This window comes from Phenylobacterium sp. (genome assembly GCF_030679875.1).
Classification (GTDB): domain Bacteria; phylum Pseudomonadota; class Alphaproteobacteria; order Caulobacterales; family Caulobacteraceae; genus Phenylobacterium.
Map to the genome: position 1 here is coordinate 111,819 of NZ_JAUXSP010000015.1, position 57,017 is coordinate 168,835.

Genomic DNA, 57,017 nt, shown 5'->3' on the forward strand with positions numbered 1-57,017 from the left:
CGCCGGCATGACCATGAAGAAGATCATGACCAGGGCGTGGGCGGTGACTACGACGTTGTAGCCGTGCTTGGAGGCGTCGATCCAGCCAAGCTGGTCGAGGAGCGAACCCTCGACAAACACCTGGAGACCGGGCTCAGCCAGCTCCCAGCGGATCAGACCTGACAGGGCGCCGCCCACGAGGCCCGCCATGATGGCGAACAGCAGGTAGAGGGTGCCGATGTCCTTGTGGTTGGTGGACAGGAACCAGCGGGTGAAGAACCCGGGCTTGTGATCGTGGTCGTCGTGACCGTGTGCGGCGGCGTGAGCCATCTTACTCTACCCCTGGGTCAGTTCGCGGCCGCTGCGGCAGCGGGCGCAGCGGTCTCAGGCGGCGAGACAGCCGCATCTTCGGTTTCGCCCTCGGTCGCCGAAGCGTCGGTGGCCGTCTGGTCGATGGCGGGCGCCGTGGCCTCGGCCTCGGTGCTGGCCGCAAGCCCGGCGGGGTTGCCGCCCTTGCCGGCGATCCAGGCGTCAAACGCCGCCTGGCTCACCACCCGGATTTCGATGGGCATATAGGCATGGTCGACGCCGCAGAGCTCGGAGCACTGGCCATAATAGACCCCCTCGCGCTCAGCGGTGAACCAGGTCTCGTTTACGCGGCCGGGGATGGCGTCGGTCTTCAGACCGAAGGCCGGCAGGGCGAAGGAGTGGATCACGTCGGCGGCGGTGACCAGGACGCGGACCGTCTTGCCCACCGGAACCACCATGGGCTCGTTGGCGGCCAGCAGATACGGCACGCCGGCGGCCCGGGCTTCTTCCTCAGGCAGCATGTTGGAGATGAATTCGCCCACCTCATGGTCGGGGTATTCGTAACCCCAGTACCACTGATAGCCCACCGCCTTCACCGTCAGGTCGGGGCGGGGCATGTCATGATAGGTGAACAGCAGGCGGAAGGAGAAGATGGCGATGAACACCAGGATCAGCACCGGCACCAGGGTCCAGACGACCTCGATGGTCGTGTTGTGGCTGAACTTGGCCGGCACCGGGTTGGACCGCGCATTGTAGCGAACGACCACCCAGATCAGCAGCGCCGCTACAAACAGGGTGATGATCGTAATGATCGGCATCAGGATCCAGTCATGGAACCAGATCGCGTCATACTTCAACGGCGCGGCGGCCGGCTGAAGCGCGATTCCCTTAGGCGTGGGCTGGCCTATCAGGTCCTGGGCCAGCGCCTGAACGCCCCAGAACGCCATCGTCGCGCCCGCTGCGGCCCCGGCCGCCAACGTCCGCATCCCCTGCAAGCTCGACTTCATATCCCCTCGGTCTCTTTGGCGGGCTCGGCGTCGGGGAAATACCCAAAAGCCGATCCGCGACTGAAACGAGGCTTACGCAGCGAAAAGGCGTCCGCCGCCAGGCCCTCAAGGCGCGTGCATACGCGCTCTCCCCCAAATTGCCAAGGCGATAGCCCGCGACAAGGCCCATCACGTTTGTGCGGCGATTTTGGACCAAATGACGCATGCGGAACTGGCGCCTGAGCGGCGCCCCGTGACGAGGGCCGCCCGAGACCCTATGTCTTGAGCAGGCCAGCCCGTGGCCCCGCCGAAGGACTCTCTATGAACGCCCACATTTCAGCGCCTTCAATCCTGGACTCCTGCGGCGTCGCGCCTGAGCGGGCGCGTGAAATCCTCGGCGAAGCCCTGGCCGGCGCTGACGACGGGGAGATTTTCGCCGAACGCTCGGAGAGCGAGTCCTTTCTGTTCGACGATGGCCGACTGAAATCGGCGGCCTATGATTCGACGGAGGGATTTGGCCTGCGAGTGGTGGCCGGCGAGACCGCCGGCTACGCCCATTCCAGCGAGATCTCGGAGGGCGCCCTGCGCCGGGCCGCATCCTCGGCCGCCCTGGCCAAGCGCGGCTATCAAGGCGTCGCCGCCGAGGGTCCCCGGGCCACCAATGTCCGCCACTATGGCGATGATGACCCCCTCGCCACCCCCGACTTCGCCGAGAAGGTCGCCCTGCTGCAAGAGATCGACGCCTGGGCGAGAGCCCGCGATCCCCGGGTCGTGCAGGTCATGGCCAGCCTGACGGCTGAGCGGCGCATCGTGGAGATCCTGCGGGCCGATGGGCGGCTGATCCGCGACGTGCGCCCCCTGTCGCGCATCAATATCCAGGTGACGGTCGAGAAGGACGGCCGACGCGAGGCCGGCTTTTCTGGGGCCGGCGGCCGGGCGGGCTATGAGGCCTGGATCACCCCTGACGCCTGGCGCGAGCAAGGCGAAGAAGCCCTGCGCCAGGCCCTCGTCAACCTTGACGCGGTGGCCTGTCCCGCGGGCGAGATGGACGTGGTGCTGGGCCCCGGCTGGAATGGGGTTCTGTTGCACGAGGCCGTCGGGCACGGTCTGGAAGGCGACTTCAACCGCAAGGGCACCTCGGCCTTTTCCGGCAAGATCGGCCAACGGGTGGCCGCGCCGGGCGTCACCGTATTCGACGACGGCGCCCTGCCCGGCCGTCGCGGCTCGCTCACCATTGACGACGAGGGCACCCCGACGGAGCGCACGGTGCTGATCGAGGACGGTATCCTGGTCGGCTACATGCATGACCGCATGAGCGCCCGGCTGATGGGTCTGACCGCCACCGGCAATGGCCGGCGGCAGTCCTATGCGCACATGCCCATGCCCCGGATGACCAATACGGCCATGGAGGGCGGCTCCACCCCCCAGGCCGAGATGATCGCCTCGACCAAGCGCGGTCTCTATTGCGCCAATTTCGGCGGCGGCCAGGTGGACATCACCAACGGCAAGTTCGTCTTCCAGTGCACCGAGGCCTACCTGATCGAGGACGGCAAGGTGACAAGACCCGTCAAGGGCGCGACCCTGATTGGCGATGGCCCCTCGGCGCTCACCCGGGTGACCATGATCGGCGATGACTTCGCCTTCGATCCCGGCGTCGGGGTCTGCGGCAAGTCCGGCCAGAGCCTGCCGGTGGGTGTGGGTCAGCCGTCTCTGAAGATCACCGGCCTGACGGTGGGCGGCACCAGCATCTAGGACACACTCGGCCTAAGTTTGGCGAATCTGTCGGAGATTTAACTAGGGCGCGAGCTCAACCCTGGATCATCTGCCCGGCAGGAGACGCCCAGATGATCCAAAGAAACCGCCTCGCTGCGCTGGCCGCAGCGTGCCCCCTGATGATTCCCGCCGCGGCCCTGGCGCAGGCGCCGGCTGATCCGCCCATGGCCGCGAGCGCCCAGGGTGTGACCAGCTATGCGCCGGACTTCTTCGCCGACGCCCGTCCAACCACGGCGCTGGACATGATTGAGCGCATACCGGGCTTCGTGCTCGACGGGGGCGACAATGTGCGCGGCTTCGAGGGGGCGGCGGGCAATGTGCTGATCGATGGCCGGCGGCCAGCCTCAAAGTCGGACAATCTGGCAGAAATCCTGCGCCGGATCCCGGCGTCTCAGGTCTCCCGCATCGACGTGATTCGCGGCGGCGCGCCGGGCGTCGACATGCAGGGCAAGGCGGTGATGGCCAATCTGCTCCGCGCCGAAACCAACACGGTCCAGGGCCTGATCGCCCTGGCCGACCGCCAGGTCTATGATGGACGCAATCTGCTGGGGCTGCGGGTCGAAGGCTCCGGCCGCGCAGGCGCGCTCGCCTGGGAGGCGGGCTTGGTCGGCGGACAGGGACCTGATGACGGGGCTGGCGAAGGCCCGCGGGTTCGCGTCGACCGCCTGGGCGTTCCGCTCATTCTCAGCGACGTCGACAGCCAAGGCCAGGCGACCAATGGCGCCTTGACGGGGGCCGTGGAGCGTCCGGTGCTTGGTGGGCAATTGCGGGTCAATGGCCGGCTGTTCGTCGACCACTATGAGTATGACGAGCGAAATCAGCAGCGGGGCGGCGGTCCGCTGGAGGTATCCCACGAGGACTTCGACCTGACCGAAACCGAGCTCGGCGCCAGTTTCACCCGGCCTTTGAGTCCGCGGACCAGCCTGGAGCTGATCGGCCTTCGGCAGACCGCCGAACAAGTCATCGACTCCACCTTCAGCGACCCCTTCGAACAGGCCCATTTCGCTTTGGAGAGCGATACGGTGGAGACCATCGGGCGCGGCGTGCTGCGTTGGCGACAGAGCGAGGCCCTGTCCTGGGAGCTAGGCGCTGAGACCGCCGTGAACACCTTGGACGGCCGCACGCGGTTCGCCCGCAACGGGACGCCCATAGCCCTGCCCGCGGCCAATGTTCAGGTCGAGGAGCGGCGGGGCGAAGCGTTCCTGAAGACCGCGTGGCGGGCCACCCCGCGCCTGACCGTCGACGGTGCGCTGCGCTATGAGGCCTCCGACATCACCGCCGAGGGCGATCTGGCCTTGGAGAAATCCCTGGCCTTCGCCAAGCCCCGCCTCAGCCTGGCCTGGGCGCAGGATTCACGCACCCAGCTGCGGTTCAGCATTGAGCGCAGCGTCGGCCAGCTGAACTTCGACGACTTCGTCGCCACCTCCGCCTTGAACACCGGGGTGCTGACCGCGGGCAATCCCGACCTGAACCCCGCCCAGGAGTGGGTGGCCGAAGCCGCCATCGAGCGGCGTTTCTGGACCAGCGGCGCGCTGGTGGTCACCGTTCGCCGGGCCGAGGTCACCGACGTCATTGACCGGGCGCCCGTACGCCTGATCGACGGGGGGATTTATGATGCTCCGGCCAATATCGGTTCGGGGGTGCGCGAGGAGCTGGCCATGAACCTCAACCTGCCCCTGGAACGGTTTGGCGTGAAGGGCGCCCAGCTGCGCGGGGAGGCCACCTGGAGGTGGTCTGAGGTGGAGGATCCCACCACCGGCGAGAGCCGCGAGATTTCGGGCCTGCGTCCCCTGGAATGGGAAGCCCACTACACACACGATCTGCCAGCTTGGAAGTCGGTCTGGGGGATCGACGTGTTCGGCGGCTGGCGGGAGACCTACTACCGCTATGACGAGATCTCGACGCGGAAGCTCAAGACCTTCGTCGTGCCCTTCGTCGAGTGGAAGCCTCAGCCGACCTGGGTGATCCGGTTCGAAATCCCCAATGTCACCGAGCGCGGCGTGCGCCGCACCCGCACCGTCTATGAAGGCCCCAGGGATGTGAGCCCCGTCGCCTACATTGAGGACCGGGACATCCAGTTCGGCCGGATGTACCGGTTGCGGATCAGCAAAACCCTCGGCGGCTGAGCGGGACAGCGACCAGATGCGCCTGCCCCGCCCGTTCCGCTGTCCTAAGACTGACGGTCATCCCGCAGGGTCTGGGGATTCACCGCCTGGCGTTCGCCATCGACGGTGGGCGCGATCGGCTCCGGCGACGGGCCATGCCCCGTCTCCACCCCGTGCGCCCAGCCCTTGATGAAGAAGCTGAGCACCATGAAGATCACCCCGGCCGCCAGACCCCAGTAGCCGAGCATCTGGAAGACCCGCAGCGAACTCTGCAGCGCCGCTTCGGGATCCAGGACCTGGCCGCCCAGGGTGGCGGTGCCGGCGAAACCGGCGATCCGCCCCCCCACAAACTGAGCGATGGAGCTGGAGAGGAACCAGACGGCCATCATGAACGACACCACCGAGGGCAGGGAGAGCTTGGTGATCTCAGACAGGCCTACCGGCGAGAGGAAGAGTTCGCCGGTGGTGTGCAGCAGGTAGAGCAGGCCCAACACCATGAGCGGGAGCCGGAAGGTCGGATCGGCGAAGCCTGCGCTCCAGACGACCACCATGAAGCCCAGACCGGCCTGCAACAGGGCCAGACCGAATTTCATGGTCGGATCGGGATCCATGTTGCGGCGGCCAAGAAAGGCCCAGAGCGCGGCGAAGATCGGCGCGAAGATGAGAATGAAGCCCGCGTTGAAAGACTGCACCTGGGCGGCGCCAAAGCGGGTGTCGATCCATGACCACCAGCTGCCAGGCGCCATACCCGCGGCTTCCAGCTGGTCAGGGGTGCCCATTGGCATGCCCAGGAAGGTGCTGGCCTGGCCTGTGATCGACAGGTCCACATTGCGCGCCGCGAACAGGTTGAGCGAGGTCCCGGCCTGTTCAAACAGGGTCCAGAACACCACTGAGCCGAAGATCAGAACCATGGCCAGCATCATCCGCTGACGCTCGACCCGCGTCTGGCAGACCCGCACGATCACATAGGCGACGATGGCCAGAGACACCACGATGGCGACAGACAGCACCTGGCCCACCACAGCCTCGCGCTGAACAAGCCACCACACCGCAGCAATGGCGGGGATGGTGGAGAGATAGATCAGCCATTCCCGGTTCAACGGCCCCACCACGGGCTTGGCCAGCAGTTCGGGATTGGGAGGCTCGCCCTTGCCCTGAAGCAGGGGCTTGCCCAGCACGAAGACGATCCAGCCCAGAGCCATGCCGATCCCGGCCAGGCCAAAGCCGTAGCTCCAGCCAAACTGCTGTCCGAGCAGTCCGCACAGGACCGAGGCCCAGAAGGCGCCGAGATTGATGCCGTAATAATAGAGGGTGAAGCCGGAATCCCGCCGCGGGTCGCCCTGCGGGTAGAGCTGTCCCACGATGGTGGAGATATTCGGCTTCAGGAAGCCGACGCCGAGGATGATCAGCGACAGCGCCAGATAGAAGACGTTGACGCCCACCGGATCAGCCGTCTTGGCCATCTGGTAGCTGCCCTCAGGCAGGACGGCCGGCAGGGATGCGGCTGCGGGGAGGTCGATGATCCGCAACCCGCCGCCCTCAGCAGGGGCGAAGGCGTAGGGGGCGCCGTCCACCACGAGCCGGACCTCACGGTCATCCATGCGGCCCTCAAGCGAGACCTCATAGGCCTGGCCGGCATAGGTCAGGGTTTCGCGGGTGGGCTCACCCTCCACCGCCATGGCCAAGTGGCCGGCCACCAGCAGCAGGGCGCCAAAGGCCACCGCCTTGCGGGTGCCGAGATAGCGGTCGGCCAGGACGCCGCCGATCAGGGGCAGCAGATAGACGAGCGAGGTGTAGGAGCCATATTGGCTATTGGCGATATCGTCATCGAACAGAAGGTGCTGCGTCAGATAGAAGATCAGGATGGTCCGCATGCCGTAGTAGGAGAAGCGCTCCCACATCTCGGCGAAGAACAGGACGATCAGACCCCGGGGATGATTGCGCATCAGCTGCAGCAGCACCGGAAGGCCGGTGAGCAGCGTGATGATCACGCCGAGCACGACGACGATGTTCATGAATCGACTTCCGCTTGGTCTGCATTAAGCCAGCCTTGGAGCCAGCGCCGAGGTTCATTTGACCCGGGCGGCCCGGGAAAGCGGGGAGAAGATCACGCGTCTGCGCGCGAGACAAGCAAGGCTTGCCCGTCCCCATCGTCACGTCGTGAAGGCCGGAGCCATGGGCCCTGTTGTGCGTTCACCTTGGGTCCACAGGAGATGAGTCCATGCCCGACCCCGGCGCCACCCACGCCCTGGAAATTCGCCCAGCCGGCGGCCGCATGCGCGCCGCCTTCCGCGGTCATGTGATCGCCGACAGCAATGACGTCCTCATCCTGCGGGAGGGCGCGATGGCGCCCGTCGCCTATTTCCCCAAGGACGACATTGAGATGGGCTATTTCGCCCGGACCGAGCGCTCAACCCACTGCCCGTTCAAGGGTGACGCCGGCTACTACACGGTGACGCTGGAGGGCGAGGTGCTCGAAAACGTCGCCTGGACCTATGAGGATCCTCTGCCGGGGGCGGTCCAGATTGATGGTCGGCTGGCCTTCTACACTGATCGGATCGAGGTCTATGAGGTGGGCGACAAGACCGCCCCAAACGACCACCACGCCAATGTGGACGAGGTCGTGCAACACACCGATTCTGGCGGCGGCCAGAGCCAGAAGGCGCATTGGCCGACCAATGTGGAAGAGCCCAAGGGGTGAGGCGACGGCCTTAGAAGGCCATGGTCTCATAGGCCTTGGACAGGTCGCCGGCCCAGGCCCCGTGGTACTGCTCGAGCATCCGCTCGGCCGGGGTCAGGCCGGTTTCGGCGATATCTTCCAACTCAGCGAGGTAGCCGGTCTCATCGACCATGCCGCCGCTGAGACGGTTGCGGGCCTTCAGGCCCTGGCGGGCGATGACCAGGACGTCCTTGGCCACGTCTTGCAGTGTGCGGCCGCCGATCTGCGCCTTCAGGCCGACCTTGGCGGCTTGGCTGCGCAGACCTTCATGGTCTTCCACTGACCAGGACTTGCAGACATCCCAGGCTGCATCGAGAGCGGCCTGGTCATAGAGCAGGCCGGTCCACAGGGCCGGCAGGGCGCAGAGCCGGCTCCAGGGGCCAGCATCGGCGCCACGCATCTCCAGATAATATTTGAGCCGCACCTCAGGGAAGATGGTGGTGACGTGGTCGGCCCAGTCCTTGATGGTCGGCCGCTCGCCCGGCAGTTCCGGCAAACGTCCGGCCATGAACTCACGGAAGGATCGCCCGGCCACGTCGATGTAGCGGCCCTCGCGCTTCACGAAATACATCGGCACGTCCAACGCATAGTTGGCGTAGGTCTCGAAGCCGAAGCCATCCTTGAAGACGAAATCCAGCATGCCCGTCCGGTCAGGGTCGACATCGGTCCAGACATTGGCCCGGGCCGACAGGAAGCCGTTGGGCTTGCCTTCGGTGAAGGGGGAGTTGGCGAACAGCGCCGTGGCCACCGGCTGTAGAGCCAGGCTGGTCCGGAACTTCTTGACCATGTCGGCTTCGGAGCCGAAGTCGAGGTTCACCTGCACCGTGCAGGTGCGGAACATCATGTCCAGCCCCATGCCGCCGACCTTCGGCATGTAGTTGCGCATGATCTTGTAGCGGCCCTTGGGCATCACCGGGATCTGGTCCCGGGCCCAGGTGGGCGTGAAGCCGAGACCCAGAAAGCCCAGGCCGAGTTCGTCGGCTACGGCCTTGACCTCGGCCAGATGGCCGCCGGTTTCATCGCAGATCTCGTGCAGGTCGTTCAGGGGCGCGCCAGACAGTTCGAACTGGCCGCCCGGCTCCAGGCTGACATTGGCGCCATTGCGCTCCAGCCCGATGAGGGTGTCGCCTTCGAACACCCCCTGCCAGCCAAACCGCATCAGCCCGGTCAGCAGGGCGTGAATGCCATTGGGCCCCTCATACGGGACCGGCGAATTGTCCTTGAGGTAGAAGGGAAATTTCTCGTGCTCGGCGCCGATGCGCCAGTCCGCCTTGGCCTTGGAGCCATCGGCGAACCACGCCACCAGGTCCTCGAACGCCAAGGGGCGTTCCTCGCAAATGACGTTGGCCATGACACTCTCCCCAGCCCGCCAGTAATTTTCGCCACGGCCGAGGCCCCCAGCGGCGGCGATCTTTACGCCGTTCGCTGAAGTGGGCGCAACGATGGCGAAGCGCAATGCCCCCTCAATCAGAGGCGGCGTGATCGCGCCAGTCTCCGCAGGCGCTCTGCCAGAGGGTCAGGGCGCTGATGGCCGCCGTGTCAGCCCGCAGAATCCGCGGGCCAAGACTGGCGGGCACGGCCTGATCAAGGCTGCGAAGCCGTTCACGCTCGGCGGGGGAAAAACCCCCTTCCGGTCCTATCAGCACGGCCCAGGGGCCGGAGGGCTGCCCTCGCAGGGCGTCAAGAACCGGCGGGGCGTCGCCGGCCTCGTCACAGAAGAGCAGGCGGCGGCTGGCCTCCCAGTCGTCGAGCACGGCGCTCAGCCGTATTGGCTCGAAAATCTCCGGCAGATCGATGCGGCCGGTCTGCTCGGCGGCCTCCGTGGCGATCGCATTCAGCCTGGACAGTCGGATATGCTCGGGATTGGTTCGCTCGGTCAGCACCAGGCGCACCCGCCGTGCGCCCAGTTCGCAGGCCTTTTCGATGATGGTCTCCAGCCGGGCGCGCTTGACCACGGCGACGATCAGGTCGAGGTCGGGGCCCCGCGTCAAGGCCCTCGTCTGCGCCTCGACCTCAAGCACCGCCCCACGCTTGCCGCTCTCGATGACCACGGCCCGCCACTCCCCATCGCGGCCATTGAACACCAGCACCGGATCGCCGGGCGACCGACGCATGACTGCGATCACATAGCGGCTCTGATCGGGATTGAGGCCGAGCTTGGCGCCGGGGGCGAGATCGTGGGTCACAAACAGTCGGATCATCGGTCGATTTTCTAAGGGTTGCCGCCGTCCGCGCATAGGGCATGGCGCAGAGCCCCGCCGTCGGCGTAGGCTTTCGCCATGAGCAAGTCCGCAAAGACCGACGAGACCTATGACGAAGCCCTGCCTCGGCTGCAGCTGGCCCTGGTGAAGATGCAGCAGCGGGCCCTGGCCGATGGCGAGAAGGTGCTGGTCATCTTCGAAGGCCGCGACGCCGCCGGCAAGGACGGGACCATTCAGCGGATCACCGAGCACATGTCGGTCCGCGCCACCCGGGTCGTGGCCCTGTCCAAGCCCTCCGACGTCGAGCGCACCCAGTGGTACTTTCAGCGCTATGTCAGCCATCTGCCGGCGGGCGGCCAGTTCGTGATCTTCAACCGCTCCTGGTACAACCGCGCCGGCGTGGAGCGGGTTCTCGGCTTCTCCAGCCTCGCCGAGCAGGAGGATTTCCTTCGCGAGGTGCCGCTGTTTGAGCAGATGCTGGTGGCGAGCGGCATCCGACTGGTGAAGATCTGGATGGATGTCAGCAAGGACGAGCAGGCCGAGCGTCTGGCGGAGCGGAAGAACGACCCGCTCAAGGTGCTGAAGTCGAGCCCGCTGGATGAATTCGCCCAGCCCCGTTGGGACGACTATTCCGCGGCCCGCGACGAGATGCTGCGGCGCACCGACACCGCCCAGGCGCCCTGGGTCTGCGTCAAGGCCGACCACAAGAAGACCGCTCGGCTCAATGTCATCCGCCACCTGATTGGAGCCCTGGCGGCCCCCGGGCTCGCGCGCACGGTGGAGGATCCCGATCCTGAAATCCTCTTCGGCTTCGACATCGCCGCCCTGACAGACGGGCGTCTCTGCCCCTGACCTGCCGTCGCCGCCGATTTTGGTGGCCGCCGGCCTCGCAGGTTGGCTAGGTTGAGGTGGAGACATGCGGGAGCGGTGCAGTCGTGGCGTGGAATGAGGGGACAGGCCTGCCGAGCTTGGACGCCCGCCTGACATTTCTGCGTACCGGCGGGGTGACGGGCGCCCTGATCGCCGAACGTGACTGGTCCACCAGCCCCATCGGGCCCATCTCGGCCTGGCCCCAGAGTCTGCTCACAGCCCTGAGCATGTTGCTCCATTCCCCGACCCCAATCGTGATGCTCTGGGGGCCGCAGGGCGTCATGCTCTACAATGACGCCTATTCCGTCTTCGCCGGCGCCCGCCATCCGAGGCTTCTGGGCAGCAATGTGCTGGAGGGCTGGCCGGAGGTCGCCGACTTCAACGCCCACGTCATGGAGGTGGGCCTGGCGGGCGGCTCGCTCAGCTACAAGAACCAGGAACTGGTCCTCTATCGCAACGGCCAGGCTGAGAAGGTCGTGATGAATCTCGACTATTCGCCGGTCTTTGACGAGGCGGGCGCGCCAGCCGGCGTCATCGCCATTGTCGTGGAGACCACAGAGCAGGTGCGCGCCGAAGCCGCGCTGAAGGCTGAGCGGGATCGCGCCCACAATGTCCTGGAGGGGATGACGGACGGCTTCCTGCTGCTGGCGCACGACTTCACGATCCTCGAGATGAACGCTGAAGGAATCCGGGTCGACGGGCGTCCCCGCGAGGCCTTCATCGGCCAGAATCACTGGGACGTCTGGCCAGACACCTACGACATGCCGCTGGGTGCGATTTATCGGCAGGCCATGAGCCAGCGGACCGCCTTCGTTCTCGAAAATCGGTATGTGTTCCCAGATGGACGGGCCACCTGGCTCGACGTGCGGGGCAACCCGGTCGAAGAAGGCCTGGCCATCTTCTACCGCGACATCACCGAACCGAAACGGGCCGAAGAACACCTGCGGCTGATGGTTCATGAACTGAACCACCGGGTGAAGAACTCCCTGGCCACAGTGCAGGCGATCGCAGCCCAGACCTTGCGCGGCGGCGAGGCGCCTCTGGCGGTGCGCGAAGCCCTGACCTCTCGCCTCCTGGCCCTGGCCAAGGCGCATGATGTCCTGACTGACGCCCGGTGGGCCGGCGCCCGGCTGGATGAGATCGCCGCCCAGGCGGCCGAACCCTATGGCGGCGAGCGGTTCAAGATCGAAGGACCCGGGGTGATCCTCGCCCCTCGGACCGCCATTGCGATGGCGCTGGCCTTCCACGAACTGGCGACCAACGCCGCCAAGTACGGCGCCCTCAGCTCGGCCGCCGGCCAGGTCGAGTTGATATGGAGCCTGACCGCGAACGTCGATCCGCCACAGCTGCGCCTGACCTGGCGGGAAACTGGGGGGCCGCCTGTGCAGCCGCCGACCCGGAAGGGCTTTGGCTCCCGTCTCATTGAGCGCGGCCTGGCCGCGGAATTTGTCGGCGAGGTGCGGATGGACTTTCAGCCCGCCGGACTGGTCTGCCAGGTCGAGGTGGTGCTGCCGGTCGACGAACTTCAGGACTGGGCCGTCAGGCCTTAAGGCGCGCGGCTGGACAGACCCAGACCTCCGATGCCCCCAGCCCACACCCCAATGGAACAGCTGAGCAGCCCACAGGCCCGCCGCATCGCCCTCGCCGCTCAGGGCTTCGGCCGCAGCCGTCCCGCGACGCCGGGGCCGCGACACCTGATGGATGTCATGGGGCGGTTGGGCGTGGTGCAGATCGACTCGGTCAATGTGGTGTCCCGCACCCACTACCTGCCCTTCTTCTCCCGCCTGGGAGCCTATCCCCGAGACGCCCTGGAGAGACTGGCCTGGGGCAGGCGGCCGAAGTTTTTTGAATACTGGGCCCATGAAGCCTCCCTGCTGCCCCTGGCGACCCAGCCCCTGCTCCGCTGGCGCATGGAGGACGCGGAGGCGGGCGTCGGCGTCTGGAAGGGCGTGGCCAGGTTCCTGCGCGAACATCCGGCCCTGATGGCCCGCGCCCTGGCCGCGGTGGCCGAGCGCGGACCATTGTCGGCCTCGGAGCTGGAAGTAGGGGTCAAGGGGGCCGGCGGCTGGTGGGGTTGGAGCGAGGCCAAGCGGGCGGCCGAGTGCCTGTTCTGGACCGGACGCCTGACCACCGCCACGAGGCGGGCGACCTTCGAGCGTGTCTATGGCCTGGCCCATGAGGTGTTGCCCGCCGAAATCCACGGCGCGCCGACGCCCGCGCGAGACGACGCCCAACGGGCCCTGCTCATGATCGCCGCCAGGGCGCAGGGCGTGGCCACCGAGCGGGATTTGCGGGACTATTTCCGCATGGCGCCGGCCGACACCCGCGCGCGGATCGCCGAACTGGTTGAGGCTGGCGACCTCGTCCCCGTGGCCGTACGCGGCTGGGACCAGGCCGCCTATCTCGATCCCACCGCCCGCCGCCCCCGACGGATCGGGGGCGCAGCCCTGCTGTCGCCCTTCGACAACCTGATCTGGTTCCGGGAGCGGACCGAGCGGTTGTTCGGGGTGCGGGTGCGCCTGGAGATCTACACCCCGGCCGAGAAACGCACCCATGGCTACTACGTCCTGCCCTTTCTGGAGGACGAGGCGATCACCGCCCGGGTGGACCTGAAGGCCGACCGCAAGGCTGGGGTGCTGCGCGTGCTGGCGGCCCACGCCGAACCGGGCGCCACACCGGTGACAGCCGACCGGCTGACGACCGAGCTGCGCCTCATGGCCGGCTGGCTGGGCCTGACCGATGTGGCGGTCGAGCCCCGCGGCGACCTGGCGCCAGCCCTGGAGTCCGCCCTCAGGCGCTGAGCGACTTCGGCGCCATGACCAGCCAAGGCGTCGGCCCAAGCCGCCACTCCCAGACGGCTAGCAACTGGTCCAGATGGTTGGAGGCCATCAGCCAGTCCGGCAGGGGCAAGGTTCGCCCGCCCATGGGCAGTTCTGTCACATGATGAGTCGGGGCGAAACGCGCCGTCAGGCGCGCCGCCACGCCGGGCCGATAGACCTCGTGGGCCTCGACGATGATGTGCATGTGGGCGAGCGCCGGGCTGAGATCGGGGCGAAGGAGGTCTTCCTCGGCGCCTTCGACATCCATCAGGACAAGACGGCGGGGACCGGCGAAAGCCTCGAAATCTTCCGGCTTAAGGGTCTCGCCGATGGTCACGCGATCAGTGACACCGTTCAAGGCCGCCATCTGGGCGCAGGCCGCCCGCGCCTTGGGCTCGGTGTCGAAGGCATGCACCTGAGCCTGAGGGGCAAGCAGGGCCATGCCCACCGCATAGTAGCCCTCGGCGCACCCGACATCGATCACGCAGTCGAGTCCTGCAGCCACCAGCGCCTGCAGGTAGGGATGAAGCTCGGCCTCGTAGGTTCCCAGCAGCCGTGGGGCCACAGCGCCTTCAGTGGCGCCCGCGACATAGGCCATGCCGGCGAAGGGGCCCTGCAGCACCGTGCGTCCGTGGCGCGCAATGAAGGCGTCCACGATCACCGAGGCGCGCCATAGGGCCAGGACCCGAAGGGCGAGGTTCAATTCACGGGGCTCGGCCAGGGGCGGTCCACGGTCCAGCCGCTCACGCAGCCAGCGCACGACATTGTCGGCATAGGTCAAGGGCGCCCCGATCACTCTGGGCCCCACCCCGAGGCACCCTCGCCTATTCCGTCGGTTGCGTCACCCTGAACCTAGGCCAGCCCCTCGGTGACCGCGTGCAGTCGGGCATAGGCGCCGCCCTTGGCGACCAGCTCGGCATGTCGGCCCTCCTCCACCACCCGGCCGCCTTCGAACACCAGGATCCGGTCGGCGCCGCGGATGGTGGACAGGCGGTGGGCGATGACGATGGTCGTGCGTCCAGCCATCAGCTCCTCCATGGCGCCCTGCACGTCGCGCTCGGTCTCCACGTCCAGGGACGAGGTGGCCTCGTCCAGGACCAGGATCGGTGCGTCCGCCAGGAAGGCCCGGGCCAGGGCCACCCGCTGACGCTCGCCGCCCGACAGCTTCACCCCACGCTCACCCACCAGGGTCTCGTACCCCTTGGGAAGACGCATGATGAAGTCATGCGCCCGGGCGCGCCGCGCCGCCCCGGCCACCTCTTCGGGGCGAGCCTCAGGCCGCGCATAGGCGATGTTCTCCGCAATGGTGCGGTGGAACAGGGCCGGGTCCTGCGGCACCAGGGCGATGGACCGCCGCAGGGAGGCCTGGCTGACCTTGGAGATATCCTGACCATCGATCAGGATACGGCCCGACTGCACGTCGTAGAGTCGCTGCAGCAGCTTGACGAAGGTCGACTTCCCCGCCCCCGTGGCGCCAACCAGGGCGACCTTCTCGCCTGGCGCCACGATCAGGGTGAAGTTCTCGTAGAGGGGCCCGGCGGCGGCCTGATAGCCGAAGGTGACCCGGTCGAAGGCGATCTCTCCCCGCTCGCCACGGAAGGCTGAGGCGTCGACGGCGTCGGCCACCTCCGGCGCCGTGACAGCGTAGCGCGCCACGTCCTCCACATCGTCGAGGCCTTTCTGCATCATGCGGATGTTCTCGCCGACATTGCGCAGATAGCCGCTCATCAGCATGAAGGCGGTGATGGCGAAGACCACGTCACCGGCGCTCGCCTGTCCTTGCGCCCAGAGCCGCAGAAGCAGGCCCGTCAGCCCCGCCTGCAGGCCGACCAGCAGCAGGTTGTGCCAGAGCCAGACATTGATGAACCTCGTCCAGGTGATCAGGGTCAGCCGCCGCCACAGGGCCGTGACGCCGCCGATCCGGGCTTCTTCACGCGCTTCAGCGCCAAAGGCCTTCACCGTCGGGTTCGACCCGATGGAGTCTGACAAGGCGCCGCCGATCCGCGAGTCCAGGGCCACCGACTTCAGGTTGGCGGGTCGCACATAGACCGTCGTCAGCCAGAGGTTGGAGACCAGATAGACGATCACCACCGCCAGGGAGAAGAACCCGACCATGGGCCAGCGGGCGATCATCATCACCGACAGGCCGATCAGCACGATGAGCGCCGGGCCCAGCCAAAGGATCACCGCGTCGGAGACCATGTCATAGCCCCACATGCCCCGGCTGAGCCGCCGCACCGTGGAGCCGGCGAAGGTGTTGGCGTGCCAGTCCGAGGAATAGGACTGAACCCGACGGAAGCCCTCGTCGGTCATGTCCTTCATGTTGGCTGCGGCCATCGGATTCCAGAACCGGAAGGCGATGTTGCGCACCACGGTGAAGGCCAGGAACACCCCGATGAAAACCGCCCAGGCCCGCCAGGCGAGGTCGGCCTGGTCTGGACCTGCGGCCACGATGTCCATCAGCCGTCCCGCCGCCCATGGCAGGGCCAGGTCGAAGCCGATGGCCACCAGGGTCAGGGCCACCGAGGTCCAGAACAGCGCCGGCCGCCGCAGCCAGAAGGCGCTGATAAAGCCCAGCACCTGACGGTTGGACAGGGTCCGCTCGGCCAGGTCGTCGGTGTCGTCATAGTGGTCGGTCATGGCGTTCTCGATCTGGCGGTCATTCGGCGGCTTCGGAGACGGCGTGCAGTCGGGCATAGGCGCCGCCCCGGGCGAGCAGCTCTCCGTGGCGGCCCTCCTCGATGATGCGGCCCCGGTCAAAGACCAGGATCCGGTCGGCGCTGCGGATCGTCGAAAGCCGGTGGGCGATGACGATGGTGGTCCGCCCCGCCATCAGTTCCTCGGTGGCCGCCTGGACCTCACGCTCGGTCTCCACGTCCAGGGACGAGGTGGCCTCGTCCAGGACCAGGATCGGGGCGTCGGCCAGGAAGGCGCGGGCGATCGCCACCCGCTGCCGCTCACCGCCAGACAGCTTGACCCCACGCTCGCCCACCAGGGTCTCGTACCCCTGCGGCAGGCGGGCGATGAAGTCGTGCGCCCGGGCCCGGCGGGCGGCCAGGGCCACCTCGTCAGGATTGGCGTCGGGGCGCGCATAGGCGATGTTCTCGCCAATGCTGCGGTGGAACAGGGACGGGTCCTGGGGCACCACGGCGATGGCCCGGCGAAGCGAACCCTGCGTCACATGGGCGACGTCCTGGCCGTCGATCAGGATCCGGCCGCCATCCAGGTCGTGCAGCCGCTGGAGCAGCTTGACGAAGGTCGACTTGCCCGAGCCCGTGGGGCCGACCAGGGCGATCCGTTCGCCAGGCGCGATGGCCAGGCTGAAGTCCTGATAGAGCCGCTCGCCCTGGTTGGCGTAACCGAAGCTCACCCGATCAAAGGTGACCGCCCCTTCCAGGCCCTGGAACGGCGGAGCCGCCGGCTTGTCGGCCAGCTGCGGCTCGGTGCGCATATAGACGGCCACGTCCAGCAGGTCGTCGAGACCCTTCTGCAGCATGCGGGTGATCTCGCTGAAGTTCCGCATATAGCCGGCCATCAGCATGAAGGAGGTGATGGCGAAGGCGACGTCGCCGGCTGTGGCCTCCCCTTGCGTCCAGGCCCACAGGATCAGTCCCGTCAGCCCCCCCTGCAGGATGACCAGCAGGACGTTCTGCCCCAGGCCCACCAGGTTGAACCGGTCCCAGGTGCGGATCACCGCCACCCGCCATTGCGCGACCGTGCCGGCGAACCGCTGGCCTTCGCGGGCCTCGGCGCCGAAGGCCTTGACCGTCGGGTTGGCCCCGATGGCGTCGGCCAGCGAGGCGCCGATCTGGGAGTCCAGGGCGTTGGAGACCAGGTTGACGGGCCGCACGTAGTAGGTGGCGGCCAGCACGTTGTAGACCGCGAAGATGATGACCACCGTGGCGGTGAACAGACCCGCCAGGGGCCAGCGCACGGTCATGGAGACCGCCAGCCCGCCCAGAACGATCAGAGTCGGCATCAACATCAGCAGCAGGGCGTCGGACGCGCTGTCATAACCCCACATGGCGCGCGAGACCTTGCGCACCGTCGCGCCGGCATAGTTGGAGCCGTGCCAGTCGGACGAGAAGGACTGCACCCGCTCAAAGCCCTGGGTGACGATCCGCTCCATGATCCGGGCGTAGAAGCCGTTCAGGATGCGGAAGCCCGTGGTGCGGACGCCGTAATAGACCACATAGAGGCCGGTCAGGAACGCCCAGGCGGTCCAGGCGGCCTCTGTCAGCCGGTCGGGCGAGGACACCGCGTCCACCAGGGCGCCGGCCGCCCAGGGGATCGAAAGATCACAGGCCGTACCCACCAGGAAGAGGGAGGCGGCGGTGAAGAACCGCGGCTTGTCCACCATCCACTGACGCCACATGAAGCCGATCACGGCCATATTGCCCAAGGGGCGGGGACGGGTGACGCCTTCGTCTTCGTCGAAGAATTCGCTGGTCATGGAATGAGCCAAAAATCTGGAACGCAGGCCCGGGGGCCGGCGGAGATGGCGCAAGGCCGCAGACGCGCCAGGAGGGCGCGGAATGGGGCCGAATGCGGAGAGAGCCGGGAGCAGACGTCCCGGCGGGTGCGGACGAACACGGGGAAATTCCTGGAAGTCGGGAGCCTGGGGAGGCGCCGGCCCGGGAAGATCCGCTCGAGCTGGGCTCTGAGCTAGGTTCGGGTCGCGGCGACGCAGCGGTGGGGGTTCGGTGCAAGATGCGTCGTCATGCGAACCCTCCTGTCTGGTCGCGGGTGGTGGAGGTCCGGAAGCTAGGCGGGGCGAGAATCGCAGTCAACCGCGCGTTGAACATCGTTTTACCAACCGCTTTCACTGAGGCGCCGAAGACACGATCTGGTAGGAGGCGAGGCATGATCGCCCCCCTGCCTGATGCGGCGCCGGCCAACTGGGTCGACCGCCACGCGCCGCCCGCCCTGCGTCCCTGGCTGAAGCTCGGCCGGTTCGACCGCCCTACCGGCATCTGGCTGCTGATGCTGCCCGGCTGGCAGGGAATCGCCCTGGCCGCCGCCATGGAGGGGGAGTTGCCCGACTGGCGCTGGCTGGCCGCCTTCTTTGTCGGCGCGGCCCTGATGCGGGCGGCCGGCTGCGCCTACAACGACATCGTCGACCGGGATTTCGACGCCAAGGTCACGCGCACCGCCGGGCGGCCGATCCCCTCGGGCCAGATCACGGTGCGCCAGGCCTGGGCGTTCGTCATCGGCTGCTGCCTTGTCTCTCTGGCGATCCTGCTGGCCATGCCGCCCTTCGCCATCGCGCTTGGCGTCGGCTCCCTGGCCCTGGTGGCGGCCTATCCGTTCATGAAGCGGATCACCTGGTGGCCGCAGGCCTGGCTCGGCCTCACCTTCAACTGGGGCGCTCTGCTGGGTTTCGCCGCGGTGACCGGCGGCCTCCAGTGGCCCGCCTTGCTGCTCTATGCCGCCGGCTTCTTCTGGACCCTCGGCTATGACACGATCTACGCCATCCAGGACCTGGAGGACGACGCCCTGGCCGGGGTGAAGTCTTCGGTCCGCCGCTTGGGCGAGGCGACGCCCAAGGCCGTGCTGGTCTTCTACGTGCTAGCCTTCGTATCAGCCCTGGCCGCCGCGTGGACAGGCGGTCTTGGCCCCCTCTTCCTGCCGCCCGCCGCCCTGTTTGGCCTGCATCTGTCGCGCCAGGCCGCCCAGGTGCGGCTGGATGACCCCGCAGGCGCCCTGGCCCTGTTCAAATCCAACAGCCTGGCCGGTCTCGCCATGTTCCTGGCCCTGGTCGCCGGTGCGTGGGGCGGGCCGCAGGGTCTGTTCTGACGCGGCGATGACCTGAGACGTCGTTGAGGGGATCTGAGGTCTCAGCCAGGATGCCGCCTACGACCCCGCGCTGTCCTGGAGTGAAGCATGGCCTTCGTCGCCACCCAGCCCGTCGCCGAATTTCCGGCCATGCTCTCTCGCCTGCGTCGGCATCGGGGTCTGTCGCAGATGGGACTGGCCCTGGCCGCCCAGGTCTCCCAGCGCCACGTCTCCTTCCTGGAGACCGGTCGCACCCGACCCTCCCGGGACATGGTCGCACGCCTCGCCCAGGCGCTAGATCTCGCCCTGCAGGATGTGAACGCCCTCCTGCTCGCCTCGGGCTTCGCCCCGGCCCACGGGGAGAGCGCCTATACCGATGAGGCCGCCGCCATGGTCCGGCGGGTGACGCAGCTGGCCCTGTCGGCGCATGAGCCCTTTCCCGCCTTCGCGGTCGACCGGGCCTGGCGCCCGCTGGTCGCCAACGGTCCGGCCGCCATGCTGTTCGGCGACCTGCTGAGTGATGACGGCCTGGACCCCAAGGTGAGCCTGATCCGAAGCGCGTGCGAGAGCCCCACATTCCGAAACGCGGTGGCCAACTGGGGCCAGCTTGTCGCCCACTTCCAGGCCCTGGCGGAGGCCGAAGCCTGGCGCGCGCCGCCGGGGCCGATGCGCGCGGAGCTGGACGCCACGGTGGCCGCCCTCAAGGCCCAGGCGCCCGACGGCGCCACGGTCCACGCGGCCCCGGGCGCGGCTCTGATCCTGCAGATCCGCGGGCCTGGCCTGCGACTGGACCTCGTCTCCACCGTCGCCCGGTTCGGCGCCCCGGCCGACACTGCGGCCGATGACCTGCGGATCGAGTTCTTCTACCCCGCCGACGCCGCCAGCGAACAGGTGCTGAGGGCCCTGGCCGCCCAGACACCGAAGGCCTGACGCAGCGTCATTCTACCGGCCCGTCAAAAACCGTGGCAGACTGCGGCCATGGCCGTAGCCCCGCGCATAGATCCCAAATCCCTGTTCAGCGCGCAGGAATGGGCGAGCGTTTCCAACCGTTCGAGCTGGAAGGGGCTGGCCCTGATCGTCCATGCCTGGGGGGTGATCCTGGCGGCGGCGGCCCTGGCGGTGATCTGGCCGCTGACCCTCCCGCTCGCCATCATGATCATCGGCGGCCGGCAGCTCGGCCTCGCCGTCCTGATGCACGACGCCGCCCACGGCGCCCTGCACAAGAACCTCAAGGTCAATGACTGGGCCGGCGAATGGCTGACCACCGGCGGCCTGCATCGCTACCGGCCCTATCACCTGACTCACCACAAGTTCGTCCAGCAGGCCGAGGACCCCGACCTGGTGCTCTCGGCGCCCTTTCCGATCACGCCCACCTCCCTGCGCCGCAAGATCGTCCGGGACCTGACCGGCCAGACCTGGTTCAAGCAACGCTTCGGCCTCGTACGCAGCCAGCTGGCCGCGCGCCAGGCGGGCGAGCCCCTGTGGCCGATCCTCAAGGCCGAGATCGTGCGCAAGCGGCGCATGTTGATCGGCGCCGCCATCACCCTCGCGCTCACCGCGCCGTTTGGACTGTGGTGGGCCTGGTTCGTCCTGTGGCTCCTGCCCCAGGCCACCTGGATGCAGATGATCACCCGGCTGCGCAATATCGCCGAACACGCCTGCGTGGCCCGGGACGAGCGCGACCCGTTCCGGTGCGCTCGCACCACCTATGCCGGCCTGGTGGAGCGGGCCCTGATCGCCCCCTACTGGGTGAACTATCACTGCGAGCACCACATCTTCATGCACCTGCCCTGCTACAATCTGCCCCGGGCGCACCGCCTGTTGCTGGCCAAGGGACTGGGGCCGCAGATGGAGATCCGCGGCGGCTATCTTGAGGTGCTGCGCATGGCCGCCTCCAAGGGCGTGCCGGGCGACTTCGCGCCGGCCTGATCATTCCCCTTGCGCTGCGGCGGGTTCTTCGCCACTCGCCCTCGACGCAAGGTGCAGGAGAGCGGCGTGATCGAGCAGACCCCCGAGGGCCGCCGCGCCTTCATTCTGGCCAATACCCGCCAGCAGGCGCCCCCCCACACCCCCGAACTGACCCTCCACCTGGCCGACGAGATCACCCCGATCTGGAAGATGACCGAGGAGGCCCTGGAGGAGATCGGCCTGCCGCCGCCCTTCTGGGCCTTCGCCTGGGCCGGCGGTCAGGCCCTGGCCCGCTACATCCTCGACAACCCCGACATTGTGGCAGGCAAACAGGTGGTCGACTTCGCCTCAGGCTCCGGCATTGTCGCCATCGCGGCGGCCAAGGCCGGCGCGGCCCATGTGCTCGCCGCCGATATCGACGCCTATTGCGGCGCAGCGCTCGCCCTCAACGCCCAGGCCAATGGCGTGGCCTGTGACTTCACCAGCGCCGATCTGCTGGACACCCCGCCCCCGCCGGCCGACGTCATCCTGGCCGGCGACATCTGCTACGAAAAGCCCCTGGCCGCCCGGGTCATGGCCTGGTTGACCGAGGCCAAGGCCGCCGGCGCCACGGTCCTGATCGGCGACCCCGGCCGCAGCTACTTCCCCCGCGAAGGTCTGGTCAAACTCGCCGAATACCAGGTCGCCACGACGCGAGAACTCGAGGACCAGGAGGTCAAGAAGACGGCGGTGTGGAGCTTGGCCGTCTGAGCCGGCGCCGACTGGTCGCCAGCGGCGCGGACCTCTGCCTATAGTGACGTCCCTGTTACGCCGCTGATCTTCGGAGCCTGCCCATGCGTCGCCGCACCTTTCTGGCCGCCCTGCCCGCCGCCTTGCCCGGCGCGCTGATGGCCGGCGCCGCCCAGGGCCAGACGCGGGTCCAGACGCCCAACCGCGATCGCCCTGATGTGGGGCCGGGCGACCGGATTGATGGGGCGACCTTCGCCAGCCGCAGTGCGGTCTGGGGGACCCACGGGGCGGCGGCCACGGCCCACCCGCTGGCGACGCTGACGGCCATCGACATCCTGCGGGCCGGGGGCTCGGCGGTGGACGCCGCCATCGCGGCCAATGCGGTGCTGGGCTATGCCGAGCCCATCGCCTGCGGCATCGGCGGCGACTGTTTCGTCATGCTGTGGGACCCGAAGACCAAAGAGGTGGTCGGCCTGAACGGTTCGGGCCGCAGCCCGCGGGGCCTGTCCCTGGAGACGGTGCGCAGCCGGGCCAAGAACGGCCTCATCCCCTCCCATGGCGCCATCTCGGTCAGCGTGCCCGGGACGGTGGACGCCTGGTGGAGCCTGCACGAACGTTACGGCAAGCTGGCCTGGAAGGACCTGTTCGCCCCGGCCATCGCGCACGCCAGCGAGGGCGCGCCGATCAGCCAGAACGTCGCCTACTACCTGCAGCGCAGCTACGCCAACTTTACCGGCGGGACCCTCGGCATCGAGGAGGTCGACAACTTCAAGGCCGTCTGGGCGCCCGACGGCGCTACGCCCCGCGAGGGCGAAATCTTCAAGAACCCGGGGCTCGCCCGCACCTACGGCCTGATCGCCGAGGGGGGGCGCGACGCCTTCTATGACGGCGAAATCGCCGACACCATCGAGCGCTATTTCCAGCGGATCGGCGGCTGGATGACCAGGGCCGATCTCGCCGCCCACCGCGCCGAATGGACCAAGGCCTATTCCAGCAACTATCGCGGGGTGGACGTCTACAGCCTCGGCCCCAACAGCCAGGGCCTGGCGACCCTGCAGCAGCTCAACATCATGGAGCAGTTCGATATCCGCGGCATGGGCTTCCAGTCGGCCGCCGCCATCCACCACGGGGTTGAGGCCAAGCGGCTCGCCTTCGAGGATCGCGCCCGCTACTACGCCGACCCCACCTATTATGACGTGCCGGCCGAGTGGCTGATCTCCAAGGCCTATGCCGCCGAGCGCGCGCGCCTGATCCGCCCGGGCTCCATCCTCCAGACCATCTATGCCGGCCAGGCCCCGACCCGGGGCGACACCACCTATTTCACCACCGCCGACAAGGACGGCATGATGGTGTCGATCATCCAGTCCAACTATCGCGGCATGGGCTCGGGCCTCGCCCCGGACGGCCTGGGCTTCATGCTGCAGAACCGGGGCGAGATGTTCGCCCTCACCGACGGCCACCCCAATGTCTACGCCCCGGCCAAGCGGCCCTTCCAGACCATCATCCCGGGCTTTGCGGTGAAGGACGGCGCGCCGTGGCTATCGTTCGGCGTCATGGGCGGCGACATGCAGCCCCAGGGCCAGGCGCAGATCATCTCCAACATGGTCGACTTCGACCTTTCGCTGCAGGAGGCCGGCGACAGTCCCCGCTGGCGCCACGGGGGCGGGTCCGAGCCCACCGGCGAGGTCATCCCGGGGACCGGCCTGCTGCACCTGGAAGGCGGCGTGCCTGGCGCCACCCGCCAAGCCCTGGCCGAGCTGGGCTGGAAGATCGGCGAAAGCGACGGCAGCTTTGGCGGCTATCAGGCCATCGAGCGCTGGCCCGGCCGCTATGCCGCAGCCAGCGAGATGCGCAAGGACGGCGTGGCGCTGGCCTACTGACCTGAGGCGAGGCCATGACCGAGGCCGAGGCGCGCGACATCATTCTGGCCTTCCCGGGCGCGGAGGAAGGCACGTCCTATGGCCTGCCATCGTTCAAGGTGCGCGGCAGGTTCTTCACCCGCCTGCGGGTGGAGGACGCCAGCCTGGTCCTGAGCGACGTCGGCTTCGATGAGCGCGAAATGCTGATGGCCGCCGAGCCCGCCACCTTCCATCTGACGCCCCACTATCAGAACTATCCAACCGTGCTCGCCCGGATCGAGAGCCTCGATCCGGGGTCGTTGCACAGTCTGCTGGAACGCCGCTGGCGCAACATGGCCAGCAAGGCGATGGTCAAGGCCTACGACGCGTCGAGGTCCGCCTAGAGTTAGGGCGCATTTCGCTCCGATAACCGGTTCCCATTCGTCGGACCGCGCTCTAGCGGGCGGCGTAGTGCAGGCCGACGCCGACGGCGGTCCGGGCCTCCGCCAGGGTTTCCTGGTAGCAGTCCGAGCGCGTCACGGTGCGCTTTAGCGTGCGCACGCTGCCTTCGTGACCGCCACAGGCGGTGAAGGCGGCGCGCTCAACTCGGCGCTCCAGACGCTTGGCGTCATCGGCGTTGGCGGGGTTGAGATTGGTGACAATGACGGTGGCGGTTCCCGTCTTTGCTGGCTGCGCCAAGGATGGGCCAGCGATAAGAGCCGCGGCGAGCGCGACGGCTGCGAGCTTGAACATGGTCGTCTCCCTAATGACAGACCCCACGGTGGCGGCTCTGACGGCTGCCCGGATTTCGTTGGGTCACCTTAGGAAGATGGGGGCGGATTGGGGCCAGGGGAAGATCTGCCGGCCTAGAACTCGTCTTCGACGGCCGAGCGGAACTGCTCGAAGATCTCGGCGGCCCGCTGATTGTTGTAGGGCTCTGGTTCGTCCTCAGCCTCGGGCTCTGGCGCTGTCGCGCCGTGCAGGCGGCCGGCCACAGCACCCCCTTGGACAAGGATCAGTTCCTCCCCCTCTGCGAGCCCGGTGAGCATCTGGGCGATCCTGGGGGGCAGGTCATCAAGGTCGAGGCGCTTCATGGGCGCAGAATCTAGCGGCAAGCGCGCCCGGCGCAAAGGGTGACACCGGGCCTGCGCGGCCCTAAGTCCTGGGACCAGATCACCCAGGGAGGGCTCATGGCCTATCGGTCGCTGCGGGAATTCATCACCAAGCTGGAAGCCGCCGGCGAACTGGTGCGGGTGAGCGAGCCCGTCTCCACCGTCCTGGAGATGACCGAAATCCATCGCCGCCTGCTGAAACAGGGCGGCCCGGCCGTCCTTTTCGAACACGTCATCCGCGCCGATGGCGAACGCTCGCCAATGCCCTGCCTGGTCAACCTGTTCGGCACGGTGAAGCGCGTGGCCATGGGCGTGACCCTGGAGGGCCGCGAGCGCACGACGGCCGCTGACCTGCGCGAAGTGGGCGAACTGCTGGCCTTCCTGCGCGCGCCCGAGCCCCCCCGGGGCCTGAAGGACGCCCTGGACATGCTGCCGCTGGCCAAGACGGTCATGGCCATGCGTCCGGCCACGGTGAAGAAGGCGCCGGTGCAGGAGATCGTCTGGACCGGCGACCAGATCGACCTGACCAAGCTGCCCATCCAGACCTGCTGGCCCGGCGAACCGGCGCCCCTGATCACCTGGCCCCTGGTGGTCACCAAGGGTCCGTCCACCGATCGGGAAGACGACTACAATCTCGGCATCTATCGCATGCAGGTGCTGGGCAAGGACCGCACCATCATGCGCTGGCTGGCTCACCGGGGCGGCGCCCAGCACCACCGTCGCTGGAAGGCCGCGGGCAAGCCTGACGCCCTGCCCGCCTGCGCGGTCCTCGGCGCTGATCCCGGCACCATCCTGGCGGCGGTCACGCCGGTGCCTGAGACCCTGTCGGAATATCAGTTCGCCGGCCTGATGCGTGGCGCCAAGGCCGAGCTGGTGGCGGCCAAGACCGTGCCGCTGATGGTGCCGGCCGAGGCCGAGATCGTCATTGAGGGCCATGTCCTGTTGGACGAATACGCCGACGAAGGCCCCTACGGCGACCACACCGGCTACTACAACTCCGTCGAGAAGTTCCCGATCTTCCAGGTCAGCGCCATCACCATGCGCCGCGACCCCATCTATCTGACCACCTTCACCGGCCGACCGCCCGATGAGCCCAGCGTGCTGGGCGAAGCGCTGAACGAGGTCTTCATCCCCCTGCTGCGCCAGCAGTTTCCGGAGATTGTCGACTTCTGGCTGCCGCCGGAGGGCTGCTCCTACCGGATCGCCGTGGTCTCGATGAAGAAGGCCTATCCCGGCCACGCCAAGCGCGTGATGATGGGCGTCTGGAGCTATCTGCGGCAGTTCATGTACACCAAGTGGGTGATCGTCGTGGACGACGACATCAACGCCCGCGACTGGAAGGATGTCATGTGGGCCCTGTCGACCCGCATGGACCCGGCCCGGGACATCACCCTGGTCGAGGGCACCCCCATCGACTATCTGGACTTCGCCTCGCCTGAGAGCGGCCTGGGGTCCAAGATCGGCCTGGACGCCACCAACAAGTGGCCGCCCGAAACCCACCGCGAATGGGGCGAGAAGCTCGACATGGACGAGGCCACCGTGGCGCGGGTCACCGACCGCTGGGCGAGCCTCGGCCTGCCGCCGCTTAAGGGCTGACGACCGAGGCTTCGGCCCCGGGCTCATGGAGGGTCGGGTCAAGGCTGACCGTGACCGAAGAGGCGTCGTGGATGATCTGAGCCCCGATCGGCCAGGCGCCTGCCTTACGACCCTTGCCCCTTGCCCTGGGCACGTTTTCGCAGTCCAACTGCGGGCCTTGCGCGGGGGCGCGGCGTCAGGGAAGGCCTTCTATGAATCTGATCACTTCGGGGCACGCTGCGGCGCTCTGGACCGGGCTGCACCTCTTTCTGCTGCTGACGCTCTCCCTGCTGGTGGTCCGCCAGCGACAGCGCCACAAGGTGGCCTTCGGCGACGACGGGATTCCCGAACTGGCCCAGGCGATCCGCGCCTTTGGCAACGCCACCGAATATGTCCCCGCCGGCCTGATCGCCATTGGCGTCCTGGCCCTGGTGGAAGCGCCGCCCCTGGCCGTCCATATCGCAGGCCTGGTCCTGTTCTCTGGCCGGGTCATGCACGCCATAGGCTTGTCCCAGAGCGGCGGCGCCTCCTTCCCCCGGGCCATCGGGGTGACCCTGACCTGGATCTCCTACGTCTTTGCGGGCGTCGCCCTGCTGTTCTACGCCATCGCCTGACGGCCCCGCGCGCTTGCCCGACCGGTCAGGGTTCGCCATATGGCAGGCATGGATCAAAACCTGCTCGCTGAGCTGATCGCCACCGCCCGCAAGGCCGGCGCCGATGCGGCCGAGGCCGTCACCGCCGAACGCCAGTCCCTCTCCATCTCCGTACGCGCAGGCGCCCTCGAAGAGGTGGAACGCGAAGAGAGCCGTGATCTGGGGCTGCGGGTCTTCGTCGGCCAGCGGCAGGCCACGGTTTCGGGCTCGGACCTCTCGCCTGAGGCGCTCTCGAAACTGGTCGACCGCGCCGTGGCCATGGCCAGGCTGGCGCCCGAAGACCCCTATGCTGGCTTTGCCCCGGCCGATCGGTTGGCCAAGGGGCCCCACCTCGACCTCGACCTTTACGATCCCACCGAACTCTCGCCGGAGGTCCTGGAGGACCGCGCCCGCGCCGCCGAGGCTGCGGCCCGCGCCGTAGATGGGGTGGTCAATTCCGACGGCGCGACCGCCGGCTGGTCCACGGCCAAGTGGCTGATCGCCACCAGTCATGGGTTTGTCGGATCGCATCAGGCGTCGGGCTTCTCCCTGGGCGCCTCGGCCATTGCGGGCGACGGCCAGACCATGGAGACCGGCTATGACGGCCGCTCGGTCCGGTGGCATGCCGACCTGCCCGGGCCCGAGGGCATCGGGACCGAGGCCGGCCGCCGCGCAGCGGCGCGACTGGGGTCGCGAAAGATTGGATCAACCACCGCCCCGGTGATCTTCGAAAATCGCCTCGCCATGTCGATCATCAGCCCGATGATCGGCGCGATCGCAGGCCCGGCCATCGCCCGGGGCTCCTCCTTCCTCAAGGACAAGCTTGGTCAGCCGGTGTTCGCCCCAGGCGTGACCATCACCGACGATCCCCATCGCCGGCGCGGCCTCGGCTCCAGCCCCTTTGACGACGAAGGGGTCGCCACGGAGGCCATGGACCTGATCGACAAGGGCGTGCTGACGACCTGGCTGTTGAATTCCAGCTCCGCGCGCCAGCTCGGTCTGGAAACCACGGGCCACGCCTCCCGCGGTCTGGCTGGCCCCCCTGGCGTCGGCGTCTCCAACCTGACCCTGCAACCGGGCGCCGAAGATCAGGCGAGCCTGATGCGCAGCGCTGGTAAGGGCCTGCTGATCACCTCGATGTTCGGCCCTTCCCTGAACGGCAACACCGGCGACTGGTCTGTGGGCTGCTCGGGCTTCTGGTTCGAGGATGGCGAGCTCGCCTATGCGGTGAGCGAGATCACTGTGGCCGGCAATCTGATCGAGATGTACGCCCGCCTCGTCCCCGGCTCGGACCTGGAGATCCGCGGGGCGTCCAATGCGCCGTCACTGCTGATCGACGCCCTGGCGATCGCCGGCAAGTGAGCCCAAGCCCCACCCAGGATCTGGAGCTGCTGGTCACCGCGGCGGTTGAGGCCGGGACCCTGGCGCTGGACCTGCGGGCCCGGGGACTGAAGATCGCCTGGAAGGAAGGCAATTCGCCTGTCACCAACGCCGACTTCGCCACCGACACCCTGCTGAAGACCAAGCTCGGCCAGGCCAGGCCAGACTATGGCTGGCTGTCGGAAGAGACCGCCGATGATCTGGTGCGCCTGCGGCGCCGCCGGGTCTTCGTCGTCGACCCCATCGACGGCACCCGGGCCTATATGAAGGACAAGCCCTGGTGGGTGATCTCGGTGGCCGTGGTCGAGGACGGTCAGCCCATCGCCGGCGTCGTCTATGCTCCGCAGGTGGGCGAGGTCTACACCGCCATTGCAGGCGGCGGGGCCAAGCTGAATGGCTCTCTGATCGTCCCTGCCCCGACCCTGCGCCTGGACGGCTGCGGTATGGTTGGCGATCAGCGGATGTTCGATCACCCCTCGTGGCCGCAGCCCTGGCCGCAGATGCGGGTCGAGTCCCGCAACTCGACCGCCTATCGGATGTGCCTGGTGGCCTCAGGCCAGTTCGACGCCGCGCTCGCCCTGGTGGCCAAGGCCGACTGGGACCTCGCGGCGGCCGATCTCGTGGCCCGGGAAGCCGGCGCCTATTGCGGCGATCATCTGGGGCGCGGTTTCGCCTATAATGGCCAGATTCCCGCCCAGCTCAGCCTGTTGTGCGCGGCGCCACGATTGGCCCCATTGATCCTGGACCGCGTCTCGCATATCGCCCTTCCAAACTAAGCCCTCATCTGAGGATTCCATGCCCGATAAACAGCTCTTGCACATCGTCATCGGCGGCGAATTGGAGGAAGTGGAGCACGTTCGTTTCCGCGACCCCTCGAAGATCGACCTCGTCGGCGCCTACGCCACCTACGAGGAGGCCCTGGCGGTCTGGCGCTCCAAGGCTCTGGCCACCGTGGACAACGCCCTGATGCGCTACTTCATCATCCACGCCCACAAGCTGCTGGACCCGCATCTGGATGGTGAAAAGCCCGGGGTCTGAGACCGGCCCGACGACAGCTTCGGCGGTTGTCGGAAAACTGTCATCCGCCGACGGCACAATGTGAGCGACGGCAGGCGCGCACGTTCAGATCAGGTTCGACTCCGCCGGCTCAGGCCCTGGCTGCGTCTAACCTGCTCGCTGATGATGCGGCGGGCGGCTATCATCCTGGTTCTGGATCCCCCTGACGCGCGCCTTCCCCCGATTGAGCGAGGAGATTGATATGAAGAAGCTTATGGGCGTTTGCGCCGCGTTGGCCGTTTTGGGCGGGGCCGGTCAAGCTCAGGCCGCGCGGGACCATGTGTGGGCGGCCGGCTCCTCCACCGTCTTCCCCTTCACCACCCGCGTGGCCGAGAACTACAGCCGTAAGACCGGCTCGAAAGCCCCCAAGGTCGAGGCCCTCGGCACGGGCGGTGGCATCAAGCTGTTCTGCAGCGGCGTCGGCGACAATTTTCCCGACATCGCCAACGCCTCACGGCCCATGACCCAGGCTGAATTCGACACCTGCCGCGCCAATGGGGTCAATGACATCGTCGAGCTGAAGGTCGGCTTCGACGGCATCGTCATCGCCGCCGATCGCAGCGCCCCAGACTACGCCTTCCGTCTGCCGCACCTCTATATGGCGCTGGGCGCCAATGTCCTGCGTGGCGGCAAGTTCGTGCCCAATCCCTATACCAACTGGAATCAGATCGGCCCGGGCCTGCCCGACAACCGCATCCTGGTCTATGGGCCGCCGCCCACCTCGGGGACCCGCGACGCCTTTGTCGAACTGGGCGTCGAGGCCTCGGCGCTCACCTACGCCTCGGCCCGCGCCCTGCGCGAGCGGGACTCCGATGAGTTCCGGCAGATGGTCCATCCGCTTCGCCGGGAAGGCTGGATCGACTCCGGTGAAAACGACAACGCCATCGTCCAGACCCTGACCAAGACCCCGGGCTCCCTGGGGGTCTTCGGATATTCCTTCCTTGAGGAGAACAATGACAAGGTGAAGGCCATGTCGATCGATGGCGTGGCGCCCACCGTGGCCACCATCGCCGAGGGGACCTACCCCCTGTCGCGGTCGATCTTCATCTATGTGAAGAAGGCCCATGTGGGGGTCACCCTGGGCCTGCAGGAGTTCGTCAACGAGTTCGTCTCCGACGCCGCCACCGGCCGGGGGGGCTATCTACAAAGCCGTGGTCTGATCCCGCTCCTGCCGCCTGAGCATGCCGCGATGAAAGCCGCCGCCAGCCAGATGACCGCCATGGGACGGCCCGACTAGGGATGGATGGGGGCCACGGCCCGGCCGAGCCCCCTCCATGTCACCCCAAGCCGATCTGACCTGGCTCATCGCCGCCGTGGTGCTCGGGCCCTTTGTCGGCAGCTTTATCGGCCTGATGAGCCTTCGGTTGCCGCAGGGCCGACCTGTGATCCTGGGACGTTCGGCCTGCCCGTCCTGCGGCAGACCCCTTGGACCCCTTGATCTGGTTCCGGTCCTGTCCTTCGTCCTGTTGAGAGGACGGTGCGGCGCCTGCGGGGCAGGGATACCGCGGCGCTATCTGTGGATTGAGCTCGCCTGTCCGGCCCTGGCCCTATGGTCCATGGCGGTCCATCCGTCCGCCGAGGGATTTCTAGGGGCGATGCTGGCCTGGCAGCTCCTGCTGCTCGCCCTGCTGGACGCCGAGCACCTCTGGCTTCCCCGCGTCCTCACCGTGCCGCTCATCGTCTCAGGCCTCGCCATCGCCGCGGCGCAGGGGAGCTTGGCCGAGCATGCGATCGGAGCGGCCATCGGATTCGCAGGCCTGAGCCTGCTGGCCCTGGCCTATCGCCGGCTGCGCGGCCGGGAGGGACTTGGGGGCGGCGACGCCTATCTGCTGGCTGGCGGCGGGGCCTGGTGCGGCGCCCTGGCCCTACCGAGCATCCTGCTGATCGGCGCGCTTTCGGGCCTCGCCGTCGTCCTCATCCAACGTTGGCGCGGACAGGCTGTCGGGGGGGACCAGCCTCTGCCGTTCGGCGTCTTTCTCGGGATTGGCGTCTGGTTGACCTGGCTCTACGGCCCTCTGGGCCTCAGCTAGAGCCTGGGCTGACGACCCGCACCCTTGCGACAGGCCCTAGGCGCCGAGCCGTCCGCTGAGACGGGTCTCATAGCCGTTCAGGGTGCGCTGATAGCCCGCCGCGCTCAGGGCGGCCCCCACCTCTGGCCGGGTGGTGCGCAGGTCCAGCTGCATCTCATAGGCGCCGGTGGGGCTGACCCGCAGATTGGCCTGGACATCGACGCCGTCGGCCTGGCCCCGGAGGGGGACCATCACATCCCGCCCCGAACAGGTTGGTGTTCCGGCAAGGGTAAGCCCCGCCAGCTCAAGGCCCCCCAGACTCAATTGGTCAAAGACCACCTCGCCCCCCGCCTCCTGGCACTTCGCTCCACGAATCTCGAGATTGAAACCCCGCAGCCGCACCTGGCCGCTCAGGCCTGCCCCTGGCGAGAGGGCGGTCAGGGGCAGGACGGCTTGCACATCCATGAGCTCCACACTCCGAGCGCCCAGGCGGACAGCCCCCTGCGCCGCCTCACTCCGAAAGCCCAGGCGGACCCGCGCGGCCGCCAGTGACAGGGGCGAAACACCGATGCGGACGTCGCCCAGACGAACGCCCCCCAGGGCCGCATCCGTCAACTGACCCCGCCAGACCGTCCCTGTGACCATGGTCGCGCTGAGGCCCGCGGCCGGCCCGCGCCCCGACAGCGCCAGGCTGAGCGGGGCGGTGGCGAGGACCAGGATCAGCGTCAGAGCTGAAAACAGCGCGCCCAGGGCTGGCAAGGTGAGTGCTGGCAAGGCGAGTGCTGGCAAGACTAGGGGGAGGTTCGAAACCGACCTCACGAGGCGGCCCCGGCGAAGGTGGCGTCCACGTCCAGTTCGCCCACATCCCCCTTCAGCAAGGTCAGATGACGGGCGACGATGGCGTGTTCGGCCTGCAACAGGGCGATCCAGGGCAGGACGGCGGTGCTTGGCCCTGAGACCACGGCCTGCACCCCGTTCTGGTCGTCGATCTCGACGCGGACGACCGTCAGGCCCCCGGCGGCGGCGGTGTCGCTCACCACCCGCTCCACCGAACCCGACCGCTGGGCTCGCGGCGCGGCCTCTCCGAGGCGGGCGATTTCAGCCCGCGCGGCGTCCACCACCGCTTCGTCGGCGAGGGCGCGGGTAAGATGCGCAGAGGCGTCCTGCGCGGCGCTTCGCAGGGGGGACGCGACCGCGAACCACAACAGGAAACCGAGCAGAAGAGCGCCCATAAGTCCAAGCAGGACCTGTTCGCGCCGGCTCCGGGTCGTCCACCAGCCCATCATCATCGCGCTCCCAGAATCAGATCACTGATCACCCGGCCCCCCTCTTCCCGGGAGCCTTCGACCCGCACGGTCAATCCAGCCGCCTGCAGGGCCTGCGCCAGGCCCTCTCCGTCGGAATAGGCCGCATGGCTGAGCGCCGCCCGGGCCGCACCATCGGGCATGATGATCAGGCTTTCGATCTGCACCTGATCCATCGGTTCGACGGCCGCGAACAGTTGGGCGGCCAGCCCGCTGGCCCCGCCGCCGGCTGTCAGGCTGAGGGCGTCCAGCTGGGCCTGGGCCTGGACGGCGGGATCGGTGACCACCTCGCCGGCCGGCAGGAGGGCGGCGACCTTGGCCTCAGCGCGAGCCTCGGCCTGACGGGCCCGCATGTGGTCAGTCCCGGCCTGGGCGCCCCAGAGGATCAGCGGGCTCGCCAGCAACGCCGCGGCCAGGATGGCGGGGCGGCGCAGATCCCGGCGACCCAGGGGTTCACGCCGATCAGGATCAAAGGCCCCTTGAAGCAGATTTGTCACGGGGCTGACGGCCATGTCGGCCAGGGCGCGTTCCAGGGCCGTCCCAGTCAGCGCCTGGGCGGGCCGGTCGCCGACCACAGCCGCCGCCAGGTCCGGCTCGCCGGTGAAGGCCAGCCGCCTGCCACGCACCGCGGTAAGGGCGCCGAACGCCGCGGTGATGATCACCGGCGTTCCGTCCGGATCGTCGGGGGGCTCCGGCAGGGCCAGACAGTCGGGAATGACCAGATCCGGGGTGATCCCGTGCAGGGCGGCGTAGTCGAGCCAGGCCTGCATGCGCGCAGAGGCGACCACGGCCACCAGGCGATGGCCGTCGGCCTCCGCCTGGCCAAGGGCCACATGGGCGCCTGTGGCGCTGCTCAGTTGATCTTCCAGCAGGGCCAGGGCTGCAGCCCGGGCCTGGGCCTCCGACGCCGCCTTGATCGGCGCCCAGCGGATCAGGACATCGATCCCGGGGATCACCAGCACATTGCGCATGGGAGTCAGCGCCGAAGCCTCCTGCACGGGCAGGATGCCGCGCCCGACCACCGAACCCAGCTCATCGAGGATCAGATAGGTCGGCTCGGCGTCGGGCGCGGGGCCGGCGAGGACGATGCGGGTTCGGTTCATTCGTCAAAGGTCCATCGGCGGGCGGCCAGGCGAACCTGACCGGAGGGGTCGGCCTCGAACAGACCGCTGGCGACCACCTCGGCGTCGAGATAGGTCACCTCGGTCTGCAAGGTGAAGTACCGGCTGGTCGCCTTGACCTGGCCGGGATCGGCGGGGATGTGCTCGGCGAGCGCTGGAACAGCCCAGAAGGCTTCCACGCTCCAGCCGCCGGGTGGGCGGGCCTCGATCACCCGGCGGGCCAGTTCTGGCGTCACGCCGCCCTCAGTCAGCATGGTGATGAGGATCGCCCGTTCCTCCGTCAGGGTGTTCACATTGATCGGCGACAGGTCGCTGCTCGGCAGGGCGCACACATAGGGCCGCAGCCGGGCATAGACCGCCGGAGTGAATCCACGGATCGCGCGCAGCTCGCTGACCTCGGCCAGCAGGGTCCCGCCGGTCCGGTAGGGGGGCGATCCCGCCAGATAGGCCTCGTCCTCGGCCCCGCCGCTTTCACGGACGCCGTCGCTGTCGATCCAGTCGGTGAGGGCCGCGCCCAGCATCTCAGCCTCACGGGGGGCGAAGTTGAGGGCCGTCAGCAGGGCCCTGAACTGGGCTATGCCGGCCTCGCGCCGACCCAGCACGTCTCCGGTTCCCTGGACCACGCTGTTCAGATTGAAGCATGCGCCGCCGTCGGCGATACGACCCTGGATCAGGCCGTTCTCGATGGGGAAGCTGAAAGGCCGATTGCTCCAGCCACCGTCCAGGGTGACCCGGTCCGAGGCGCGCACCAGCTGGCTGATCTGCCCCGCAGCCAGGGTCTCGGCGCCCAGGGCGTACCAGCGAGCCTGACCCACCGCCTGGGCGTTGGCGGCCCGGCGCAGGCCAAAGCGGATGTCGTCCAGCACGACGGACGCCAGGGTCGCCAGCACCGCCACCAGCAGCAGCACGGTCAGCAGGGCGACGCCCCGCTCTGAAGGTCTGTGGGCCAGCCGGCTCATGCGCCGCCACCGGGCAGAAGCACCAGCTGCGTGACCTCGCCAAAGGATTCGAGATCCATCTCCAGGCGGATCGCCTGCGGCAGGGCGCGGTCAGCCGTCGGCGCCCAGGCCGGCGCCCAGGACCCGCGGGCATAGAAGGCGACGCCAAGGCGTCTCACCCCGCGCAGCAACACCTGAGGCTCGCCCAGCGGCGCCCCGTTGAGAGCCCCCCGCGCCCGCCGCTCCAGGCGGTCTTCCACCAGGCGGTATTCCACATATTGCATCGACGCACGGGGCGCCGCGTCGGGATTGTCCCAGCCCCGGCGGGCGAAGGCCAGGACCGGGGCGGCGTCACTCCCACCGCCGCTGAGACTGCGGGACGGCTCCCCGCCGTCCGCGCGGGTGCGTCGGTCGGCGATCTGCTCCAGGTCGGTCTTGATCAGGGCCCGGGCGCTCTGCAGGGCGGCGATCTCGTCCATCCGCTCGCGGACCACCGCGCGGTTGTCGGCGGCGAAGCCGAGCACGGCGACGCCTGCGGCCGACAGCAGGCTGAAGACCAGCAGGGCCACCAGCATCTCCACCAGGGTGAAACCCTTCATGCGCCCCCCCGGAAGACGGTGACTTCCGCCAGGGTGCGGGGTTCGCTGACGCCACGGACCTGGACGTCGATCCGCAGCAGACCCTGGTCGGCGGGCGTGGTGATGCGCCGCCAGATCCAGTCCTGCGCCCCGAGCCGCACCTGCCCCTCGGCCTCCCCCAGGGCTGGCGGCTCGGGCGAGATCAGGGCCTCAATGGCGGCGTTCTCCGCCACCATGGCCGCCAGGGTCCGGGACTGCAGCAATTGGGCGGTGCGGGTGTTCTCGCCGGCCAGGTTCAGGAGGGCGAGCACGACCAGGCTGAACACCGCCAGGGCGACCAGCAGCTCAATGAGCGTGAAGCCCTGTTCAGCGCGCCGGCGCATCGAGCCGCACCTCGCCGGTCACATCGACGCTGACCGTCATCTGCTGGTCGGCCCGGGAGAGGGTCACCTCGGCCGGCTCCGCCGAACCAGTGGGATCGAACCGCACGGCGTCGCGGCCCGGGGCGGCCTGCAGACGCGCCTGCACCCCAGCGGGCCAGGGATGAGCCTCGAAGGGGGCGGCGTCCAGCGGCTCCCATTGACCGCGGCGCAGGACCCGGAACCCGAAGCCCTGCTCGTCCAGGCGAACCTCGACGGCGCGGTTGGTCAGCAGGGATTCCTCCCGTGCGCGGACGAGGCGCCCCGCAAGGTTCTCAGCCTCGCGCCGCACCTCGCCGCGGCCGTCAGGGGCGGTCATCACCACCGCGGCGCCCATGAGCCCCAGGATCACAAGCACCACCATCAGCTCCACCAGGGTGAAGCCGGCCTCAGCGCGGCGGGGCGTCCGGGGGACGGCCTCAGTTCCAGTTGCCGATGTCCGCATCCTCGCCTTCGCCGCCCTTCGCCCCGTCGGCGCCAAAGGAATAGACATCGAACCGGCTCCGCTCGCCGGGATAGGCGTACTGATAGGGATTGCCCCAGGGGTCGTCGGGCAGGCGGCGGATATAGCCTCCGTCCCGATAGCGATCGGCCCGCGGTACGCCGGCGGGAAGCTCCGTCAGGGCCGCCAGGCCCTGGCCCGTGGTGGGATAGGCCAGCATCTCCAGCCTGTAGGTCTCGACAGCCTGTTCCAGGGTGGAGATGTCGGCCTTGGCCTTCTCCCGCATGGCGCGGTCCTGGCTGGGCAGGACGTTGATCATCACCACCGTGGCCAGCAGGCCAAGGATGACGACCACCACCATCAGCTCCACCAGGGTGAAGCCGGCTTCCGAGGCTGGGCGGGCGCGCATCTTGCGTCGGGTCATGACGGCTCCTTCGAACGCTTTGGTCCCTAGCCCATGGCCAGGGTGTTGATCTGCAGGATGGGCAACAGGATGGAGAGCACGATCACCGCCACCAGCCCGCCCATGAGAATGATGATCGCCGGCTCCAGCAGGCTGAGCGCCACGGCGGTGAAGGTCGCGAACTCGCGCTCCATATATTCCGCCGCACGGCCCAGCATCAGCTCCACCCGGCCGCTGTTCTCGCCGCTGGCGGTCATGTAGACGAGCAGCGGCGGGAAGACTCCGACCTTGCGCATGGCCGACGACAGGGCTCCGCCCTCACGGATCATCTCGGCCATGTCGACCGTCGCCTGTCGCAGGACATGATTGTGGATGGTGGGCGCGGTGATCTGCAGGCCTTCCAGGATCGGCAGACCGCTGGCGATCATGGTCGAGAGGGTCCGGGCCAGACGCGCGGCATGCAGGTCGCGGATCAGCCGCCCCAGGATCGGCAGGCGCAGCATCACCGCGTCGGCCTTCATCCGGATGTCCGGCCGACGCAGGGCGCGGGCGGCGAGAAAGCCTGCGATCGCCAGGACCAGCAGCATGACCAGTCCGTAGCTGCGGATGGCCTCCGACGCGCCAATGACCAGTCTCGTCAGGAGCGGCAGGGTCTGGCCCATGGACTCAAACTGATCGACCACCTTGGGCACCACGAAGGTCATGAGCGCCAGCACAACCAGCAGGGCCGTCGCCGCCAGGACGGTGGGATAGACGAGCGCCGCCGTGACCTTGCTCTGGGCCTGCTGGTCCCGTTCCAGCAGATCAGCCAGCCGCTCCAGGATCGACGGCAGGGCGCCGGAGCCCTCGCCGGCGGCGACCATGGCCCGGTAGAGGAGTGGAAAGGCCCGACCCTGACGCGCCATGGCGTCCGACAGCCGGTAGCCCTCCAGCACCCCCCCATGAACCCCCATCAGGGCCTGGCGAACCGCCGGCTTCTCGGCCTGGACCGCGATGGTGCGCAGGGCCTCCTCAAGCGGAGCGACGGCGACCAGGGTGGCGAGCTGCCGGGTGACCAGGGCCAGGGATCGGGCGTCCAGGCGGCCGCCGAACAGACCCGCAGAGCCGGCCTTGGCCTTGCCCGGCGACAGGCGGATGGCCGCCAGGCGGCGGCGTTCCAGAACCTCGCGGGCGGCGGCTTCGTCGGCGGCGTTCAGGTGGCCGGTGCGGGGGCGGCCGGCCAGGTCCAGGGCGACATAGTCAAAGCTGGCCATGACCGCCGCCTTCCTGGCGTGTGACCCGCATGGCCTCTTCCACCGTCGTCAGGCCCTCAAGGATGCAGGTGCGGGCTTCGGCGGAAAGACTACCGCCGCCAGAGGCCCGCCCGGCCGCCGCGATCGTCGCCTCATCGGCGTTCTCGCCGATCAGCCGCCGGACATGATCATCGATCCACAGGGCCTCATAGATGCCCACCCGCCCGGCATAGCCGGTCTGGCCACAGTCGCCACAGCCCTGAGCGCGGTAGAGGATCTGGCCCTCGGCGACGCCGGCCTGGCGGGCGGTGACCGCATCGGCCGGCTCCGGACGTCGGCAGGAAGGACAGAGCCGACGCAACAGGCGCTGGGCCAGGATCAGCCGAACGGTCGAGGCCAGCAGGAAGGGCTCGACCCCCATGTCCCGCAGCCGCGTCACCGCGCCGGCCGCGTCATTGGTGTGGACCGTGGAGAGCACCAGGTGACCGGTCAGGCTGGCCTGGACGGCGATCTGGGCGGTCTCCACGTCGCGGATTTCACCCACCATGACCACGTCAGGGTCCTGGCGCAGGATGGCGCGAAGACCGGCGGCGAAGGTCATGCCCACCTTGGCGTTGACCTGGGTCTGGCCGACGCCCGGAACGGCGTACTCCACCGGATCCTCGATGGTCAGGATGTTGCGGCTGGCGTCGTTCAGCAGGCTCAGGCCCGCATAGAGGGTCGTGGTCTTGCCCGAGCCCGTCGGCCCGGTCACCAGGATGACGCCATTGGGTTCGGCGAGCGCCCGCTGGAAGGCCGCAAGCACGTCCGGACGCATGCCCAGCTCCGGCAGGGGGATTCCGGCCTGCTCCTGGTCGAGGATCCGCATCACCACCCGCTCGCCCGCCCGGGACGGCAGGGTGGAGACCCGGACGTCCAGGCTGCGACCGCCGAGGGCCAGGGAGATGCGGCCATCCTGGGGGACTCTCCGCTCGGCGATGTCCAGGCGCGCCATGACCTTGATCCGGCTGACGATCAGCGGGCTCAGGCGGGGCGACAGGCTCAGCACTTCGCGCAGGACGCCGTCGATCCGCAGTCGGATGACCAGGGCGGTCTCGAAGGACTCGATATGGACGTCGGAGGCGCCGCGACGGATGGCCTCGGCGATGACGCCATTGATCAGGCGGATGATCGGCGCGTCGTCCTGGCTGTCCAGCAGATCGGCGGCGGCCGGTATGTCCTCGGCCAGACTGTCGAGCCCGCCGGGCATGTCCAGGTCGTCTGGCCCTCCAGCCGTCAGACCGTCGTCAGCATAGGTCTCTGACAGGCGGCGTTCGAATTCGGCCCTGGGCAGGGTCTGGATGCGCAGGGCCCGGCCAAGGGCGCGGCGAGCCTCCACCAGGGCCAGGGGATCGGCGCCTTCGCGCAGGCCCACATGGGCGACCTCATCCACGCCCAGCACGACAACGCCGTGACGCTTGGCGAAGCCATAGGGCAGCAGAGACAGACCTGCGTTTTCCACCCTCAGAGTCCCGGCGGAGGCGGCGGCGGCGGCGGCAGGGCCGTGACGGGCGCGGCCTGCATGTAGTCACGGGCCAGGGCGTCGAGATTGCTGATGCCGTCGGCGCTGCGGGCGGCCTCCAGATCGCGGATGTAGCCGTAGCGCGGGGCGGTCAGGGCCTGGGCGTCGGCCGCGCTGCCGATGATGGTCGGACGGATAAAGACCATCAGGTTGCGCTGGACGTTCTGGCTGGAAGTGGCCTTGAACAGGTTGCCCAGAACCGGAATGTCGCCAAGCAGGGGCGTGCGCTCCACCGTGGTCCGCTCATTGCGGTCCAACAGACCGCCCAGAACGACGATGGCCCCGTCATCCACAGCCACGGTGGTTTCGATGGCCCGCTTGTCGAGGATCAGCTCGCCGGAGCTCTCGCTCAACGGGCCGGAGATGGAGGAAACCTCCTGGCGCAGGAACAGGGTGATGGCGCCGCCGGCGTTGATCTGCGGCTTCACGTCCAGCTGGATGCCGACATTCTGCCGCTGGATCGTGCGGAAGGGGTTGCTGTTGGAGTCGCCCAGCACCTCGCCGGTGGTGATGGGGATTTCCTGGCCCACCAGGATGCTGGCCTCCTGGTTGTCCAGGGTCATCACCGAGGGGGTCGAGAGCAGGTTCGAGGCCGTGTCGTTCTTCACCGCATTGATGATGAAACCGAACAGCGCGTCGCCGCTCTGGCCGTAGCCGCCCGTGAGGATGCCCCGGGCGCCCAGGACGGAGTCGAGGGCGGTCTGGCGTAGGGCCGCCAGGGCCGATGAGTCCTGCGGCAGGTTCCGCTCGCCGGCCGCGGCCGCGGCCAGCCCCAGGATGTTGGGGGCGGCGTTGGAATAGTTGGTGGCTGAGAAGGGAATGCTCGAGCCGTTGATCCCGGCCAGGGCGAATTGCACGCCCAGCTGCTGGGCGGCATTGTCGGACAGCTCCACCACGACGGCCTCGACCAGGACCTGCCGACGTCGGGTGTCGAGCTGACGGATCACCTCGCCCAGCACCCGCTGGGTGTCGGGATCGGCGGCGATGACAATGGCGTTGGCGCCGGGATAGCGGGCGATATTGGCGCGGCGCCCTGCCCCGCCCGCCGTAGCGGTCTGGCCGCCAGTAGCCGACGCAGCAGCCTGGGCCTCGCCTTCGACAGCCGGGGACTGACCCACCAGCTGTTGCAGGACCGGCAAAAGCTGTTCGGCGCTGGCGTGCTGCAGGTTGATGACCCGGACATCACCGCTGGTCTCGGCCCGGCTGTCGAGATCGGCGATCAGGGCGAGCATCGGCCGCACGGCCTCCGGCTCGCCGCGCAGGATCAGGGAGTTGCTGCTCTCCACCACCACCAGGGAGACGATCGCGTTGCGCGCGGCGGGCTCGGCGCCCGGGGGGTTGAGCACCTGGTTCACGACGCCGGCGATTTCCCGGGCCGAGCTTGACCGCAGGGTGATGGTCTCCGTCAGGGTGCGGTCCTGGTCCACCTGGGCCAGCAGGCTGCGGATGCGAGCCAGATTGTCCGCATAGTCAGCGACCACGATCAGATTGCCCCTGGGGCTGGGCATGACCACGCCCTGGCGCCCGATCAGGGGCTTCAGGGTTTCGGCCGCCGAGGCCGCATCTATGTTCCGCAGCCGGAAGACCTGGGTGGAGAAGCCATAGCCGCCCGCCCCGCTGAGGCTGGAAGGTTGGGCCGCGGCGCCGTCCTCCGGCATGATCCGGTAGACCCCCGCGCCGGCCGGCACCGCCACCAGGGCGTTGGCCCGCAGGGTGGAGAGCATCACCTCGAACAGCTCGGTCCGCGACAAGGGCTCACGGCTGCTGATGCTGACCTTTCCCTGCACCCGGGGGTCGATGATGAAGGTCTGGCCGGTGGCCTGAGCGACATCCTGAATGAAGACCCGGATGTCGGCGTCCTGGAGGTTGAGCACCTGAGACTGGGCGTGCGCCACGGTGGCGGGCGCGAAACCCGCCCCCAGGCTGAGCAGAAGGAACAGCGCGATCAGTCTCTTCACGGGGCAGACATCCGCAGTCGGGTGGTCAGGGTCTGGCCGCCGCGCTCGTAGGTCAGGTCGACATGGGTGGCGGCGGCGAGGATTTGGGGGAGTTCGCTCATGCGCTCGCGATTGAGCGCCGAGCCGTCCAGGGTCAGGAGAACATCGCCAGGCTGGAGCCCGGCGCGGGCGAGGATTTCAGCGCCTTGGCCGCCCCGGGGCATGACCGTGTAGCCGGCGGCCCGGCCCTCTTGCAGTCGAGGCGTCAGGGCCAGGGCGGCCATCAGCTGCGCGCCGGTGACGTCTGAGCTGGTTTCGGCGGCCGCCGCCCCGGGCGCCGCTGTCGGCGGCGCGGTCCAGGAGCTTCCGCCCCCTGGGACAGGGAAGCCGATCCGGCGCCGTGCGGCCCCCTGACGGATCACCACATGATCCAGGGCGACCTCGATCAGGGTGACCCCGCCGGGGCCTTGCTCGCCGATTCTGTAGAGGGTCTGGGCGCCGCCCGGCGGCCCCAGGATGGCGGAGGCCGAGGCCCCGCCACTGCGGATGCCGAAGAGCTGCAGGTCGTTGGCCTGCGCCTCGCCCGCCGCGGGCTCGGGCCCGGCCAGACGGAAGAAGGGATCGAAGCGCGCCAACACGCCGGTCTGGGCCGCGGGCCCAACTGCGGCCAGCGGCGCGACGCCGATCGGACCCGCAGCGGGCGCCGCCACGATCCAGATCAGCCGCGCAGCCTGCCACGCCAGCAGAGCGATCAGACCGATCTCTGCCAGCCCCAGCAGGGTGCGGGGCTCCACGGGGACGCCGTGGCGAACGGCGGCTAGGTTCACGAGGAAGTCTCCGAAGTCCCAGGGCTCAGTGGGATGGGCCTGGAGGCGCCACGCCCGTCGGGGTCTTCATGTAAACTTTCGATGACAGGCCCGTGACAGCGCCGGGATTTGATGACGCTTTCCAGGGCCGCCATGAGGTTGAGGCGGGGATGGCCGATGCGCCATCCCCGCCCGCCGATCAGAAGCGGGTCGAGACGCTGACCGAATAGCTGCGGCCGAGCTCGTAGTTATTCAGGATGACCTTGTCGCCGCCCTGGGTCTGGAACTCGTCGAACTCCTCACCCAGCAGGTTGCGGGCCTCGAAGCCGAGGGTGAATTCAGGGCCCCACATCCGCAGCTTCTGGCGGAAGGTGAGGTCGAGCTGCACGCCGGGTTCCTGAAGGAAGTCCGCCGCGCCAGAACCGCCCCGCGCCGTCGTCCGCTCGCTGGCATAGTTGGCCAGGATGGTCGCCTGGGTGTCGCCGTCCAGGGTTTCAAACCCGAACTGCATGTTGGCGATATGCTCAGACGTCCCCTGCAGGCGGCTGCCGTCGATGACGAAGTTGGCCGCCGGCGCCGCTTGGCCGAGGCCGGTCAGCGGGAACACCTGGTCGCCGTCCTCGACCCGCACCTCAGCCTTGGTCCAGGTGTAGTTGGCGCCGATCAGCCAGCGCTTGTTGTCGGTGAACGCCATGCCGAATTCCGGCTCGAAGGTCTTCTTGAACTCAGCCTCAATCCCGTAGAGGACCGCCCGAGGGGCGTTGAGGAAGGTCTGCTGGAGACCGCCGCCGGTCTCGTTGACGATCGACTCGATCGGCTTGTCGATGTCCTTGTAGAAGGCGCCGATCGTCGCGAACTGGCCGCGGTCGAAGTAGCGCTCGTAGCGCAGGTCGAGGTTCAGCAGCTCGCTGTCGACCAGATAGGGATTGCCGATGAAGGTGCGGTCAGATTCCGGATCCAGATAGATCTGCGGCGCCTGCTCACGAAACTGCGGACGGGCGATGGTCTTGGAGACCCCGAACCGCAGCTGCTGGTCATCGGCGAAGTTCCAGGTGACCGTGCCGGCGGGCAGAACATAGTCGTTGTTCAGCTGCACAGCCGCCGGGTCGTTGGTGGAGAACAGATCCAGGGCCTGGACGCTCTGCTCGCCCTCTTCGTAGCGCAGGCCGACGCTGGCCCGGACCGCCGGCAGGATCTCGCCCTCGCCCTGGACATAGACCGCATTGGTGGTGAGGGCGGCCTCGTAGGCCGCGGCCCCCTCCGAGCCGGTCACTTCCCGCAGGAAGAGGCCGTTCGGACCGATGTTGTAGTTCGAATAGAGGAAGTCCACGCGCTGCCGCTGGAAGGCCAGGGACGGGGTCTGGTCCATGGTGAAGCGGAAGGCGCGCGCATCGGAGTAGCGCTCGTTCTCGTAGAAGGCGTAGCCTGCCGAGACCGTGAAATCGACGATCAGGGGGTTATCCCAGCGGTAGCGGACATCGACGCCCGCGCCGTAGGTCGTGTCTTCCAGGCTGCTGAACCGGATGAAATTCGCGTCAGACTGGGGGTTATGATAGAAAAGCCCATCATTCAGACGTCGATAGCGGGTCTGCGTCTCATAGGGCGCATCCCGGGTCGTATTGGCGTAGGACCCCCGCCAGTCGATCTCCAGATCGCCAAACTTGTGAGCGCCGGTCAGCTGGGTGTTGAACAGCTCGCGCTCGTACCAGGCAGTGTAGTCGTCGCGGATGAAGTTGCTCGATAGCGTGCTCTCGCCTTCGACCGAGCGGGCTTCCTTGGTGACGTTGCGGACATAGAAGTTGGTCCACTGGAACTTGTGGGCGTCGAGGTCGAGGGCGACGCTGGCCAGGCCGTGCCATTCCACATCCATCTCAGAAGAGTTGGAGATGAGGTCTTCGGTGATCGACAGACCGCCCAGGCTGACAACGCCAGCCTGCTGGACCGCGCGACGGGTCTCCCAGCCGCGATCATAGCCGCCGACGACGATCACACCGAGGGAACCCCAGTCCTGGTTCCAGCGGGTTCCCGCCGAGAGGCCAAAGCTGCCATTGATCGGAATATCATTGGTGGACTGCAGCAGACGCACATTGGCGTTCTGGAAGCTGCGGCCCATCTGCGCGAGGGTGTTGGCGTCGAAGTTGGCCTGGTCGATCCGCTTGCCGGTGGCGATCCCATCGCGGATGGCGTCGGGGATGTCCCGGGTCCCATCGTCGAAGCCAGCCAGGTCGTAGTCGCCGCCATAGTAGGTGAGCCCCTGCTTCAGCGAGGTCTCGTCATTGGCGCTCAGCCCGAAGCTGAAAGCCAGGAACGGCTCATCCGGCACCCCCACGGTGCGCAGGTCGATGACGCCGCCGCCGAACTCGCCGGGATAGTTCACCGAATAGGACTTCTGGACGTTCACGCTGGACAGGATCCCGCTGGGGAACAGGTCAAGGGGAACCACCCGCTGCAGCGGCTCTGGGCTCGGCAGGGGTGAGCCATTGAGCAGCGCCGAGGAGTAACGCTCCCCGAGACCGCGGACATAGACGAAGCGCCCGCTGACGACGCTGAGGCCAGTCAGGCGGGTCAGGGCCTCGGCGGCCGTGCCGTCGCCCTGGCGAACCAGGTCCTCGGCCGTGACGATGGAGGCGACCTCGGCCGTCTCACGCATCACTTCGGGGATGTAGCGCCCCCGAACGACCAGTTCCTGAACTTCCGGCCCGTCAGCGGCCTGAGCGAAGACCACCGCCGGCGCCATGAGGGCCGTGGTGCAGAGAAGAAGGCCCGAGAGCGGGCGGAGCAGGATGTTCATTGAGGTTCGCCTCGATTGTCGACGGACGCGGAGAAATCGGGGCGATCCCTTTCAGGATCGCCCCGCCTTGGCTCGGATCAGCAGCTGCTTCCGCTGGCCAGACCGCAGGTCCAGCCCTGCCACCAGGTGTCGTTCGCATCGCGGACGGCGCCGATGTAGTTGGTGGTGTCGAAGTAGGCGTAGACCGCCTTCGGGTCCGCCGCGGTCCGCGCCGCCTCGTTCGGGCCGTTGACGAAGCCGTTCACCAGGCTGGAGGTGAAGCTGGCGTTGTTGTTGGTCCCGGCGTTGAACAGGGCGGCGGTCGCCGCGCCATCCACGTCGCTGTCGTTGCGGAAGGAGATGGCGCAGGAGAAGACCACCGAGTCCCAGCGCGGCGCAGCGGCCACCGTCGACGGGGTGTCGACGTCCAGGCAAGCCGTCGACGGGTTGGTCGAGACATGGATGCCGTTCACAAAGCGGCCGCCAGTGCCGGTGTTCAGCAGCTGGACGTCGCCGGCGCCGGTCCGGGTCGAACCGATGACGGTGTAGTTGGCGAACTTGGGCTGCGAATTCAGGGACGCCTGTACGCCCACCGAGCTTTGTTCGAACACCCGGTCACCGCCGTTCGGACGCTGGCGAACGATCAGGTACTGGATGCCGCCGCGCCAGCCTTCATCGGTGTCGACGCTGTCATCGTCGGCGCCAGTGACGACGACATACTTCATGTTGGCGGTGCCGCCGAAGAACTCGATGCCGTCGTCCGACCCGTTGTGGACCTGGACATATTCGAGGGTCGTGCCAGCGCCGACGCCATTGAAGGTGATGCCGTTCAGCTCGCGGTTCGGCTGGATTTCAAACCCGGCGTAGCGGACCTGGACGTAGCGAAGACGGCCGGAATTGTCGTTCGGGCTGTTGCCGCCATAGAGGGCGACGCCGCCTTCGAAGGTGGCCACGCAGTTGACGTTGGGCGGGGTGGTGCCGGCCGGGCACGAGGCGATGGGCGCACGGCCCGAGATCACCAGGCCGCCCCACTGACCGATGGAGTCAGGCCCCGTCGTGCCTTCGATGTTCTGGCGGCTGGTGAAGATGATGGGCTGGGTCGAGGTGCCCTCGGCGAAGATCTGCGAGCCGCGCTGAACGTTGATGTAGTCCAGGCCGGCTGAGCCGAAGATCCGCACGCCGGGCTCGACGGTCAGAACGCCCTGCTGCGCCCCAGCGACCGGCGCATTGGGATCGGCGCCGCGGTCGTCGCCCACATCGGTGCGGCCGCTGATGGAGTAGATGGTGCCGGCGCGGGCCGGAACGACCACATTGCCGACGATCTTGGAGGGCAGCTGGCAGTTGCGCAGGGTGCCGTTGAGGATCACGCCGACATTGGTGAAGCCGGTCGGGCAGTCAGCCGCGGCCGTGCCCGTGCCAGGCGTCGTCGGCGTGGTGGGGGTCGTGGGCGTGGTCGGCGTGGTCGGCGGGAAGGCGCCGATGCCAGGCGAGGCGACATTGTCCGCGCCGCCGCCGCAGGCGGCCAGGGCCATGGCGCTGATCGAGGTGATCAGCAGGTTTCTCAGGGTGGTGGTGCCGGTCATCTTGCTCTCCGCCGTCGCGTTGAATTGCGCAGGCGCCGGCTGTCCCCAAACCCCACTGTGAGATCTGAACGCCCGCTTGCCCGACCGCCCTTCTAGGTAGGCTGCGTGACAGCTCCCCAACGGATACGTGACAGTTCTGTGCAGCCCCGCGGGTGCGGCACATCGGCCACGACCCCCCTTATCCTTTTGATATTTATCTGGGAAATGGGTTGAGGGAGCTCTGCTCCGCCGCCTGGCGGATTAAGGCGTGCTGGACATAATTCCAGGCGAGCGGGCCATTTGTCGGCGGCGGCCTGGGGTCTCCCCCCGGTCGGACGTGCGCCCTAGTCCTCGTTCGGGATGTTGATCAGCGCCCCACAGGCCTTGCAATGCACCGCGTCTGGCTCGTGGCGCATAAGGCCGCAAACCTGACAGGTGAACCGGACCTTGTAGGGACGGAACAGGGCCTGCGCGAACCGCACGAACAGGGTGATGCCCGAGATCATGATCACGATGGAGACCAGCCGGCCGGTGATGCCGGGCAGGATGATGTCGCCATAGCCAGTGGTGGTGAGTGAGGTCACCGTGAAATAGAGGGCGTCGATATAGCCGCTGACGCCGCCCTCATCGCCCACATAGATGGTGTAGACGAAACCGGTGGCCACGAAGACGAAGGTGACCAGGGTGGCGGCCGCCCGGATGACGTCCTCCCAGCGGGTGTCATCAAAGCGGTGCCCGACCGTCTCCCAGAAAAAGTCGCTGTGAAACAGGGTCCAGATGCGCAGCACGCGCAGAAAGGCCAGGTTGATGAGCACGGTCGGGAACAACAGCGTCAGGAGCACGAACAGGTCGACCATCACGATCGGCCGCCGGATCCACGACTTCAGGCTTCGCCAGGCCAGGGCCCGCGCGGCCATGTCGGCCGCAAGAATGGCCGCCACCGCCAGGTCCAGGGGAAGGAAGGCCCGGGAGTCCCTGAGAAAGGGCGCGGCGATGAAAAAGGCGATCAGGACCAGGTCAACGCCAATGACCCCAAGCCGGAACCGCACCGCCCCAGGGGACTCGCCGTGATAGAGCGCCCGCAACTTGGCGCGCAGGCGCCAGACGGCGCGCTGCCGCTCCGAAGGCTTGGTGTCGGCTGGCTTCACGGGTTCGGAACGCCCCAGGTCTGGTCGTTCATTGTGCACACTCCGCCATAGGCTTCACAGGTCCGTGAGATTGACCCTTCCAAGGGCCGAGGCGTGTTAGCTCTACCCGACCCGCCCGGCTGGGGTGAACCCAAATCCCGCTTGCGCCCTTCTGCAAGGGGCGGGTCGCCGCTGTCGTCGCCGACGGCGCAAACGCCCGATCCATTGACAGGGAGGCCCCGGTTTGGAGGTCAGCACAGCAAGCGAACAGGTCATACTCAGCGTCCGGGAAAGCTGGGCCGCGCTCCTGCGCCTGGGGCCAGGCGCCCTGGCGCTGAATGTGGCGCTGTCGGTGCTGGTGGTCGCTATGGCCTTCGGCGCCGGCCTGCTGGTTCGCCGCCTGTTGAAACGTGGCGTCCGCGCCATGCCGGGCCCCGCCGACGCCGAGAAAACCATTCGCACCCGCCGGGTGACCCAGGTCACCTGGGCCGTCTTCGAAACCGGTCTTGTCCTGGCGGCCTTCTTCGCGCTCGCCGGCATCTGGGGCTTTGACCTGCTGGGCTGGCTGACCGCAGGTCTTGGCCAGCAGGTGGTCGAGAGCGTGTTGCGTATCGCAATCCTGGCGGTGATCACCTTCGCCGCCGCCGAACTCGCCACCTTGCTGGTCAACCGTCTGCTGGGGCGAATGGCCTCGCGCAAGGCCGGCGGCGTGCGGCGGGAAGCGCAACTGAACACCATCGGTCCGCTTCTCCACGGGGTTGCGCGCGGGGTGATCATCATCATCGGGGCCATGATGATCCTGGCCGAGATCGGCCTGGAGATCGGGCCCTTGCTGGCCGGCGCCGGGGTGATCGGCCTGGCCATCGGCTTTGGCGCCCAGACCCTGGTGAAGGATCTGCTGACAGGCATATTCCTGGTCTCAGAAGATATCGTGGCGGTGGGCGACGTCGTTGAAATCGCCGGGTCCACCGGGGTCGTCGAACAGATGACCATCCGCACCGTCCGGCTGCGAGCCCTGGACGGGACGCTGCACGTCCTGCCCTACGGCGAGGCCCAGATCATCCACAACATGACCAAGGTCTTCTCCTATCACGTGGTCGAACTGGGGGTTTCCTATGAATCGAACATCGATCAGGCCTTCGACGTGATGGCCCAGGTGGTGGAGGAGATGCGCGCAGATCCCGATCTCGGCCCAAAAATCCTTGAGCCGCTCGAGGTGATGGACGTCAGCGCCCTGGCCGACAGCGGCGTCGTCCTGCGGGCGCGCATAAAGACTCCCCCTGGCGCCCAATGGGGCGTGGGGCGGGCTTTTAACCGCCGGATCAAGGCGGCCTGGGACGCCGCGGGGGTCGAGATACCCTATCCCCACATGCATCTCGTCATGCCGCAAGCCAAGGGCGCCGAGGCCGCGCCCGCCGCACAGCGGGGGGTCTGATGGGACGACTGATCGTCATCTCGAACCGGGTCAGCCCGCCCAATGACGCCGGCGGCGGCACGCAGGGCGGCCTGGCCATGGCCTTGGCCGCGGCGCTGCGCGAACACTCCGGTCTCTGGTTCGGCTGGAGCGGGCAGACCACCGATACCTATACCGGTCAGGTCGGGGTGCAGCGGGCCGGCGGGGTGACCGTGGCGACCATGGACCTCGAGGATCAGGACGTTCAGGAGTATTACAACGGCTACGCCAACAAGACGCTCTGGCCCTTGTTCCACCACCGGGTGGACCTGACCGCCTATGAGCGATCGTTTGGCGAGGGCTATGCCCGGGTCAACGCCCGGTTCGCCGAGACCGTCCTGCCCCTGATCGAAGAGGGCGACTTCGTCTGGGTGCACGACTACCATCTGATCCCGCTCGCCCAGGAGCTGCGTCGTCGCGGCGTTAAGAACCGGATCGGCTTCTTTCTGCACATCCCCTGGCCGGCGCGCCACCTGATCACCACCCTGCCCCGCCATCCCCAACTGGTGGAGGCTCTGTTCGACTACGACCTGGTCGGTTTCCAGACCGAGGACTCCCTCGAGGCCTTCCAGGACTATGTGGTGCAGGAGGCCGGTGGGTCCCTCGGCGAAGGGCTTGAACTGAGCGCCTTTGGCCGCACCGCGGAATTTGGGGCCTTTCCCATCGGCATGGACGTCACCGAGTTCACCGCCGCCCTGGATGGCGAGACGGCGAAGGCGGAGTACGCCCGCATGCAGACCAGCATGCTCGATCGCCAGATGATCATCGGCGTTGACCGGCTCGACTACTCCAAGGGGCTGGAGGAGCGATTTCTGGCCTACGAGCAGTTCCTCCACGACAATCCCGACCTTCACGAGAAGGTCTTCCTGCTGCAGATCGCCACCCCGAGCCGGGAGGATGTCGAGGCCTATCAGGAAATCCGGGGGCGGCTGGACGGAGTCTCTGGCCGGATCAACGGCGCCTTCTCGACCGTTGACTGGGTGCCAATCCGCTATGTGAACCGGGCCTATCGCCGCGATCAGCTGGCGGGCATCTACCGCGCCGCCAAACTCGGCCTGGTCACGCCCTTACGAGACGGCATGAACCTGGTCGCCAAGGAATATGTCGCCGCCCAGGACCCGGAAGATCCCGGCGTGCTGATCCTCTCCCGTTTCGCCGGCGCCGCCGAGCAGATGGGTGAGGCGCTGATCGTCAATCCCTTCAGCCGCGAGGACGTCTCCGACGCCATCCTGCGGGGCCTGGCCATGCCCCTGGCCGAACGACGGCGGCGCTGGGATGTGTTGATGGCCGACCTGCGGGCATCAGACGTCTCAATCTGGCGGGATAACTTCGTCCGAGCCCTGATGGCGAACTGATCGCGGGCGATAGTCTTCCTTAGAAGGGGAACATCCGCGGGATGACCCACACGGCGACAATGGCCGAGATCACGTTCAGCGGCAGGCCGACCCGGACAAAGTCCATATAGGTGTAACCGCCCACCTGATGGACGATGGTGTTGGTCTGGTACCCCACTGGGGTGGCGAAGGACGCGCTGGCCGCCATCATCACCGCCACCACGAAGGGTCGCGGATCGACCCCGAGGTTTTCGGCCAGGCCGATGGCCAGAGGGGTGATCAGCACCGCCACGGCGGCGTTGGACATGATCTCGGTGAGGATCGAGGTGGCCACATAGATGATCGCCAAAGCCGCGATGGGCCCCAGGGGCTGGGTAAAGGCGGCGACCACGTTGGTGGCCTGAAAGGCCAGCCCCGTCTTACCCAGGGCTTCACCCACCACCAGCATGCCCCCAATCATCAGCAGCACCTGTGGACGCAGGCCGGAATAGGCTTCCTCCGGCTTCATCACCCGGAAGGCCAGCAGCGCCATCGCCCCGACAAAGGCCACCACGGCGATGGAAAGCCCGCCCGCCGCGGCCCCCAGGACAAAGGCGAAGACCGTGACGCTGACCAGGGCCGGGATCAGACGCAAGGGCGGCGGCGCCTCAGGCAGGATGCCGGTCACCGTTCCCGACACGTCGTCGGCGGGTAGCAGGCGCGGGGCCACCACCGCCAGATAGACCGCGCCGACCGCGGCGATGGCCAGACCGACCCCGGTGATTTCGAACAGGGTGAAGGGCGCCAGGTGCTGGCGCTGGGCCATATCGTCCACCAGCAGGTTGGTGGAGGTGCCGATCAGGGTGCAGGCGCCCCCCATGATCGAGGCGTAGGACAAGGGGATCAGCAGCCGTTTGGGCGAGATGCCCAGCCGCCTGGCCGAGTCCTGCATGATCGGCGCGGCCAGGATCACCAGCGGCGTATTGTTCAAAAAGGCTGACAGCGAGCCGCACAGGGTGATGATCACAGGGGCGGAAGCCGCCCCCATCCGGTCCGTCATCCGGGCGGCCGAGCGGATGATCACCCCCATGCCCCCGGTCACGTCCAGGGCCCGGGCGATGATGAACAGAGAGGCGAGGGCCACCAGGGCCGGACTGGCCAGGCCCCGCCCCAGGTCCTCCAGGGTGATCACCTCAAGGGCCAACAGGGTCGCGGCCGCGACCATGGCGGCGACGTCAGCCCTCACCCGGTCGCTGAGCAGGGCGACGACGACCGCAGCCAGGACGGCCAAGGTGGCGAGTTGCTCAAAATTCAAGAAGGACCCTTCCCCGGCGTACGGGATCGCCAGCGCACCTGTCAGAGGCGCTGGTAACCACGTCTGATCCTAGAGCCGCCCTGTCGGTTGCGAAAGTCCTGCGCCTATTTCGGCTTCACGGCCGCCTGAACCTCGATCTCGACCATCATGCCAGGCGCCACAAGGGCGGAGACCTGGGAGGTGATGCGGGCGGGACGATTGGGCTGGTCGGCGTTGGCGAAATACTGGCGGTAGCCTTCCATCATGCCGGCGAAGTCCATCTTGCCGTCGAGGGCCGGGTCTCCGACCAGCAGCACCCGCATCATCACCACATCTCCAAGAGTGGCGCCCTGGGACTCCAGGATCCCCTTGATCCGCTCGATGACTCCGATGGTCTGGGTCTTGGTGTCCCCGAACTCCCGCGGCGTTCCCTCGGGGGCGCCAGGATTGGTGACCGGCGGGGTGATCCCGCTGACATAGATGATGTCATAGCCCGCCGGCACCACCACGGCGCTGGCGATAGGCGAGGTCTCAGGCCCGACCCGCTTGATCTCCGCAGCGGCGGGGGTGACGGCCAGGGCAGCCAGCAGGGTGGCCAGGGCGAGGCGGCGCATGGGCGTTTCCTTCTCTTCTTGAAAAAACGGCAAACTGGGAGGCGCGGGGAAGACTAGGAGGCCGCCGCCCGCGGCTCCGCAAGGGCGGCGGACTGGACCTGGGCGGCCAGGGCCTTGATCGTGCGATGGGCCGACAGCACAGCCCCCTCCTGCCAGCCCGGCATCTGGCTGAGATGGGCGCCCGTGAAATGGAACGGACCATCAGGCTGGTTCAGCAGCCGGTAGGCCGGCATGTCCATATGCCCCTCCTGGCCGCCATCCCCCTCCCAGTTGGGCCAGGGGCCGAGGCTGAAGGGAATCTTGCTCCAGTTCACCACCACCGCCTTGGCGAGGTCGCCCTCATGGCCAGGATGAACCCGACCGACGGCGGCCCGGGCCGCAGCGATCTGCGCCGCCATGGGCAGGGCGGCGAAGCCCTCCGCCCTCGGCCCGGACCCATAGCAGGCCAGCAGCATGCCGCGCTCTGAGTGCAGGCCATTGCTCGGATACCAGATCAGGGAGGTGTCGCCGCCGACCCACGAAATGCCCCCATAGATCTGCGATTTCTCCCAGAATCGGGGGGATTCAAAGCCGATCTTATTGGAAAATGCGTTGGGCACGCTGCCGACGGCGGTCTTCACGGCCGGTGAGAAGTCGTTCTCAATTCCGGTCAGAATGGCCAGGGGGATTGTGATGACGGCATAGTCGGCGCTGATCATGCGCCGGGCGCCGGCCTGGTCATAGGCCACCTGCACTCCGCCGCCGACCCGGGCGATCGCAGTCACCTTGGCGTTGCGGATCACCGGGCTTGCGATGGCGCGTTCGAAGCCGGCCACGATCTGGTCCATCCCGCCGGTGGGCTGGAACATGGTCGCCTGCATATTGATGTTGTCTTCGAACACGGTGGCGCGGATCTGTGGGTTGGCCAGCAGGTCCCGCAGGGGGACGGGGGGCCGGCGCCGGCTGAACTGATCGGCGGCGCCGGGCGCCTGTGCGAAGCCCGAGCGCTCGGTCCCCTGGAAGCTCATATCTTCCGACAGGTCACCATAGGCCCGCAGGAAGGGCAGCAGCTTTTCCTTGTCCTGCAGGGTCAGCTCCCCGTCCAGGGCGCCCTTGTTGACCGCCTTGGCCAGCAGTTCGGAGACATGTCCCCGCGTGTCGTTGATGCCCTGGCGCATCTGGATCGGCTTGCCGCCATGGGCCCCCTCCCCCCAGATGAAGGCGCTGCGGCTGACATTGATCTCAACCTCCAGCGGCACGCCCAGCCGGCGGCAGTAGCCCAGCAGACCCTCATGATGGCTGGGAATACGGGCCGGTCCGGCGTTCAGATAGACGTCCTTCTCGAAGTCCACGGTCTGATCGGCCTCGCCGACCATCTCCACCTTGTCGCCGCCGCGCAGGGTCCAGTTCCGGCCGCCCAGACGATCGCGCCCCTCCAGCAGCGTCACCTCGAAGCCCGCCCGCTCCAGTTCGTAGGCGCAGACCAGCCCAGCGACGCCGGCGCCCAAAATCACCACTTTTCGACCCTTGCCCAGTTGCGGCGACAGGCTCGGCGGGATGGCCGCCACAGCGGCGTTGAGACCCAGGGCCGTCATGGCGCCATAGGCCGCGCCAAGCCCCCCAACCGCCCCTAGACGATGCAGAAAGAGACGCCGACTGACACCCATGGACCCTGACCCCAAACCACCCGTTCACGCCTAGAGCGGTCGGGGCGTTTGTCCTGGCAAGGCTCAGGAGGGGCTTGGCGCGCCGCACGCCTGCGACCGCGCGGATTGCAGGCGTCCAGCCTCCTCCTGCGCTCGGAAATTCCGCAGGCGTCCCTCAGAGGTTCAGCAGGGACGGATCTCCACCCTGGGCCGCGATATTGACGCTGAGCGCCCGCTCCACCGCATAGCGCAGGAGCGCGTTGGGTCCCCCGGCCTTGGGGCCGGTCCCCGACAGACCTTCGCCGCCAAACGGTTGAACGCCCACCACCGCCCCGGTCATCGCCCGGTTGACATAGGTGTTTCCGGCCGGGACCAGCTCGCAGATCCGCTCGGCGAAACCTTCCAGGCGCGAATGCACGCCAAGCGTCAGGCCATAGCCCAGGCCGGCCAGCTCCCGGGCCACTTCCTCCACCTTCCCCGGCTCATAGCGCACCACATGCAGGATGGGGCCGAACACCTCGTGTGCGAGGAAACTCGCCCGGGGAATCTCCGCCAGGATCGGCCCAAGGAAGCTCCCGCCAGGGGGGCTGGCCAGCCGGTGGAGGATTTTCGCATCCCGGGCCAGGAGGCCGGCATGATCCTCCAGGGCCTGGCGGGCCTGTGCATCAATCACGGGACCGACATCGGTGGCCGGATCGGCGGGGTCGCCCACCACCAGGGCGTCCATGGCCCCGATCAGGCCTTCGATCAGGCTGTCGGCCGTCTCCTCCGGCAGGAACAGGATCCGCAAGGCCGAGCAGCGCTGACCGGCCGATCCGAAGGCCGAGCTGATGACGTCGTCAATGACCTGTTCGCGCAGGGCTGTCGTGTCGACGAACATGCCATTCAGCCCGCCGGTCTCGGCGATGAAGGGCACGATGGGTCCGCGGCGTTCAGCAAGCGCTTGGTTGATCGCCCGGGCGGTCTGCGTTCCGCCGGTGAAGGCGACCCCATCGCAGCCAGGGTGGGCGACCAGGGCCGCGCCCACCTCGCCGCCCGGACCTGGCAATAGGGCCAACAGCTCAGGGGCCAGGCCCGCGGCGTGGAACAGCCGGACGGCCTCCGCCGCGATCAGGGGGCTCTGCTCGGCGGGCTTGGCCAGCACCGCATCGCCCGCCGCCAGGGCCGCGCAGATCTGGCCGGTGAAGATGGCCAGCGGGAAGTTCCACGGGCTGATGGCCACGAAGACCCCGCGGCCGCGCAGGACGAGCGTATTGGTCTCGCCGGCCGGGCCCGTGAGAACCTCCGGGGCGCCGAACCGCTGCTCGGCCAGATGGGCGTAATAGCGGCAGAAGTCGACGGCTTCGCGCACCTCGGCGACGCCGTCGGCCAGGGTCTTGCCGGCCTCGACCGCGCAGAGGGCGATCAGGCGATCCCGGTTGGCCTCCAACGCCTCGCCCATGGCCCGCAGCACCTTGGCGCGACCGGCCCCGCCCAGGGCGTCCCAGGCGGGCTGGGCCTGCCTGGCCGCGTGGAAGGCGGCGTCTATATCGGCGGGGGTCGCGGCGATCACGCCGCCTGCCAGACGGCTATGGTCGGACGGGCTGTAGAGCCTGCGCGCCTCGCCCTCGCCCTGCCGCCGACCGGCGATGATGGGGCTCGCCTCGACAGGGTCGAGTTGACGCGCGGTGACGGCCAGGCTTTCGCCCGCCTGGACAATGCTCAGATCCAGGCCCCGGGAATTGATGCGCGTCGCACCGTAGATGTCGGCCGGGGCCGGGATTTTCGGATGGCGGCCAGGGCCCGTCTCGGCGATCTGCGCCAGGGGGTCTGCGACCACCTTCTCCACCGGCACGCGGTCATCAAGCAGGGCGTGGACAAAGGAGGTGTTGGCGCCGTTTTCCAGCAGGCGGCGGACCAGATAGGGCAGCAGCTCTTCATGACCGCCGACCGGCGCATAGGCCCGCAGGCGGAGCGGCGCCTCAGCCTCTGCAGCGGCATAGAGCGCTTCGCCCATCCCATGCAGGCGCTGGAACTCGACGTCCACGAAAGCGTCGGCCGCCATCTTCCGCACGGCGGCCAGGGAATGGGCGTTGTGGGTGGCGAACTGGGCGTAAAGGTGCGGTGAAGCCTCGATCAGGGCCCTGGCGCAGACCAGGTAGGACAGGTCCGTCGCCGCCTTGGTGGAATAGACCGGATAGTCCGGCCGGCCGTTCACCTGGGCGCGCTTGATCTCCGTGTCCCAATAGGCGCCCTTGACCAGCCGGACCATCAGCCGCCGGCCGCTGTCGCCAGCCAGGTCGGCCAGAGCCGCAATCACCTGCGGGCCACGCTTCTGATAGGCCTGGACGGCGAGGCCAAGACCCCGCCAGTCGCCCAGATCCGGCTCCCGCGCCAAGCGATCCAACAGCTTCAGCGACAGAACCAGGCGGTCAGCCTCCTCGGCGTCGAGGGTCAGGTTGAGATCGTGGCCAGCGGCCAGGACCGCCAGGCGCCTGAGGCGCGGATAGAGTTCGTCCCAGACCCGCCTTTCCTGTGTCGCCTCGTAGCGCGGCGACAGGGCCGAGAGCTTGACCGACACCCCATGGCCGCTTTCGGGGCCCTGGCCATTGTGGGCCTGGCCCACGGCTTCGATGGCCTGGGCGTAGGCGGCCTCGTAGCGGTCGGCGTCGGCGGCCGTGCAAGCGCCCTCCCCCAGCATGTCGAAGGAACAGAGATAGTCCTCCGCCGCCGCCCTCTTCAGGGCTGTCTGGATATTTCGTCC

50 protein-coding genes (2 of these 50 cut by a window edge) are annotated in these 57,017 nt (G+C 67.9%); 21 read left to right on the forward strand and 29 right to left on the reverse strand.

Annotated features, from left to right (window positions below; all coding sequences use genetic code 11):
* Positions 1 to 309, reverse strand: the 5' portion of a protein-coding gene (gene ctaD / locus Q8K84_RS08610) for a cytochrome c oxidase subunit I (RefSeq protein ID WP_305282203.1). The gene continues 1,347 nt to the left of window position 1, outside the view; only the first 309 of its 1,656 coding nucleotides appear in the window; the start codon lies at positions 307 to 309; its stop codon lies off the left edge, out of view.
* A 17-nt stretch (positions 310 to 326) separates the two neighbouring features.
* Entirely contained in the window at positions 327 to 1,295 is a 969-nt protein-coding gene (gene coxB / locus Q8K84_RS08615) for a cytochrome c oxidase subunit II (protein ID WP_305282205.1), read from the reverse strand.
* Positions 1,296 to 1,595: 300 nt separating this feature from the next.
* Here coxB and tldD point away from each other — a divergent pair, with 300 nt between their 5' ends.
* Complete coding sequence (gene tldD / locus Q8K84_RS08620; RefSeq protein ID WP_305282206.1) at positions 1,596 to 3,026, forward strand: metalloprotease TldD; 1,431 nt, start codon at positions 1,596 to 1,598, stop codon at positions 3,024 to 3,026.
* A 92-nt stretch (positions 3,027 to 3,118) separates the two neighbouring features.
* Positions 3,119 to 5,173, forward strand: a complete 2,055-nt coding sequence (locus tag Q8K84_RS08625; RefSeq protein WP_305282207.1) for a TonB-dependent siderophore receptor — start codon at positions 3,119 to 3,121, stop codon at positions 5,171 to 5,173.
* A 44-nt stretch (positions 5,174 to 5,217) separates the two neighbouring features.
* Here Q8K84_RS08625 and Q8K84_RS08630 read toward each other — a convergent pair whose 3' ends face one another.
* A complete protein-coding gene (locus Q8K84_RS08630; protein ID WP_305282208.1) occupies positions 5,218 to 7,167 on the reverse strand; it encodes a peptide MFS transporter in 1,950 nt (649 codons plus the stop codon).
* Between the two features lie 206 nt (positions 7,168 to 7,373).
* On the opposite strand from Q8K84_RS08630, the gene Q8K84_RS08635 reads away from it, so the two are divergent.
* Positions 7,374 to 7,853 (forward strand): DUF427 domain-containing protein, encoded by a 480-nt coding sequence (locus Q8K84_RS08635; RefSeq protein WP_305282210.1) that lies wholly within the window; start codon positions 7,374 to 7,376, stop codon positions 7,851 to 7,853.
* 10 nt (positions 7,854 to 7,863) lie between these two features.
* On the opposite strand, the gene Q8K84_RS08640 is transcribed toward Q8K84_RS08635, so the two are convergent.
* A complete protein-coding gene (locus Q8K84_RS08640) occupies positions 7,864 to 9,222 on the reverse strand; it encodes a glutamate--cysteine ligase (protein WP_305282211.1) in 1,359 nt (452 codons plus the stop codon).
* A 112-nt stretch (positions 9,223 to 9,334) separates the two neighbouring features.
* On the reverse strand, positions 9,335 to 10,072 hold the full coding sequence (locus Q8K84_RS08645; protein WP_305282212.1) for a 16S rRNA (uracil(1498)-N(3))-methyltransferase: 738 nt from the start codon (positions 10,070 to 10,072) through the stop codon (positions 9,335 to 9,337).
* A gap of 78 nt (positions 10,073 to 10,150) precedes the next feature.
* Between Q8K84_RS08645 and ppk2 the strand changes: the two genes are divergently transcribed.
* The 3 genes from ppk2 to Q8K84_RS08660 all read left to right on the forward strand — a co-directional run bounded on the left by ppk2 (position 10,151) and on the right by Q8K84_RS08660 (position 13,743).
* Positions 10,151 to 10,924: a polyphosphate kinase 2 gene (ppk2, locus tag Q8K84_RS08650; RefSeq protein ID WP_305282213.1), complete on the forward strand. Its 774-nt coding sequence runs from the start codon at positions 10,151 to 10,153 to the stop codon at positions 10,922 to 10,924.
* 83 nt (positions 10,925 to 11,007) lie between these two features.
* Entirely contained in the window at positions 11,008 to 12,492 is a 1,485-nt protein-coding gene (locus Q8K84_RS08655; RefSeq protein ID WP_305282214.1) for a sensor histidine kinase, read from the forward strand.
* 30 nt (positions 12,493 to 12,522) lie between these two features.
* Entirely contained in the window at positions 12,523 to 13,743 is a 1,221-nt protein-coding gene (locus Q8K84_RS08660) for a winged helix-turn-helix domain-containing protein (RefSeq protein ID WP_305282216.1), read from the forward strand.
* Here Q8K84_RS08660 and Q8K84_RS08665 read toward each other — a convergent pair.
* From Q8K84_RS08665 to Q8K84_RS08675, 3 genes are read right to left on the reverse strand one after another with little or no spacing between them, the layout of a single operon-like run.
* Positions 13,733 to 14,557 (reverse strand): hypothetical protein, encoded by an 825-nt coding sequence (locus tag Q8K84_RS08665; RefSeq protein WP_305282217.1) that lies wholly within the window; start codon positions 14,555 to 14,557, stop codon positions 13,733 to 13,735. The genes Q8K84_RS08660 and Q8K84_RS08665 overlap by 11 nt on opposite strands.
* A gap of 56 nt (positions 14,558 to 14,613) precedes the next feature.
* Complete coding sequence (locus Q8K84_RS08670) at positions 14,614 to 16,401, reverse strand: ABC transporter ATP-binding protein (protein ID WP_305282219.1); 1,788 nt, start codon at positions 16,399 to 16,401, stop codon at positions 14,614 to 14,616.
* A gap of 19 nt (positions 16,402 to 16,420) precedes the next feature.
* Positions 16,421 to 18,214: an ABC transporter ATP-binding protein gene (locus Q8K84_RS08675; RefSeq protein WP_305282220.1), complete on the reverse strand. Its 1,794-nt coding sequence runs from the start codon at positions 18,212 to 18,214 to the stop codon at positions 16,421 to 16,423.
* Between the two features lie 410 nt (positions 18,215 to 18,624).
* Between Q8K84_RS08675 and ubiA the strand changes: the two genes are divergently transcribed.
* From ubiA to Q8K84_RS08705, 6 genes are all read left to right on the forward strand, one after another.
* Positions 18,625 to 19,557 (forward strand): 4-hydroxybenzoate octaprenyltransferase, encoded by a 933-nt coding sequence (gene ubiA / locus Q8K84_RS08680; protein WP_305282221.1) that lies wholly within the window; start codon positions 18,625 to 18,627, stop codon positions 19,555 to 19,557.
* A gap of 87 nt (positions 19,558 to 19,644) precedes the next feature.
* The gene (locus Q8K84_RS08685; RefSeq protein WP_305282223.1) at positions 19,645 to 20,466 is read left to right on the forward strand and encodes a helix-turn-helix domain-containing protein; all 822 of its coding nucleotides are present in this window, start codon (positions 19,645 to 19,647) and stop codon (positions 20,464 to 20,466) included.
* A 48-nt stretch (positions 20,467 to 20,514) separates the two neighbouring features.
* Positions 20,515 to 21,465 carry a fatty acid desaturase family protein gene (locus Q8K84_RS08690; protein WP_305282224.1) on the forward strand — a complete coding sequence of 317 codons (951 nt, stop codon included), beginning with the start codon at positions 20,515 to 20,517 and terminating at the stop codon, positions 21,463 to 21,465.
* 66 nt (positions 21,466 to 21,531) lie between these two features.
* Entirely contained in the window at positions 21,532 to 22,194 is a 663-nt protein-coding gene (locus Q8K84_RS08695; RefSeq protein ID WP_305282225.1) for a methyltransferase, read from the forward strand.
* 83 nt (positions 22,195 to 22,277) lie between these two features.
* Complete coding sequence (locus Q8K84_RS08700; RefSeq protein ID WP_305282226.1) at positions 22,278 to 24,053, forward strand: gamma-glutamyltransferase family protein; 1,776 nt, start codon at positions 22,278 to 22,280, stop codon at positions 24,051 to 24,053.
* Between the two features lie 14 nt (positions 24,054 to 24,067).
* Entirely contained in the window at positions 24,068 to 24,415 is a 348-nt protein-coding gene (locus tag Q8K84_RS08705; protein ID WP_305282228.1) for an MmcQ/YjbR family DNA-binding protein, read from the forward strand.
* A 52-nt stretch (positions 24,416 to 24,467) separates the two neighbouring features.
* On the opposite strand, the gene Q8K84_RS08710 is transcribed toward Q8K84_RS08705, so the two are convergent.
* Both Q8K84_RS08710 and Q8K84_RS08715 read right to left on the reverse strand, forming a co-directional pair.
* The gene (locus Q8K84_RS08710; RefSeq protein ID WP_305282229.1) at positions 24,468 to 24,764 is read right to left on the reverse strand and encodes a UrcA family protein; all 297 of its coding nucleotides are present in this window, start codon (positions 24,762 to 24,764) and stop codon (positions 24,468 to 24,470) included.
* A 113-nt stretch (positions 24,765 to 24,877) separates the two neighbouring features.
* A complete protein-coding gene (locus Q8K84_RS08715; protein ID WP_305282230.1) occupies positions 24,878 to 25,105 on the reverse strand; it encodes a hypothetical protein in 228 nt (75 codons plus the stop codon).
* A 96-nt stretch (positions 25,106 to 25,201) separates the two neighbouring features.
* Here Q8K84_RS08715 and Q8K84_RS08720 point away from each other — a divergent pair, with 96 nt between their 5' ends.
* The 7 genes from Q8K84_RS08720 to Q8K84_RS08750 all read left to right on the forward strand — a co-directional run bounded on the left by Q8K84_RS08720 (position 25,202) and on the right by Q8K84_RS08750 (position 31,796).
* A complete protein-coding gene (locus tag Q8K84_RS08720) occupies positions 25,202 to 26,719 on the forward strand; it encodes a UbiD family decarboxylase (protein WP_305282231.1) in 1,518 nt (505 codons plus the stop codon).
* A 191-nt stretch (positions 26,720 to 26,910) separates the two neighbouring features.
* Positions 26,911 to 27,312, forward strand: a complete 402-nt coding sequence (locus tag Q8K84_RS08725) for an MAPEG family protein (protein WP_305282232.1) — start codon at positions 26,911 to 26,913, stop codon at positions 27,310 to 27,312.
* 48 nt (positions 27,313 to 27,360) lie between these two features.
* On the forward strand, positions 27,361 to 28,692 hold the full coding sequence (locus Q8K84_RS08730; RefSeq protein WP_305282233.1) for a TldD/PmbA family protein: 1,332 nt from the start codon (positions 27,361 to 27,363) through the stop codon (positions 28,690 to 28,692).
* Positions 28,689 to 29,486, forward strand: a complete 798-nt coding sequence (locus tag Q8K84_RS08735) for a 3'(2'),5'-bisphosphate nucleotidase CysQ (RefSeq protein ID WP_305282234.1) — start codon at positions 28,689 to 28,691, stop codon at positions 29,484 to 29,486. Before Q8K84_RS08730 ends, Q8K84_RS08735 begins: the two co-directional genes overlap by 4 nt.
* A gap of 19 nt (positions 29,487 to 29,505) precedes the next feature.
* Entirely contained in the window at positions 29,506 to 29,748 is a 243-nt protein-coding gene (locus tag Q8K84_RS08740; protein ID WP_305282235.1) for a DUF4170 domain-containing protein, read from the forward strand.
* A 220-nt stretch (positions 29,749 to 29,968) separates the two neighbouring features.
* On the forward strand, positions 29,969 to 31,003 hold the full coding sequence (locus tag Q8K84_RS08745) for a substrate-binding domain-containing protein (RefSeq protein WP_305282236.1): 1,035 nt from the start codon (positions 29,969 to 29,971) through the stop codon (positions 31,001 to 31,003).
* 37 nt (positions 31,004 to 31,040) lie between these two features.
* Entirely contained in the window at positions 31,041 to 31,796 is a 756-nt protein-coding gene (locus Q8K84_RS08750; RefSeq protein WP_305282238.1) for an A24 family peptidase, read from the forward strand.
* A 36-nt stretch (positions 31,797 to 31,832) separates the two neighbouring features.
* On the opposite strand, the gene gspN is transcribed toward Q8K84_RS08750, so the two are convergent.
* From gspN to Q8K84_RS08825, 15 genes are all read right to left on the reverse strand, one after another.
* A complete protein-coding gene (gspN, locus tag Q8K84_RS08755; protein WP_305282240.1) occupies positions 31,833 to 32,549 on the reverse strand; it encodes a type II secretion system protein N in 717 nt (238 codons plus the stop codon).
* A gap of 41 nt (positions 32,550 to 32,590) precedes the next feature.
* Complete coding sequence (gspM, locus tag Q8K84_RS08760) at positions 32,591 to 33,061, reverse strand: type II secretion system protein GspM (protein ID WP_305282241.1); 471 nt, start codon at positions 33,059 to 33,061, stop codon at positions 32,591 to 32,593.
* On the reverse strand, positions 33,061 to 34,182 hold the full coding sequence (gene gspL, locus Q8K84_RS08765; protein WP_305282243.1) for a type II secretion system protein GspL: 1,122 nt from the start codon (positions 34,180 to 34,182) through the stop codon (positions 33,061 to 33,063). The genes gspM and gspL overlap by 1 nt, the downstream gene beginning before the upstream one ends.
* Positions 34,179 to 35,159, reverse strand: coding sequence for a type II secretion system minor pseudopilin GspK (gene gspK, locus Q8K84_RS08770; RefSeq protein ID WP_305282244.1), 981 nt, complete (start codon positions 35,157 to 35,159; stop codon positions 34,179 to 34,181). Before gspK ends, gspL begins: the two co-directional genes overlap by 4 nt.
* Complete coding sequence (gspJ, locus tag Q8K84_RS08775) at positions 35,156 to 35,737, reverse strand: type II secretion system minor pseudopilin GspJ (protein WP_305282245.1); 582 nt, start codon at positions 35,735 to 35,737, stop codon at positions 35,156 to 35,158. Before gspJ ends, gspK begins: the two co-directional genes overlap by 4 nt.
* Positions 35,734 to 36,099, reverse strand: a complete 366-nt coding sequence (gspI, locus tag Q8K84_RS08780) for a type II secretion system minor pseudopilin GspI (protein ID WP_305282246.1) — start codon at positions 36,097 to 36,099, stop codon at positions 35,734 to 35,736. Before gspI ends, gspJ begins: the two co-directional genes overlap by 4 nt.
* Complete coding sequence (locus tag Q8K84_RS08785) at positions 36,083 to 36,580, reverse strand: GspH/FimT family pseudopilin (protein ID WP_305282247.1); 498 nt, start codon at positions 36,578 to 36,580, stop codon at positions 36,083 to 36,085. Before Q8K84_RS08785 ends, gspI begins: the two co-directional genes overlap by 17 nt.
* Positions 36,555 to 37,001, reverse strand: coding sequence for a type II secretion system major pseudopilin GspG (gene gspG, locus Q8K84_RS08790; RefSeq protein WP_305282249.1), 447 nt, complete (start codon positions 36,999 to 37,001; stop codon positions 36,555 to 36,557). The genes Q8K84_RS08785 and gspG overlap by 26 nt, the downstream gene beginning before the upstream one ends.
* Before the next feature lie 26 nt (positions 37,002 to 37,027).
* On the reverse strand, positions 37,028 to 38,233 hold the full coding sequence (gene gspF / locus Q8K84_RS08795) for a type II secretion system inner membrane protein GspF (protein ID WP_305282251.1): 1,206 nt from the start codon (positions 38,231 to 38,233) through the stop codon (positions 37,028 to 37,030).
* A complete protein-coding gene (gspE, locus tag Q8K84_RS08800; RefSeq protein ID WP_305282252.1) occupies positions 38,220 to 39,713 on the reverse strand; it encodes a type II secretion system ATPase GspE in 1,494 nt (497 codons plus the stop codon). The genes gspF and gspE overlap by 14 nt, the downstream gene beginning before the upstream one ends.
* A gap of 2 nt (positions 39,714 to 39,715) precedes the next feature.
* Positions 39,716 to 41,731 carry a type II secretion system secretin GspD gene (gene gspD / locus Q8K84_RS08805; RefSeq protein ID WP_305282253.1) on the reverse strand — a complete coding sequence of 672 codons (2,016 nt, stop codon included), beginning with the start codon at positions 41,729 to 41,731 and terminating at the stop codon, positions 39,716 to 39,718.
* A complete protein-coding gene (locus Q8K84_RS08810) occupies positions 41,728 to 42,537 on the reverse strand; it encodes a type II secretion system protein N (protein ID WP_305282254.1) in 810 nt (269 codons plus the stop codon). Before Q8K84_RS08810 ends, gspD begins: the two co-directional genes overlap by 4 nt.
* Positions 42,538 to 42,715: 178 nt before the next feature.
* Positions 42,716 to 45,307, reverse strand: a complete 2,592-nt coding sequence (locus tag Q8K84_RS08815; protein WP_305282255.1) for a TonB-dependent receptor domain-containing protein — start codon at positions 45,305 to 45,307, stop codon at positions 42,716 to 42,718.
* Between the two features lie 77 nt (positions 45,308 to 45,384).
* A complete protein-coding gene (locus tag Q8K84_RS08820; protein ID WP_305282256.1) occupies positions 45,385 to 46,869 on the reverse strand; it encodes a hypothetical protein in 1,485 nt (494 codons plus the stop codon).
* Between the two features lie 323 nt (positions 46,870 to 47,192).
* Positions 47,193 to 47,996 carry a potassium channel family protein gene (locus tag Q8K84_RS08825; RefSeq protein WP_305282257.1) on the reverse strand — a complete coding sequence of 268 codons (804 nt, stop codon included), beginning with the start codon at positions 47,994 to 47,996 and terminating at the stop codon, positions 47,193 to 47,195.
* A gap of 223 nt (positions 47,997 to 48,219) precedes the next feature.
* On the opposite strand from Q8K84_RS08825, the gene Q8K84_RS08830 reads away from it, so the two are divergent.
* Together Q8K84_RS08830 and otsA are read left to right on the forward strand one after the other, a co-directional pair.
* The gene (locus Q8K84_RS08830; RefSeq protein WP_305282258.1) at positions 48,220 to 49,410 is read left to right on the forward strand and encodes a mechanosensitive ion channel family protein; all 1,191 of its coding nucleotides are present in this window, start codon (positions 48,220 to 48,222) and stop codon (positions 49,408 to 49,410) included.
* On the forward strand, positions 49,410 to 50,783 hold the full coding sequence (gene otsA, locus Q8K84_RS08835; RefSeq protein WP_305282259.1) for an alpha,alpha-trehalose-phosphate synthase (UDP-forming): 1,374 nt from the start codon (positions 49,410 to 49,412) through the stop codon (positions 50,781 to 50,783). The genes Q8K84_RS08830 and otsA overlap by 1 nt, the downstream gene beginning before the upstream one ends.
* 19 nt (positions 50,784 to 50,802) lie before the next feature.
* Here otsA and Q8K84_RS08840 read toward each other — a convergent pair whose 3' ends face one another.
* The 4 genes from Q8K84_RS08840 to putA all read right to left on the reverse strand — a co-directional run.
* Entirely contained in the window at positions 50,803 to 52,056 is a 1,254-nt protein-coding gene (locus Q8K84_RS08840; protein ID WP_305282260.1) for an SLC13 family permease, read from the reverse strand.
* A 104-nt stretch (positions 52,057 to 52,160) separates the two neighbouring features.
* Positions 52,161 to 52,649, reverse strand: coding sequence for a RidA family protein (locus Q8K84_RS08845; RefSeq protein ID WP_305282261.1), 489 nt, complete (start codon positions 52,647 to 52,649; stop codon positions 52,161 to 52,163).
* A gap of 53 nt (positions 52,650 to 52,702) precedes the next feature.
* Positions 52,703 to 54,295: an FAD-dependent oxidoreductase gene (locus Q8K84_RS08850; RefSeq protein ID WP_305282263.1), complete on the reverse strand. Its 1,593-nt coding sequence runs from the start codon at positions 54,293 to 54,295 to the stop codon at positions 52,703 to 52,705.
* Positions 54,296 to 54,449: 154 nt separating this feature from the next.
* On the reverse strand, positions 54,450 to 57,017 hold the 3' portion of the coding sequence (gene putA, locus Q8K84_RS08855) for a bifunctional proline dehydrogenase/L-glutamate gamma-semialdehyde dehydrogenase PutA (protein WP_305282264.1). 513 nt of this gene lie beyond the right edge of the window; 2,568 of the gene's 3,081 nt are visible here — the last part of the coding sequence; its start codon lies off the right edge, out of view; the stop codon is at positions 54,450 to 54,452.

What these genes read in the sequence shown, in the direction of transcription:
- coxB (WP_305282205.1), bottom strand. Translation starts at nt 1,295, where the DNA reads ATGAAGTCGAGCTTGCAGGGGATGCGGACGTTGGCGGCCGGGGCCGCA.
- tldD (WP_305282206.1), top strand. Translation starts at nt 1,596, where the DNA reads ATGAACGCCCACATTTCAGCGCCTTCAATCCTGGACTCCTGCGGCGTC.
- Q8K84_RS08625 (WP_305282207.1), top strand. Translation starts at nt 3,119, where the DNA reads ATGATCCAAAGAAACCGCCTCGCTGCGCTGGCCGCAGCGTGCCCCCTG.
- Q8K84_RS08630 (WP_305282208.1), bottom strand. Translation starts at nt 7,167, where the DNA reads ATGAACATCGTCGTCGTGCTCGGCGTGATCATCACGCTGCTCACCGGC.
- Q8K84_RS08635 (WP_305282210.1), top strand. Translation starts at nt 7,374, where the DNA reads ATGCCCGACCCCGGCGCCACCCACGCCCTGGAAATTCGCCCAGCCGGC.
- Q8K84_RS08640 (WP_305282211.1), bottom strand. Translation starts at nt 9,222, where the DNA reads ATGGCCAACGTCATTTGCGAGGAACGCCCCTTGGCGTTCGAGGACCTG.
- Q8K84_RS08645 (WP_305282212.1), bottom strand. Translation starts at nt 10,072, where the DNA reads ATGATCCGACTGTTTGTGACCCACGATCTCGCCCCCGGCGCCAAGCTC.
- ppk2 (WP_305282213.1), top strand. Translation starts at nt 10,151, where the DNA reads ATGAGCAAGTCCGCAAAGACCGACGAGACCTATGACGAAGCCCTGCCT.
- Q8K84_RS08660 (WP_305282216.1), top strand. Translation starts at nt 12,523, where the DNA reads ATGCCCCCAGCCCACACCCCAATGGAACAGCTGAGCAGCCCACAGGCC.
- Q8K84_RS08670 (WP_305282219.1), bottom strand. Translation starts at nt 16,401, where the DNA reads ATGACCGACCACTATGACGACACCGACGACCTGGCCGAGCGGACCCTG.
- Q8K84_RS08675 (WP_305282220.1), bottom strand. Translation starts at nt 18,214, where the DNA reads ATGACCAGCGAATTCTTCGACGAAGACGAAGGCGTCACCCGTCCCCGC.
- ubiA (WP_305282221.1), top strand. Translation starts at nt 18,625, where the DNA reads ATGATCGCCCCCCTGCCTGATGCGGCGCCGGCCAACTGGGTCGACCGC.
- Q8K84_RS08685 (WP_305282223.1), top strand. Translation starts at nt 19,645, where the DNA reads ATGGCCTTCGTCGCCACCCAGCCCGTCGCCGAATTTCCGGCCATGCTC.
- Q8K84_RS08690 (WP_305282224.1), top strand. Translation starts at nt 20,515, where the DNA reads ATGGCCGTAGCCCCGCGCATAGATCCCAAATCCCTGTTCAGCGCGCAG.
- Q8K84_RS08700 (WP_305282226.1), top strand. Translation starts at nt 22,278, where the DNA reads ATGCGTCGCCGCACCTTTCTGGCCGCCCTGCCCGCCGCCTTGCCCGGC.
- Q8K84_RS08705 (WP_305282228.1), top strand. Translation starts at nt 24,068, where the DNA reads ATGACCGAGGCCGAGGCGCGCGACATCATTCTGGCCTTCCCGGGCGCG.
- Q8K84_RS08710 (WP_305282229.1), bottom strand. Translation starts at nt 24,764, where the DNA reads ATGTTCAAGCTCGCAGCCGTCGCGCTCGCCGCGGCTCTTATCGCTGGC.
- Q8K84_RS08715 (WP_305282230.1), bottom strand. Translation starts at nt 25,105, where the DNA reads ATGAAGCGCCTCGACCTTGATGACCTGCCCCCCAGGATCGCCCAGATG.
- Q8K84_RS08720 (WP_305282231.1), top strand. Translation starts at nt 25,202, where the DNA reads ATGGCCTATCGGTCGCTGCGGGAATTCATCACCAAGCTGGAAGCCGCC.
- Q8K84_RS08725 (WP_305282232.1), top strand. Translation starts at nt 26,911, where the DNA reads ATGAATCTGATCACTTCGGGGCACGCTGCGGCGCTCTGGACCGGGCTG.
- Q8K84_RS08730 (WP_305282233.1), top strand. Translation starts at nt 27,361, where the DNA reads ATGGATCAAAACCTGCTCGCTGAGCTGATCGCCACCGCCCGCAAGGCC.
- Q8K84_RS08740 (WP_305282235.1), top strand. Translation starts at nt 29,506, where the DNA reads ATGCCCGATAAACAGCTCTTGCACATCGTCATCGGCGGCGAATTGGAG.
- Q8K84_RS08745 (WP_305282236.1), top strand. Translation starts at nt 29,969, where the DNA reads ATGAAGAAGCTTATGGGCGTTTGCGCCGCGTTGGCCGTTTTGGGCGGG.
- Q8K84_RS08750 (WP_305282238.1), top strand. Translation starts at nt 31,041, where the DNA reads ATGTCACCCCAAGCCGATCTGACCTGGCTCATCGCCGCCGTGGTGCTC.
- gspM (WP_305282241.1), bottom strand. Translation starts at nt 33,061, where the DNA reads ATGATGGGCTGGTGGACGACCCGGAGCCGGCGCGAACAGGTCCTGCTT.
- gspL (WP_305282243.1), bottom strand. Translation starts at nt 34,182, where the DNA reads ATGAACCGAACCCGCATCGTCCTCGCCGGCCCCGCGCCCGACGCCGAG.
- gspK (WP_305282244.1), bottom strand. Translation starts at nt 35,159, where the DNA reads ATGAGCCGGCTGGCCCACAGACCTTCAGAGCGGGGCGTCGCCCTGCTG.
- gspJ (WP_305282245.1), bottom strand. Translation starts at nt 35,737, where the DNA reads ATGAAGGGTTTCACCCTGGTGGAGATGCTGGTGGCCCTGCTGGTCTTC.
- gspI (WP_305282246.1), bottom strand. Translation starts at nt 36,099, where the DNA reads ATGCGCCGGCGCGCTGAACAGGGCTTCACGCTCATTGAGCTGCTGGTC.
- Q8K84_RS08785 (WP_305282247.1), bottom strand. Translation starts at nt 36,580, where the DNA reads ATGCGGACATCGGCAACTGGAACTGAGGCCGTCCCCCGGACGCCCCGC.
- gspG (WP_305282249.1), bottom strand. Translation starts at nt 37,001, where the DNA reads ATGACCCGACGCAAGATGCGCGCCCGCCCAGCCTCGGAAGCCGGCTTC.
- gspF (WP_305282251.1), bottom strand. Translation starts at nt 38,233, where the DNA reads ATGGCCAGCTTTGACTATGTCGCCCTGGACCTGGCCGGCCGCCCCCGC.
- Q8K84_RS08815 (WP_305282255.1), bottom strand. Translation starts at nt 45,307, where the DNA reads ATGAACATCCTGCTCCGCCCGCTCTCGGGCCTTCTTCTCTGCACCACG.
- Q8K84_RS08820 (WP_305282256.1), bottom strand. Translation starts at nt 46,869, where the DNA reads ATGACCGGCACCACCACCCTGAGAAACCTGCTGATCACCTCGATCAGC.
- otsA (WP_305282259.1), top strand. Translation starts at nt 49,410, where the DNA reads ATGGGACGACTGATCGTCATCTCGAACCGGGTCAGCCCGCCCAATGAC.
- Q8K84_RS08845 (WP_305282261.1), bottom strand. Translation starts at nt 52,649, where the DNA reads ATGCGCCGCCTCGCCCTGGCCACCCTGCTGGCTGCCCTGGCCGTCACC.
- Q8K84_RS08850 (WP_305282263.1), bottom strand. Translation starts at nt 54,295, where the DNA reads ATGGGTGTCAGTCGGCGTCTCTTTCTGCATCGTCTAGGGGCGGTTGGG.